General features: G+C 43.2%; 31 protein-coding genes (1 of these 31 cut by a window edge). 5 read left to right on the top strand and 26 right to left on the bottom strand.

Annotated elements, in window-relative coordinates:
* Positions 1-556: 556 nt before the first annotated feature.
* The 8 genes from pqiC to pepN all read right to left on the bottom strand — a co-directional run bounded on the left by pqiC (position 557) and on the right by pepN (position 13,053).
* Positions 557-1,105, bottom strand: a complete 549-nt coding sequence (pqiC, locus tag AACS92_RS07300) for a membrane integrity-associated transporter subunit PqiC (RefSeq protein WP_369800396.1) — start codon at positions 1,103-1,105, stop codon at positions 557-559.
* A gap of 53 nt (positions 1,106-1,158) precedes the next feature.
* Complete coding sequence (pqiB, locus tag AACS92_RS07295) at positions 1,159-2,808, bottom strand: intermembrane transport protein PqiB (protein WP_099110724.1); 1,650 nt, start codon at positions 2,806-2,808, stop codon at positions 1,159-1,161.
* 1 nt (position 2,809) lies between these two features.
* Complete coding sequence (pqiA, locus tag AACS92_RS07290; protein ID WP_099110723.1) at positions 2,810-4,078, bottom strand: membrane integrity-associated transporter subunit PqiA; 1,269 nt, start codon at positions 4,076-4,078, stop codon at positions 2,810-2,812.
* A 106-nt stretch (positions 4,079-4,184) separates the two neighbouring features.
* A complete protein-coding gene (locus tag AACS92_RS07285) occupies positions 4,185-6,095 on the bottom strand; it encodes an ABC transporter ATP-binding protein (RefSeq protein WP_099110722.1) in 1,911 nt (636 codons plus the stop codon).
* A gap of 4 nt (positions 6,096-6,099) precedes the next feature.
* Positions 6,100-8,253 (bottom strand): bifunctional 23S rRNA (guanine(2069)-N(7))-methyltransferase RlmK/23S rRNA (guanine(2445)-N(2))-methyltransferase RlmL, encoded by a 2,154-nt coding sequence (rlmKL, locus tag AACS92_RS07280; RefSeq protein ID WP_099110721.1) that lies wholly within the window; start codon positions 8,251-8,253, stop codon positions 6,100-6,102.
* Positions 8,254-8,543: 290 nt separating this feature from the next.
* Entirely contained in the window at positions 8,544-9,095 is a 552-nt protein-coding gene (locus AACS92_RS07275; protein ID WP_099110720.1) for a cell division protein ZapC, read from the bottom strand.
* 179 nt (positions 9,096-9,274) lie between these two features.
* A complete protein-coding gene (pyrD, locus tag AACS92_RS07270) occupies positions 9,275-10,285 on the bottom strand; it encodes a quinone-dependent dihydroorotate dehydrogenase (protein WP_099110719.1) in 1,011 nt (336 codons plus the stop codon).
* Between the two features lie 149 nt (positions 10,286-10,434).
* Complete coding sequence (gene pepN / locus AACS92_RS07265; RefSeq protein ID WP_099110718.1) at positions 10,435-13,053, bottom strand: aminopeptidase N; 2,619 nt, start codon at positions 13,051-13,053, stop codon at positions 10,435-10,437.
* A 328-nt stretch (positions 13,054-13,381) separates the two neighbouring features.
* Between pepN and pncB the strand changes: the two genes are divergently transcribed.
* The 4 genes from pncB (at position 13,382) to AACS92_RS07245 (ending at position 19,188) form a co-directional block, all read left to right on the top strand.
* Positions 13,382-14,596 carry a nicotinate phosphoribosyltransferase gene (gene pncB, locus AACS92_RS07260; protein WP_099110717.1) on the top strand — a complete coding sequence of 405 codons (1,215 nt, stop codon included), beginning with the start codon at positions 13,382-13,384 and terminating at the stop codon, positions 14,594-14,596.
* Between the two features lie 349 nt (positions 14,597-14,945).
* Positions 14,946-16,346 (top strand): asparagine--tRNA ligase, encoded by a 1,401-nt coding sequence (gene asnS, locus AACS92_RS07255; RefSeq protein ID WP_099110716.1) that lies wholly within the window; start codon positions 14,946-14,948, stop codon positions 16,344-16,346.
* A 307-nt stretch (positions 16,347-16,653) separates the two neighbouring features.
* On the top strand, positions 16,654-17,757 hold the full coding sequence (locus tag AACS92_RS07250) for a porin (RefSeq protein ID WP_099110715.1): 1,104 nt from the start codon (positions 16,654-16,656) through the stop codon (positions 17,755-17,757).
* Positions 17,758-17,997: 240 nt separating this feature from the next.
* On the top strand, positions 17,998-19,188 hold the full coding sequence (locus AACS92_RS07245) for an amino acid aminotransferase (protein ID WP_099110714.1): 1,191 nt from the start codon (positions 17,998-18,000) through the stop codon (positions 19,186-19,188).
* Between the two features lie 107 nt (positions 19,189-19,295).
* Here AACS92_RS07245 and AACS92_RS07240 read toward each other — a convergent pair whose 3' ends face one another.
* From AACS92_RS07240 to cmoM, 8 genes are all read right to left on the bottom strand, one after another.
* On the bottom strand, positions 19,296-19,928 hold the full coding sequence (locus AACS92_RS07240; protein WP_099110713.1) for an MBL fold metallo-hydrolase: 633 nt from the start codon (positions 19,926-19,928) through the stop codon (positions 19,296-19,298).
* A 99-nt stretch (positions 19,929-20,027) separates the two neighbouring features.
* The gene (locus AACS92_RS07235; RefSeq protein ID WP_099110712.1) at positions 20,028-20,576 is read right to left on the bottom strand and encodes a YcbK family protein; all 549 of its coding nucleotides are present in this window, start codon (positions 20,574-20,576) and stop codon (positions 20,028-20,030) included.
* Positions 20,577-21,041: 465 nt separating this feature from the next.
* Positions 21,042-22,751: a L,D-transpeptidase gene (ldtD, locus tag AACS92_RS07230; RefSeq protein WP_099110711.1), complete on the bottom strand. Its 1,710-nt coding sequence runs from the start codon at positions 22,749-22,751 to the stop codon at positions 21,042-21,044.
* Between the two features lie 330 nt (positions 22,752-23,081).
* Positions 23,082-23,795, bottom strand: a complete 714-nt coding sequence (aphA, locus tag AACS92_RS07225) for an acid phosphatase AphA (RefSeq protein WP_099110710.1) — start codon at positions 23,793-23,795, stop codon at positions 23,082-23,084.
* A 174-nt stretch (positions 23,796-23,969) separates the two neighbouring features.
* Positions 23,970-28,427 (bottom strand): chromosome partition protein MukB, encoded by a 4,458-nt coding sequence (gene mukB, locus AACS92_RS07220; protein WP_099110709.1) that lies wholly within the window; start codon positions 28,425-28,427, stop codon positions 23,970-23,972.
* Complete coding sequence (gene mukE / locus AACS92_RS07215) at positions 28,424-29,146, bottom strand: chromosome partition protein MukE (RefSeq protein ID WP_099110708.1); 723 nt, start codon at positions 29,144-29,146, stop codon at positions 28,424-28,426. Before mukE ends, mukB begins: the two co-directional genes overlap by 4 nt.
* The gene (mukF, locus tag AACS92_RS07210; RefSeq protein ID WP_099110707.1) at positions 29,127-30,449 is read right to left on the bottom strand and encodes a chromosome partition protein MukF; all 1,323 of its coding nucleotides are present in this window, start codon (positions 30,447-30,449) and stop codon (positions 29,127-29,129) included. The genes mukE and mukF overlap by 20 nt, the downstream gene beginning before the upstream one ends.
* Positions 30,446-31,231: a tRNA uridine 5-oxyacetic acid(34) methyltransferase CmoM gene (gene cmoM, locus AACS92_RS07205; protein ID WP_099110706.1), complete on the bottom strand. Its 786-nt coding sequence runs from the start codon at positions 31,229-31,231 to the stop codon at positions 30,446-30,448. Before cmoM ends, mukF begins: the two co-directional genes overlap by 4 nt.
* A gap of 314 nt (positions 31,232-31,545) precedes the next feature.
* Between cmoM and elyC the strand changes: the two genes are divergently transcribed.
* Complete coding sequence (gene elyC, locus AACS92_RS07200) at positions 31,546-32,352, top strand: envelope biogenesis factor ElyC (RefSeq protein ID WP_099110705.1); 807 nt, start codon at positions 31,546-31,548, stop codon at positions 32,350-32,352.
* 86 nt (positions 32,353-32,438) lie between these two features.
* On the opposite strand, the gene kdsB is transcribed toward elyC, so the two are convergent.
* From kdsB to serC, 10 genes are all read right to left on the bottom strand, one after another.
* Complete coding sequence (kdsB, locus tag AACS92_RS07195; protein ID WP_099110704.1) at positions 32,439-33,185, bottom strand: 3-deoxy-manno-octulosonate cytidylyltransferase; 747 nt, start codon at positions 33,183-33,185, stop codon at positions 32,439-32,441.
* 3 nt (positions 33,186-33,188) lie between these two features.
* Entirely contained in the window at positions 33,189-33,368 is a 180-nt protein-coding gene (locus tag AACS92_RS07190) for a Trm112 family protein (RefSeq protein WP_099110703.1), read from the bottom strand.
* Between the two features lie 169 nt (positions 33,369-33,537).
* The gene (lpxK, locus tag AACS92_RS07185) at positions 33,538-34,536 is read right to left on the bottom strand and encodes a tetraacyldisaccharide 4'-kinase (RefSeq protein WP_099110702.1); all 999 of its coding nucleotides are present in this window, start codon (positions 34,534-34,536) and stop codon (positions 33,538-33,540) included.
* Positions 34,533-36,281: a lipid A ABC transporter ATP-binding protein/permease MsbA gene (gene msbA / locus AACS92_RS07180; protein ID WP_099110701.1), complete on the bottom strand. Its 1,749-nt coding sequence runs from the start codon at positions 36,279-36,281 to the stop codon at positions 34,533-34,535. Before msbA ends, lpxK begins: the two co-directional genes overlap by 4 nt.
* A 35-nt stretch (positions 36,282-36,316) precedes the next feature.
* Complete coding sequence (locus AACS92_RS07175) at positions 36,317-38,701, bottom strand: ComEC family protein (protein ID WP_241537970.1); 2,385 nt, start codon at positions 38,699-38,701, stop codon at positions 36,317-36,319.
* Between the two features lie 202 nt (positions 38,702-38,903).
* The gene (gene ihfB / locus AACS92_RS07170; protein WP_099110700.1) at positions 38,904-39,194 is read right to left on the bottom strand and encodes an integration host factor subunit beta; all 291 of its coding nucleotides are present in this window, start codon (positions 39,192-39,194) and stop codon (positions 38,904-38,906) included.
* A 74-nt stretch (positions 39,195-39,268) separates the two neighbouring features.
* The gene (rpsA, locus tag AACS92_RS07165; protein ID WP_099110699.1) at positions 39,269-40,942 is read right to left on the bottom strand and encodes a 30S ribosomal protein S1; all 1,674 of its coding nucleotides are present in this window, start codon (positions 40,940-40,942) and stop codon (positions 39,269-39,271) included.
* A 195-nt stretch (positions 40,943-41,137) separates the two neighbouring features.
* Positions 41,138-41,824 (bottom strand): (d)CMP kinase, encoded by a 687-nt coding sequence (gene cmk, locus AACS92_RS07160; protein WP_099110698.1) that lies wholly within the window; start codon positions 41,822-41,824, stop codon positions 41,138-41,140.
* A 179-nt stretch (positions 41,825-42,003) separates the two neighbouring features.
* Positions 42,004-43,299, bottom strand: a complete 1,296-nt coding sequence (gene aroA / locus AACS92_RS07155; protein ID WP_099110697.1) for a 3-phosphoshikimate 1-carboxyvinyltransferase — start codon at positions 43,297-43,299, stop codon at positions 42,004-42,006.
* Between the two features lie 100 nt (positions 43,300-43,399).
* Positions 43,400-43,707 carry the 3' end of a 3-phosphoserine/phosphohydroxythreonine transaminase gene (serC, locus tag AACS92_RS07150; protein ID WP_099110696.1) on the bottom strand. Its footprint extends 781 nt past the window's final position, so 308 of the gene's 1,089 nt are visible here — the last part of the coding sequence; its start codon lies off the right edge, out of view; the stop codon is at positions 43,400-43,402.

Genomic DNA, 43,707 nt, shown 5'->3' with positions numbered 1-43,707 from the left:
GGCGTCTTGCGATGAGTCGTTTTATGATTGAATTTGGTGACCGTTTAGACGGTCACGTTTAATTGGAAATGGCGATTACACAAAATCTTAAACAAGGTCTGACATCGCAGAAAATTTCAACTAACTTGTCCATGGTCCGTTCCTCCCCGGAGTCGTTTTAGGCTTTCACCAAAACTTTGCTCCTGGAACAGGCCTCTCGTCAATTTCTTATCCAGAATTCAGGTTATTTTAATCAAATAGTTATTTTCATTACTCATGCCGTGGTGCGACAGATTAAAAAATGCGCTCACAACTACACCACATATTCAGCAAAGGCAATCATGCTACTGGAAGGTAATCAGTATTTTTACAGACCATTAAGTTTAGCGGGGAGGTATGCCACGTTAATCAATCAATTCCGTGACATATACAGTGCCGACATCGGGTATCAACTTTTATTCGAGCTAATGCCTGACCTGAGGAATATAAAATTTATTCCTCTTTTATTTAAAAAAACGGATCGCCATATTTATTACAATAGTTGTAATAACCAACCATGAATAGCTTTTTTCATACATTATCCTTTTGTATAAGATATCTGGCTGGCAATAGACTGAATTAACTGGTTATAACCCATGGATAAAGTACGTACTAATTGCGCATAGCCATTTTCTGTCTGTTTCAACTCTAAGTTAAATGTCCACTTAATCGTCTCTTTTTGATTAGATAAAACCCAGTATCCCTGAATGACAACCCGACCATCATAGCGCCCATGAAAAGCTGTGATTGTGATATTCAATATGTCAGCATTTTTTTCCAGAAGCTGGTCAGAAACCAGCCTTTGCGGAAAGACCGCGCTCAACTGAGTAGTCAGAATTTGTTGTAACTGCTGTTCCAGCGGGCTAGCCCATAAATGATTCGAAGCATTGACGTAACTAACATCCCCTGTTTGATAAACAATACCCGGTGATGCGAGGTAATCGGCAAGACTGACTTTTTTTATCCATAGTTGAGGTTCATGTTCGATATTTACCCGTTTTACCTCTGAGGATTTTGTGACAATAGGTAGTTGATAATAAGTTTTCTGCGGTTGGCTGCTACATCCTGAAAGTAACATTCCCCCCATCAGTAAGAAACCCGCAGGTATAAAAAATGCCAATCTTAACATCAGTTTTTTCATTAATTACGCGCCTTTTTCGGTTCAGGATCTTGTGTGGCTTCTGCTTCAAATACCAGTGCATTGCTCTTATTGTTCAGGGTCTTCAATATCGGCTGCAATTCACGCAAGACCTGATCCAACCGTTGCATATTATCAACCAGTTTATTGTAAGCCTGTGAACCCGGCTGAATCCCCTGCATACTACGGTTTAATTCATTCAAGGTATTATGCAGATCTTTAGGCAGCCCCTGCGCTTCTTTGCTCGCAAGGATTCGATTTAACTCATCCATAGTCTTCCGCGCAGCCTTAACGGTTTTCTGACTTTCTTCTAATGTTTGTGTTGCCTGAATAAAGAGAGGTTCAATCGGCATTTGATTAATTTTATCTAGAGCCATGGTGACTTTTTGCTGGATCTGAGCCAATCCGCTACTTGTAGTAGGTAAAATCTCATAACCCGCTATTTCTCTCGGGCCTTTCCATGTCTTTTCATCAGAGTAAAAGTCCAGATCGATGAACAGTGCTCCTGTCAGTAAATTGCCGGATTTCAGAGAAGCTCTTAAGCCCCGGGAAATAATTTTTTCCAATTCTTTATCTGTGTAAAAGCCATCACCAATTTCTCTCTCAAACCGTTCAGGCTCCATATGAATTAAGACAGGAATGCGGAAATCATTATCAAGACGTTGCTTGATCCCGTCAGCGTAAAAAGGAACTTTGGCAACTGTACCCACCCGTATACCACGAAACTCGACAGGCGCTCCCGGCTGTAGGCCTCTGATTGAATCAGAGAAGAACAGCAAAAAATCCCTGTGTTCGGTATAAAGTGAGTTCTCTATATTTCTTTCGTTATCGTAAAGCCTAAATATTTCTTTTTCTTGTACCGGTTTGCCTAAATCCCAGCCTTTGGGCACATCAAAACTGACTCCTCCGGCAAATAAAGTGGATAATGCCGCAACTTCAACCCTGACTCCCTGTGATGACACATCAAAAGCCACACCACTGTCTTTCCAGAATCGAATATTGGTTGTTAATAATCCGTCATAAGGGGAATTAATGAAAATCTGATATCTGGCGAGACGGGATTTAGGATCAAAAGTACTTGTTTCTACTGAACCAACACGATAACCCCGAAACAAGACAGGATCACCCGCGGATAATCGCCCTGCTTTTTCACTGGTTAAAATGAGCCGCATACCTTTTGCATCAGGTGAGGCCAATGGTGGTGAATCCAATAATGAAAATTTTCTTTCTTCACTACCTTCGCTACCGGGCTGTAATTCAATAAATACACCCGATAACAATGTACTCAGGCCAGAAACCCCTTCACGACCAATTTGAGGCTTAACGACCCAAAATGCGGTATCTTTATGTAACAGCCTCTCCATCCCATCATTCAGACGAGCTTTGATGATCACTTCACCTAGGCTATCGCTTAATGACACTCTTTCAACCACACCTACATTAACACTGCGACTCTTTATTTTCGTTTTCCCGGCTTCAATACCTTCAGCATTAGAGGTTATCAGTATTACTTCAGGCCCCTGATGGCTAAAGTGATAAAATAGTATCCAGGCACCGATGAGCACAGTAATAATTGGTACGATCCATATAGGTGACCAACTCTTAAGTTTGCTGATCTTGGCTTGAGCCAAAGTTTCTTCTTTATCCGTCACCTTATGATTCCCCACTATTCCGTAACTCAAATTTTTTATTTGCTTTGTCCCATGTCAGGCGCGGATCAAAGGTCATTGATGCAAACATTGTTAAAATCACCACTGAAGCAAACAGTATTGCTCCCGTTGCGGGATAAATACTCATAAACTGCCCCATGCGTACTAATGCCGATAATACTGCGATAACAAAAACATCAATCATTGACCAGCGGCCAACAAATTCCACTATTTCATAAATAAAATGCATAGTTTCAGAGTTGTATCTGCCATGCCTTTTTGCATCCCAGCATAACCAGCAAATAGCGAGCATTTTTAGTAAAGGCACCATAATACTGGCGATAAAAATAACCAGTGCAACAGGATAAGACCCCGTGCTCCAAAGCAAAATAATACCTTCCAGAATGGTTGAATTAATGTCACTTCCTAATGATTGTGTCACCATAATCGGCAACATATTTGCTGGAACATAAAGTATGGCTGATGTAATCAATAGTGCCATTGTCCACTGAAGACTGTAATGACGACGGGCATGGCCCTTTGAGTGGCAACGGGGGCATTGATATTTCTGCGCTGGTAGAATAGCCGTACAGCACTGGCATAGCCTGATCCCCTGAATTAAGCCGGGTTTACCCGTTTGTAGAGGAACACGTATTTTTGGTGCAGATTCTATATCATTCCAGATCCAATACCGATCCAGACATTGAAAGGCTCTGATCTGAAACAGACAAAAAAGACAGTAAGGCAAAAAACTGAGGCCAACCGCAATATCGCCATAAGCCATGAGCTTAACAAAGCTGACTAACACGCCAGCTAAAAATATTTCGGCCATGCACCAGGTTTTCATCTGAAATAAAATGCGCGCCAACTCAATTTTCAGCCGACGTGCCATTTTAATGTTCTGGCATAAAAGGATGATAGAAAGCATGCAGAATGCAGGTACAAGCTGCACAAAGATCAGGAAGAATACCGCTATACTCGAATAATCTTCACTGAACATGGTCTTGGGGATTTCTGTCAGTGTAATTTCACTGACAATCCCCGCAACACTCATACTGACAAAAGGGAACAAGCAGGCGAGGAACAACATAAATAATGCACTGACTGCATAACCTGTCGGTTGATTACGTGGTTCTTTCCACTTTGCAGTCAGCAAAGTATCACATCGTGGACAAACAGCCTTTTTCCCTTCCTCCAAATCAGGCAATGCCACCAGCATATCGCATTGGTGGCATAGAACCAGCCTGTCATTCTGATGATTGTCAGAACACAAAGTGCCTCTCCCATAAACAAAATCAATGCAGCCCTTTATATCATCAGTTTGTCAGATTACCGCAGGTAGCGGTAATCTGTATACTGTCGGATATCACCGGCAAACATTATCCATTTTTCATCATTTCCAGTTCCTGCCAGCGATCAAAAGCTTTCTCTAACGACTGCTCTTTATTTGCCAGATCCTGTAGAACATTTTGTGTGACTTCGTGTGACTGATTGAAAAAATCAGGATCACTGACCTTAGCTTGTAACTGTTCTATTTCCTGCTCTAACGTTTCCAATAATGATGGTAGTTGTTCTAACTCTCTGAGTAAATGGTAACTTATCTTATTATTTGAACGTTTTATGGTTTCTTTAGCTTTAGCCGGTTTATTCTCTGGCTTCTCTTTTTTTGCATAGGATTGACGTAAAGAAACAGTTTGTTCCCTCTGTTGCTGAGCATCGAAATACCCACCAACATAGTTGTTGATTTCACCGTTGCCTTCAAAAATCCAGCATTCCGCCACTGAGTTATCAACAAACTGACGGTCATGGCTTACCAGAATAACAGTACCCGTGTAGCCATCCACTAATTCTTCCAGTAACTCCAGCGTTTCAACGTCAAGGTCATTCGTCGGTTCATCAAGAATAAGCAGGTTGCTGGGCTTCAGGAATAAGCGTGCTAACAACAAACGGTTACGTTCTCCGCCTGAAAGAGCCCGTACAGGTGTCATTGCGCGCGTAGGGTGGAAAAGGAAGTCTTGCAGATAGCCTAAAACATGGCGCGGGCGACCGTTCACCATGACTTCCTGTTTGCCTTCAGCAAGGTTATCCATCACTGTTTTGTCTGGATCAAGCGCAGCACGGTGCTGATCAAAGTAAGCAACCTCCAGTTTTGTACCACAATGAAGCCGCCCACTATCTGCCTTCAAATCCCCCAGCATCAGTTTCAGTAATGTTGTTTTACCGCAACCATTCGGCCCCACTAAGGCAATTTTGTCACCACGCTGAATCTGAGCCGAAAAGTTTTTAACTAACGTTTTGTCACCAATCTGGTAATTAACGTTTTCCAGTTCAAATACAATCTTGCCGGAACGAGTTGCTTCTTCAACCTGCATTCTGGCGCTACCCATAACGTTACGGCGTTCTGAGCGTTCCACTCGTAATGCTTTTAGCGCTCTCACACGGCCTTCATTACGGGTACGACGAGCTTTAATCCCCTGCCTGATCCAGACCTCTTCCTGAGCCAGTTTTTTATCAAATTCCGCATTCTGTAGATCTTCAACCCGTAATGCTTCTTCTTTGCCTTCAAGGTATTTATCATAATTTCCCGGCCAAGACGTCAGTTTTCCGCGATCCAAATCAATAATACGGGTCGCCATACTGCGAATGAATGAACGGTCATGGGAAATAAAAACCAGACTGCCATTAAAGTCTTTCAGGAAATTTTCCAACCACTCAATCGTCTCAATATCCAGATGGTTTGTTGGCTCATCAAGGAAAAGAACTTTGGGGGAACTGACTAAAGCTCTCCCCAAAGCCGCTTTGCGTAACCAGCCTCCGGATAAAGAAGATAATTTCGCCTCCGCAGGTAAAGCCAGCTGCTTTAATACATCACTAATGCGGCTGTCCAGTAACCAGAGGTTACGGGTATCTAACACTTCCTGTAACTCTGCCAGTCGGTTGAGATTTTTCTCACTAGGATCTGTTTCCACCAGTCGTGAAGTATGATGGAATGCCTTAATATACTCCGCCTGCTCTTTGACACCTTCCGCTACAAAATCAAAAACCGTACCTTCTATATCACGAGGCGGATCCTGTTGTAACCGGGCAACAATCAAATCCTGTTCATAAATAACCTGTCCGTCGTCCAGTGGCTGCTCTTTCGCCAACACACGCAGCAGGGTGGATTTTCCTGCACCATTGCGGCCAACCAGACATACTCTTTCATTTTCTTCAATATGTAGCTCAGTATCATCCAATAATGGCGAATCACCGAATGACAGCCAAGCACCAGATAGACTAATCAATGACATAATATTATTTTCCCTCGCCAACGTGACGCAGTAGCCAGCAGTTGTGGATCTGGCGGTTACGGGCAAAATCCTGAGACAGAGTTTTTTCTGTGATATCTTCTGCTACCAGACCTAATTTCTCCAGTTCAGCAAAATCCATTTTAAAACCACGTTTATTATTGGAGAACATTAATGTTCCTCCGCGACGGAGTAAGCGCTTTAATTGCTTCATTAAATCGATATGATCGCGCTGAACATCAAATGTATCTTCCATACGTTTAGAGTTAGAGAATGTTGGAGGATCAATAAAAATCAGATCGAACTGTTCGCGTGTTTGGGCCAGCCAACCCAGACAATCTGCCTGAATCAGACGATGCTGACGACCAGCCAGTCCATTTACCTGTAGGTTTTTCTCCGCCCACTCAAGGTAAGTTCGGGACATATCCACTGTGGTCGTTGAACGTGCTCCCCCCAGTCCGGCATGAACTGTTGCTGATCCGGTATAAGAAAATAGATTGAGGAAATCTTTACCCTGACTCATTTCCCCGAGTTTTTTGCGGGCAATTCGGTGATCAAGGAATAACCCTGTATCCAGATAATCAGTCAGGTTAACCCAGAATTTCGCGCCATATTCATTCACCAAAAAGAATTCTTTCTTTTCGGCAAGTTTTTCATATTGATTTTTGCCTTTCTGGCGCTGGCGGGTTTTCAGAATCAACTGATTGGATTGCAATCCGAGTACATTCATAGTTGCGCTGATGACGTCAAACAAGCGTTGGCGGGCTTTATTGGCATCTACCGATTTAGGCGGAGCATATTCTTGTACGATAACTTTGTCGGCATAACGATCAACGGCGACGTTATATTCCGGCAAATCTGCATCATATAAACGATAGCAATCAATCCCCTGCTGTTTCGCCCATTTACTGAGTTTCTTTTCATTTTTACGCAGACGATTAGCGTAATCCTCAGCAATACCGCCATCCAGTGGCTGAGGTTTGCCTGATGCTTGTTCATTTTGCTGAATCGCATCATTTTTTTGAATAGAATAATTTTTCTGAACACAATCTAAAGGGCCGTTTTTCGCTTTAAACTCGCGCTCAGCACGCAATTGCAGGCAGCTTAACAACTCTGGTGAAGCGCTGAACAGGGATAAGCGCCAACCCGGAAAACGGTTTTTTATGATCCGACCGAATACATTGTGCAAAGCAATCAATGCCGGTTCACTTTCGAGACGCTCTCCATATGGCGGGTTACTTAATACCGTACCTGTTACCCCTTCCTGCAACGGGTTTTCCAGCTTACTCGCATCGCCTTGCTGAAATTCAATCAGCTGCGAAACGCCGGCTCTGCGTGCATTTGAACGCGCCATATCCATAACACGACGATCAATATCCAGCCCCCAAAAACGTGATGAAGTTTCCTGTAACCCTCTACGGAAACGCACCTGTGCCTCAGTGGTGACTTCACGCCAGATAGTTTCATCGAATTTCAGCCACGATGTGAAACCCCAACGCTGGCGGTTTAAACCCGGCGCACAATCGGCAGCCATCATCGCCGCTTCGATCAATAGGGTTCCTGAACCGCACATTGGGTCAACCATCGGTGTTCCCATACTCCAGCCGGAACGCATCACAACTGCGGCAGCCAGATTTTCTTTCAGTGGAGCCTGCCCGGCTAAATCACGATAACCACGAATATGTAGCCCTTCTCCACTCAGATCGAGTGATACGCTTGCTTTTTCTTTATTAAGAAAAACATTAATACGCACATCCGGCTGTTGTTTAGCAACATCAGGGCGCTGCTTTGTTTTCCGCATAAAACAGTCAACAATTGCATCTTTGACTTTCAGTGCACCATATTGTGTATTTCTAATTTCTTCATTTGTCCCACTGAAATGGACTGCGAATGTGCTATCTACTGAAAAAATTTCAGTCCAGTCAATAGACTGGACACCAAGATACAGATCAAGATCGCTATAAACCTTAAATTCATTAAGCGGTAGCAGGATACGGGATGCTAATCTGCTCCAGAGCAGACTTTTATACATCACCCGTTCGTCGCCTTTAAAATGAACCCCACCCTGAGCAATCTTACAAGATTGTGCCCCCAGCGTTTCCAGTTCGTTCTTTAACAGTTCTTCCAGTCCACGTGCCGTGCTGGCAAAGAGAGAGTTCATGTATTATTCACCAAGACTATTATTTACTAAAAAATGTACCACCAAAAAATTGCTGCCATTATAGCTAATACCAGCAACATGTCATAAGATTGCTCGCTTCAGGTAAAAATAAAGGTGAAAAATAGCCTGTGGCGCAGTGTTGAGACACTTATGTACGAAAACTACCGGCAGTTTTCGATGATCAGGAGTGAGTTAAGATTTGATTAAGATTGAAAAAACTGTCAGCCTTTAGCTGATTTTTGGATCTGTGTATTGGGATCAATCATAAAGCCAGATGAATAAATAATCCTTTAAATCGCCTTATCATATATAGGTGCCTGAGTTGGTTCAGTATAAGGCATTAAACGGTCATTCATTATTTTTATCGGATCACAGAAATTCATTACACGATCTCCGAGATCTAATTTTTGCTCTACTAATAAACAAACACTGGCATTTTCACCTGCTTCAGCAACCATAAATAACGCTTCTGTGCCATCTTCCTGTAAACGAACCTGAATCATTTCACCTTGTTCAGGTTTGCTTATCAAAGAACAGATAGAAAAATACCAACTTTTAGGCATCTGTGGTTTCATAAAACGAAAAGCAACCAATCCATTTAAAGCTAATTCAGCCCTGAGTTCTGGTGCAATATTAATACGGCGGGAATATTCTTCGAAAGTATAATAAAGCGCTGCATCATCGACAGAAAAATTAATTTCTTTCATTGTGGTGACATAGGAAGTCAACATTCTGGCAGGAAAACGAGAACGAAAAACCATACCATTAGCAAGATCGAGCATGACACGGTTATGCTCAGTATCAAAATACCAGCGCCATTGATCATCAGGTCTAATTTTCATTGGTTACCCTTTTCTGCTCAAAATAGTTTATTTGTTTAAAAATAAGCACCACCCTAATGGGAATTTTAAAAAGTTGATAAACTTTTAATCTGTCAAACAAAATATAGACGAGTTGAGGGCAGAAATAAACCCCCAACGCCTTTAATACTAATCCTTAAACACTAAATGACAGAAAATATTCAGATATGATTAACAATATCTTTGATTAATTTCGGTCCTTTATAGATAAAACCGGAGAATATCTGAATCAATGAAGCACCTGCTTCCATTTTCTCTCTGGCTGAAACTAATGAATCAATTCCACCGACGCCAATAATGGGGATTTCACCTTTTAATTCCTGAGAAAGACGCCGAATAATTTCTGTACTGCGTAGCTGTACCGGGCGACCGCTTAAACCACCAGCCTGCTGGCAGTGATTTAATCCTTCAATAATCTTTCTATCCAAAGTGGTATTCGTTGCAATGACTCCATCAATTTGATGGCGCATTAAACTATCTGCGATTTCTACTAATTCAGATTCAGTAAGGTCTGGCGAAATTTTTACGGCAACAGGAACATACTTTTGATATTTTTTTTGTAGTTCACTTTGTTTATTTTTAATAGCAGACAGAAGATCATCCAGTGCTTCGCCATACTGTAATGTTCTCAGGCCCGGTGTATTAGGTGAGGAGATATTAATCGTAATATAACCAGCATGGGGATACACTTTATCCATGCAAATTAAATAATCATCTTTACCATTCTCTACCGGAGTATCTTTATTTTTACCAATATTAATTCCGATAATTCCGTCGTATTTTGCTTTCTTAACATTCTCAACCAAATTATCAACGCCGAGATTATTAAAACCCATCCGATTAATAATGCCTTCTGCTTCAACAACACGGAATAATCTCGGTTTATCATTCCCTGCCTGCGGACGTGGAGTTACTGTACCAATTTCAACAAAACCAAAGCCCATTGCACCAAAGGCATCAATGCAATCACCATTTTTATCAAGACCGGCGGCTAAGCCAAGAGGATTCTTAAATGACAACCCCATACAGGTAACAGGTTTAGTAGCAACTGATTGGCGGATGAGGAATTCGAAAGGAGTACCGGTAACAAGTTTGAGCTGGCGAAAAGTAAGCTCATGGGCCTGTTCCGGATCAAGCTGGAACAATGCCTTCTTTAGAAGCGGATAATACATGCAATCTCCTGCGCTGCGAGCATAATGACAGGTTGTGGTGACTGTGAAATAAGCGCGGAGCATCTTAAAGAGATATTGTCAAAATGTAAATGTAACGCAGAAGATATTTATTAATTTCCTCCGGCTTCAGCCGGAGGAAATGTCATTACTCAGTTTTCCAGTGCCTTAGTGATTTTCTCAAATAAATCACCCGACAAGTTTTCCAGTGTTTTCAGTTCTTCTAGCGTTGTACGCATCAGCGCCTGACGTTTTTCATCATAGCGTTTCAGGCGGATTAATGGCTCAATTAGACGTGAAGCCACTTGCGGGTTACGCGTGTTCAGATCAGTCAGAACTTCTTTCAGGAACTGATAACCACGGCCGTCCTCAGCATGGAATGCTACTACGTTATTGGCAAAGAAGGTTCTCAGCAGTGAATAAGTGCGGTTTGGGTTACTCAGGCTGAAAGAGCGATGGTTCATCAAACTACGTACTTTATCAAGTACATCAAATGCCGGGCTGGTTGCCTGAAGCATAAACCATTTATCCATGACCAACCCATCCTGATGCCAGCGTTGATCAAACTCATCCATTAATTGATAACTGCAAGGCAATTCTGCCGCCATTGCCGCAGATAATGCTGCAACAGTATCGGTCATATTATCTGCATGATAATACTGAGTGGCGACTAATTTATCAGCCAGCGCTTGGTCTTCAATAAAGGCTAAATAATGCAGGCAAATATTACGCAATGACCGTTTAGCAATATCCTTATGTTCCACACGATAGGCCCCTGTGTGAATACTATGGTACACAGCCGCAAATTCATCTGCCATTTCGTTTGCCAGACTACGTGTGATGACATCAAGCACTTCATGAATGGCCTGTGGATCAATCACTGTAAACAACTCTGCCACTTCATTTTCAGACGGCAGTGTCAGGATCAGGGCCGTCAGTGCTGGGTCAATATCTTTATCCAGCAATACAGCACGGAATGCATCAATAACATGCATTGGCAATTCTATCGGCTGGGATTGCTGATAACGGGTAACATTCAGTTTTATATAATTAGCTAACAGTGCCTGTGCCGCATCCCAACGAGAAAATTCATTGCGGGCATATTTCATCAGGAAGGTTAGTTGGCTATCACTATATAAATAATCCAGTTTCACTGGTGCAGAGAATTCACGTAATAAAGAAGGCACCGGCTGTGATGGCACATCATCAAATACAAATGTCTGTTCTGCACTGATGACATTCAGAACATGATGCACAGGCTGACCATCCCGGCGCAACGGAATAACACGACCATGTTCATCATATAGTTCAATATCCAGCGGAATGTGCAGAGGCAATTTCTCTTTCTGATCTGCAGTTGGTGGTGTCATCTGACTGACATGCAACAGATACTGCTGTTTTTCCGCATTATATTCATCACGTACTGTCAGTACCGGCGTACCCGATTGACTGTACCAGCGGCGGAATAGTGTCAAATCAACGTTTGAAGCATCCTCCATTGCCTGTACAAAATCATCACAGGTTGCTGCGCTGCCATCATGACGGTGTACATAAAGCTGGATACCAGCCTGAAATTGCTCTTCACCCAGTAAAGTGTGGATCATTCGAATGACTTCTGAGCCTTTTTCATAAACAGTCAGCGTATAGAAGTTATTCATTTCCATCACCTGCTCAGGGCGGATAGGATGCGCCATCGGGCTGGCATCTTCAGCAAACTGAGCTGCACGCATAATACGCACATTGTTAATACGATTCACCGAGCGTGAACCCAAATCAGAACTGAATTCCTGATCACGGAATACGGTCAGCCCCTCTTTCAGGCTTAACTGGAACCAGTCACGGCAGGTGATCCTGTTGCCTGTCCAGTTATGGAAATATTCATGCCCAATTACAGCTTCAATACCAAGATAATCTTTGTCTGTTGCTGTTTCCGTTTTCGCTAAGACATATTTGGAGTTAAAGACATTCAGCCCTTTATTCTCCATTGCCCCCATATTGAAGAAATCAACGGCAACAATCATGTAAATATCAAGATCATATTCCAGACCGAAACGGCTTTCATCCCACTTCATGGAGTTTTTCAGCGACGTCATGGCCCAGCCAGCACGATCCAGATTACCCCGGTCAACAAACAATTCCAGCGCAACTTTACGGCCACTACGGGTAATAAAAGTATCATGCAGGACATCAAAATCCCCTGCGACTAACGCAAACAGATAAGATGGTTTCGGGAATGGATCCTGCCATTTAACCCAATGACGGCCATCACTCAGCTCACCCTGTTCAATACGGTTACCATTGGACAATAAATACGGATAATTGGATTTATCCGCAGTGAGACGAGTGGTAAAACGGGCCAACACATCCGGCCTGTCCAGATAATAAGTGATATTGCGGAAACCTTCAGCTTCACACTGGGTGCACAAAGCATCACCTGATACATACAGCCCTTCAAGTGCACTGTTAGCCGCAGGATTATTTTCATTCACTATCTTCAGGGTAAACTGAGCAGGCAGTTGTTCAATGATTAATTTGCCATCCTGCTCCTGATAATGCTCCCATGCCTTATCATTAATATGGATACTCTTTAATGTCAGGTTTTCTCCATCTAAAATGAGTGGAGTGATATCATTAATCAGACGTTTTACTTGACTGGTTGCTGTTACAGTTGTTTTATCTGCATCCAGTTCAAAATCGAGATCAATATCTGTAATAGTATAGTCTGGCGCTTTATAATCCAGACGATGCTTAATAAGCCGCTGTTGTGTCATAAGAAACCTTTTTTCATTACTTAATGTGAGAAGCTAACGCTGCCACAGAGACTCTATCCTTTCAATCCGGAAATCTCTTTTTTCAGATGTTAATCATTTATTAAATAAAGGTATAAAACCTGTTTTGAGAATATTAGTACTTTTGTGCTACTTGCCATCTCATATTGTATTTAACATGATATCATCTATAAATTGATCAACCTTAATCTGTATTGTCCGAAAAAATATATGCGATTATGTAGCTTTAATAACAGAATAATCACGGTATACTCTTCGGACTTTATCGATTTAGCAGACACAAATGCTCCGCGAGGATGCCTGACGCGCCATGACTTTAGACGCTACCCCGATTATCAAATCACTGCTTGATACTGATGCTTATAAATTTCATATGCAGCAAGCAGTGTACCACCATTACAACGATATTCATGTTGTTGCAGAGTTCCGCTGCCGTGGTGATGAACTACTCGGTAAATACGCCGGGGCATTACGCCAGCAGATTAACATGATGGCTGATCTGACTCTGACAGAACAAGAAGCTGAATATCTGTCTGGTTTACCATTTTTTAAACAAGATTATCTGGATTGGTTCAAAACCTTCCGTTTTAACCCTGAACAAGTAGAAGTTTCTGTTACTGATAAAGGACAGCTTGCTATCAGAATTTCAGGTTTATGGCGTGAAGTGATCTTGTGGGAAGTACCATTGCTTGCCCTGATTAGTGAACTGGTACACCGCGATCGCTCGCCTGAGATTAAGCCTGAAGCGGCAGTCAGCCAGCTTAGAAAATTAATTGAGCTGTTCTATCAGGATGCTGCAGCAGAACATATCGATTTATCGGGTTTCAAACTGATGGATTTCGGCACCCGCCGCCGTTTTTCACACGAAGTGCAATATGCCATTGTTAAGGAACTGAAAGAGAGTTTTCCTTATCTGATTGGAACCAGTAACTACCAGCTGGCACAACAACTTGATCTGGCACCGCTCGGTACGCAGGCTCACGAATGGTTTCAGGCCCATCAGCAAATCAGCCCCGAACTTGCTAACAGCCAGCGTGCTGCATTGCAGACTTGGCTGAATGAGTATCCGAACCAGTTAGGGATTGCCCTGACAGATTGTATCACTATGGATGCTTTTTTACGGGATTTCGATAAACCTTTTGCTGTTGCCTATAACGGACTGCGCCATGATTCCGGTGATCCCGTTGACTGGGGCGAAAAAGCGATTGCTCATTATCTGTCACTGGGTATCGACCCACTGACTAAAACACTGGTATTTTCGGATAGTCTGGACCTGCAAAAATCACTGGCTCTTTATCGTCATTTCCACCAACGAATCAATGTAATGTTCGGCATTGGTACACGTCTGACCTGCAATATTCCAGGGATAAAACCGCTGAATATTGTGATCAAATTGGTTGAATGTAACGGTAAGCCTGTAGCCAAACTGTCTGACAGTCCGGGAAAAACAATCTGTGAAGATGTCGAATTTGTCAACAGATTACGCAGAGCATTTGATATCCCGGAAATGAAAAAAGCCGTGTAATTTTCAGGATAGTTTGTATACACAATGGATTTCAAGATGCATCGCGGCGGCAAGGGAGTAAATCCCCGGGAGCATAGATAACTATGTGACTGCGGTGAACGAACGTAGCCAACAAAGAGGCAACTTGAAAGACGAAGTGTATAGCGATACTTTATCGGCGTAATCACTCTCTTTCTGGTTACGCCGATAAAAAACAACTTTTCCCTTTATTTCCTCCTTAACCCCCTTAATTTCTACTTGTTTCCTGTGAAAGGACAAGTAAGATAAGGAGTCATCGTGCCGTTTGGCACGACTTACAGTAAGTCTAGTTATCTATATTAATTACCTATTATAAAGAAGAGAGAAATTTATGAGCGTAGCGCCTGTAGTCGATGTACTGCAAGGCCGTGTTCCGGTTGGCAGCGAAGTCACCGTCCGCGGCTGGGTACGTACAAGGAGAGATTCTAAAGCTGGTATCTCGTTCCTCGCCGTTTATGACGGTTCCTGCTTTAATCCCTTACAGGCCGTCGTTAATAATAATTTGCCTAATTATCAGGATGAAGTTCTGAACCTCACAACCGGCTGCTCTGTAGAAGTAACCGGTACTGTTGTGGAATCACAGGGTAAAGGCCAGAGTTTCGAATTACAGGCAACCAACATTGTGGTCGTTGGTATGGTGGAAGAGCCTGATACTTATCCGATGGCAGCAAAACGCCACAGTATCGAATATCTGCGTGAAGTCGCTCACCTTCGCCCACGTACTAACCTGATTGGTGCCGTTGCACGTGTTCGTCACACACTGGCGCAAGCACTGCATCGTTTTTACCACGAAAAAGGTTTCTTCTGGGTATCTTCACCTCTGATCACAGCCTCAGATACAGAAGGTGCAGGTGAAATGTTCCGCGTTTCCACTCTGGACATGCAAAACCTGCCATTGACTGATAAAGGTGAAGTTGATTTCAGCAAAGACTTCTTCGGTCGTGAAGCCTTTCTGACTGTATCCGGTCAGTTAAACGGTGAAGCTTATGCCTGTGCATTAAGTAAAGTTTACACCTTCGGACCGACTTTCCGTGCTGAAAATTCCAATACCAGCCGCCATCTGGCCGAATTCTGGATGCTTGAACCAGAAGTTGCTTTCGCTGATCTGAATGATATCGCTAAGCTCGCTGAAGATATGCTGAAATATGTCTTTAAAGTGGCTTTGGAAGAGCGTGCTGATGATCTGGCATTCTTTGCAGAGCGAGTTGACAGTGAAGTTATTACCCGACTGGAAAAATTTGTCGATTCTGACTTTGTCCAGCTGGATTACACAGATGCTATTGAAATTCTGGAAAACTGCGGTCATAAATTCGAAAATCCGGTTTACTGGGGTGTTGATTTGTCATCTGAGCATGAGCGTTATCTGGCAGAGAAGCACTTTGGTGCGCCAGTCATCATGAAGAACTATCCAAAAGACATCAAAGCGTTCTACATGCGTATGAATGAAGATGGTAAAACTGTCGCGGCAATGGATGTTCTGGCACCGGGCATTGGTGAAATCATTGGTGGTTCTCAGCGTGAAGAGCGTCTGGATGTGCTGGATGCGCGTCTGGAAGAGATGGGACTGAATAAAGAAGATTACTGGTGGTATCGTGATCTGCGCCGTTACGGCACAGTACCTCACTCTGGTTTTGGTCTGGGCTTTGAACGTCTGGTGGCTTATGTCACGGGTGTCTCAAACGTACGCGACGTTATCCCATTCCCAAGAACGCCAAGAAACGCAAGTTTCTAATGAATCCGTCCGAAAAATAACCAAAAATCAATCCTGAGAAAAGCCAGCGAAAGTTGGCTTTTTTCATTTTATCGCCAAAATAGTGCAAAAAAAGTTCCTTGACATTTACATTTTGTAATATATTTTTTCAGTTTGTTACTAATTTTGTACTTTTGTAGCATTTTGAGGGTGGATAAAAGCCATAACCAATGGAACACTGAGCGCAGATTAATAAGACACCTGATACCCACAAATAGTTCCAAAAATTTTAGTGTTCTGTTTTCAATGTGTGCCAGATGTCTAAATAACACCAATGAGGGTAATAATAATGAAGCGCAATATTCTTGCAGTGGTAATTCCAACTTTGCTGGTTGCTGGTACAGCAAACGCAGCTGAAATCTTTAACAAAGACGGCAACAAATTGGATCTGTACGGTAAAGTAGACGTTCGTCATCTGTTCGCAGATGAAAGAAGCAATCATAATGATGGCGATAATTCTTACGCTCGTATCGGTATCAAAGGCGAAACTCAGATCTCTGACCAACTGACTGGTTTCGGTCGTTGGGAATACAACATGAAAGCCAATGGTACAGAAAAAGATGGCGGTAACACTGCTACTCGTCTGGCTTTCGCTGGTTTGAAATTCGCTAACTACGGCTCACTGGATTACGGCCGTAACTACGGCGTAAACTACGACGTTAACGCATGGACTGACGTACTGCCAATCTTCGGTGGTGACTCTATGTCCGATTCTGATAGATATATGACTGGCCGTGCAACTGGCCTGTTAACTTACCGTAACACTGACTTCTTTGGTCTAGTTGATGGCCTGAACGTCGCTCTGCAATATCAGGGCCAAAATAGCGGACGCACTAAAAACGAGCGTAAAGACGAAACTAAAGCCAATGGTGACGGCTACGGTATGTCTGCTACTTATGACGTAGGTTACGGCGTTAATGTTGGTGCTTCTTACGCTAACTCTACTCGTGCAAGCGACTGGAATGGCGGTTCAGCTAATGGCCATCGTGCAGAAGCGTGGAACATCGGTGCTAAATACGATGCTAATAACGTATATGTAGCAGCAATGTACGGTGAAACTCGTAATATGGATATGCCTACTTCAGTAAAACATGTAGGTGAAAAGTTTGCTAATAAAACTCAGAACTTCGAGTTTGTTGCACAATATCTGTTCAGCGATTTGGGTCTGAAACCATCTCTGGCTTACGTTCAGTCTAAAGGTAAAGAATTAGGCGAACCACAAAGCAAAGTTAGTGCTGATCTGGTTAAATATGTTTCTGTAGGTTCTTACTACTACTTTAACAAAAACCTGTCTACTTACGTTGATTACAAAATCAACCTGCTGGACAAAAACGAAGGTGGCGATGCAAACGGCCGCAACGTATTCGGTGTTGGTCTGACTTATCAGTTCTAATCACCGCTGATAAACAGTTTAGCGAAAAGCTAAACCATTTATCTCAGAAAAGCAGCGCTCCGGCGCTGCTTTTTGCATTTCATCTCTCTGTTTTTTCAGACTCTTTTCTCCACTCCGTAAACTACTTCACAAGATTTTATTCTTTTTGCTACAAGTGGTTGGCAAATCGATTTCTTAGGGTTACCCTGAGCAGCGTATAATTTATTTCGGGCTTAACTCTCCAAATTTTGGAATAAAAAAATGTTTGAAAAAATCACAGCAGCGCCTGCCGACCCTATTCTTGGTTTAGCTGATAGCTTTAAAGCTGATCCCCGCGAAAATAAAATCAATCTGGGTATCGGTGTCTATAAAGATGAAACCGGTAAAACTCCTGTCCTGACCACCGTTAAAAAAGCAGAAAAATTCCTGCTGGAAAACGAAACCACTAAAAATTATCTGGCAATCAGCGGATTACCAGAGTTTGGTCGTGTGACTCAGGAACTGCTCTTTGGCAACACCAGTGCCATCATTACTGAAAAACGTGCCCGTACCGTACAAAGCCCAGGCGGAACAGGCGCACTGCGTACTGCCGCTGATTTTATTGCCAAGCAAACTAATGCCAAACGTGTTTGGATCAGCAACCCAACCTGGCCAAACCATAAAGGTGTTTTCTCCAGCGCAGGTTTAGAGATCCGCGAATATAACTATTACGACGCAGAAAAACACGCTCTGAATTTCGAAGGCATGCTGGCAAGTCTGTCTGAAGCACAAGCTGGTGATGTTGTTCTATTGCACGGCTGCTGCCACAACCCGACTGGTATCGACCCTACTCCTGAGCAGTGGCAGAAACTGGCAGATTTATCTGCGGCAAATGGCTGGCTGCCTGTATTCGATTTCGCTTATCAGGGTTTTGCTAAAGGTCTGGATGAAGATGCAGAAGGTCTGCGCATTTTTGCCAAAAATCATAATGAATTGATCGTTGCCAGCTCTTACTCCAAAAACTTTGGCCTGTACAATGAGCGTGTTGGTGCCTGTACTATCGTTGCAGCAGATAGCGATACCGCAGAGAAAGCATTCAGCCAGGCTAAATTTATTGTACGTACCAACTATTCTAACCCACCGGCTCATGGTGCTTCTGTTGTTACGACAATTCTGTCCAACGAAGAACTGAAAGCAGAGTGGATTCAGGAACTAGCAACAATGCGTGAGCGCATTCAGCGTATGCGTCAGTTGTTCGTCAACACCTTACAAGAAAAAGGTGCAAAACAAGATTTCAGCTTCATCTGTGCGCAAAATGGTATGTTCTCATTCAGCGGTCTGACTAAAGAACAAGTTGAACGCCTGCGTGAAGAATATGCTGTTTATGCAGTCAGCTCCGGCCGTATTAACGTAGCTGGTTTAACACTGGAGAACATGGTTCCCCTGTGTGAAGCAATTGTTGCTGTACTGTAAGTTGCATTAGTACACACAATCCTATATTGATATTAAAGCCGCTGAAAAGCGGCTTTTTCTTTCCAATTATCTGTAATACTCAGAAATTCTGAGTAAAAAATTATTGGTCAGTTTTGTAAGAATGGATTCGTTTTCCGTTCATGCCCCAACGTTGACATTGGGCCATGACCCGGAATAAATTGATAATCATCCCCCAAAGCCAGAACTTTCTCTTTGATGGATTGGATCAATTCATCATGATTCCCACCCGGAAAATCTGTTCGGCCAATACTGCCTTTGAACAGCACATCTCCCATCGAGATTAATTTATCAGCATGATTGGCAAAAATAATATGCCCCGGAGTATGCCCCGGGCAATGTAAAACAGAAAGCTGAATATTACCAACTTTTACAGTATCCCCATCATCCAGCCAACGTTCAGGGGTAAAAGATGGGCATTCTTCAACGCCAAACATCTGGCATTGAACCTCTAACGCCTCTATCCAGAAAGCGTCACCTTTATGCGGCCCATGCACCGGTACATTAAAATGTTTAGCGATATCAACGGTTGCACCAACATGATCAAAATGACCATGTGTCAGCAAAACTTGGGTTAACTTTACTCCCCGCCTCTCAATCTCAGCGATCAGTTTTTCAGCCTCACCTCCCGGATCAACAATTGCAGCTTCCAGCGTTTCATCGCACCAGATCAACGTACAATTCTGCATCGCAACGGTGACAGGCATTATGTGGTATTTCATTGTATTGTTTACACTCCACAATCAGGACAAATTCTTAATATATTCGTCATCTTTCAAGCCCTTTTACGGTCCACTTGAAATATGAAAGATATAATAAGATTACCACGTCCTGACCGGGCCTGTATCAATATGAATAAAATTACTTTTTGGGTAAAATCCTACTCCACCAGCTTTCATTTTCAATGCGGCTTTACGGATGTGTGATAACTCCATGCCATCAATATGGAAATCCATTGCCTGACCGCGGGTATGGTAACTGTGTTTTGCCACACCTGAACTTGCATGACGCAACATATTATTCGTCTTTAATGAACGATATCCTGAAACTAACTGAACTGGTTTATTTATTCCCATCATCATTTGTAACAGGTAAATTTGATCAAATAATTTTGGATCAATTTTCTTTGTTTCATTTTGGCGATAATCACGGAATAAATAATTCAGTCTAATAAGTTCAGATTTATTATAATGACGCCCGTCAAAAAACTCGGCTTTAATTGTTTCTCCGGTATGGAGATTATCTACCCGTAGGATCCTGGGGCGTGGTGTTGTCAGTGTGGCTAGTGCATGTTGGGGCAATAAACCTAACCCTAATGCAACCATACTTACGCCGAGCCACTTACGGCGGTTATGATCAATATTATTCATATATTGTGCTCTACTGCTTTCTCTGATTCTTAGATAGTTTCAAAAATATATTAACATTTAACACCAATCAATTAACAAAACCGCAACGAACAAAAAAGTAGCTTTTACTATTTTTGTACATTAATGTAAATTTTTTAGTTGATGTTTTTATTCTGACTTACAGAATAGAGTTTTTATACCTATTCAACTTCAAGATGCGTGTTATATCTCCCCACGCTGCGGGGAGATATAAGGACTCACTTCATATTACCCGTTGTAACTTGAAGTTTATCGAGTATATTAAACTGAATTAAAATATTTATATTTAGTTAATGCAAGCTATTAATTTAGTAAATGTGCAATAACTAAAAGAAAAAATCAAAGTGTGGGAGAGATGACAGGTAAAAAAATAGCAGTGAGAATATTCCTCACTGCCAAAATATATTATTAACTTTTTCCATTTATAATTTAACAAAAATAAGAGTATTATTTGGCTACCAAAACCTGAGATATCAGTTCAGATTTTTGTCTGGCATGGCTATCATATTCATAAATATCAGCACGATATTGTGGTTTTCCTTTTTCATCAACCCAGGCTGTCTGGTAATAAAGGAATACCGGGATTCTTTTCGGTATATTCACATATTTTGTTGCCCACGTTTTCAAAGAATTATTGACTTTTCCTTTATTCCAGCCAGCATCACCTAATAACATATTAGCTAATTCAGGTGCTTTATTAACACGGACACAACCTGAACTGACCGCTCTCATTTCACGCTTAAATGAAGCCTGATTTGGTGTATCATGCAAATATATTGCTTCCGAATTTGGCATATTAAACTTGAACCTGCCTAATGAGTTTGTTGGGCCAGGTGCCTGCCGTATCCGGTAAGGGAAATTACCGGGAGTTATGACTCCCCAGTTAATTGAAGAAGGATCGACAACGGCTGCATCACTGCTCCAACTGGAAAATACTGTATAACCACGGCTGCGAAAATAACTGGGGTCACGCATGGCTCTCGGTGCTATATCTTTGCGGGTCATGCTGACAGGAACCGTCCAGGGAGGATTAATCACTACATTATTCAGTTCACTACTCATAATTGGTGTTTTTCGGCTTGGACGCCCAACAACGACTTTAGAACTTAATACCTCTTCGCCATTCAAATAATAAAATAATGAATAATCAGGTATATTCACTAAAATTGCGGTAGGAAGGTTATCAGGAATGATGCGCAACCGTTGCATATTCAATGCCATGATCCTTGCGCGGGTTTTCGGGGTGGTATTTAACCATATTCTTGTCGATTGCCCGATGACTCCATCAGCAGCTAAGCCGTGTAAAGACTGAAAACGCTTTACTGCTGCAACTAACTCTTTGTTATAAAATTTATTCTCAGGGCTAACTATTGAAGATTCTAAAGTACCTGAACGGACCAATATATTTCTCAGCGCAATAACACTCTGGCTACTTTGCCCCGGCCTTAATGTTTCTTTCATTGAAAATTCAGACCACGGCTGTTTGTCCTTCAATTGTTTTAGCATCTCATTACGCATCTGTTCGTACATAGAATGGTTAGGTGATAATGACGAAATGTAATTGCTGAGATTATTATTCTTAACGTGCTGTTGCCACTTTTCAATTAAACTATTCGGGGGTAAATCGATTTTATATGGAGTTTTACCATATAACCATGAATCCCCTTTATTATGAATGTTATTAATATAGTGAAGATAACCTAACATAGCATCAGATAGAATAATATCCCGTCCCATTTCACTTAACTCGGGTGAATTAAGTTGTATCATCCATTTACCAAATTGAGGCTGAAACCCGGCTAACGACAAATCAAACAATTGATCTTTAAAATTTTGTATGGCTGTTTCATCCCGCCATAACGGTTTCATATTATTTACTGAATATAATCGTGATAATTGTTGATAATATATCGGTTTTACTTGTTTAGGTAATAATTCTAGTAACTGAACTTTATTTTCTTCCGGAGAACTTGATAAAGACACAGGAGCCATTTGAGTAGAAGTGACATCAGTATCTACTTTTTTTTGCCCCCATGATAATGGCTGGGCATCATTTGCTATCAATACGTTTTGTTGACTTGCAAAGGCTCCCTCTGATACTACTAAAATACTACAGATAAAAGAAACTTTTAGTAACCTTACCGTATTCTTTGCCATAAGAGTTCACCTCGCTTTTATGTATACCCCTTTTTCGTAGTGACGAGTTTACCGACTGTATTTATCAGCCATGAAACCACACATGAAATTTACTGGGTATATTTGGCTATCCAATGACTTATTCTAATTATCGGCAGACCAATGTTATCAGAAGAGAATAGTAGTAATTATATACATAATTACTTATTAAGACAGAAAGCCCCCAAATTATATCCAATTACATGAACTAAAAGAAAATTATTGTTATAATAAATTAACTTATATTAGTTATAAAAAAGAAAAGGCACTCAAAGTGCCTTTAATAATAAATAAACATGATAAATGTTTCAATTAATATTCTGAGTTAATAACGACTTCTTCTCCAAATTTTCCTGCTTTAGGTAAAGGCTGATAGGAGGAATTTGATGCTCTCAAGATACGAATACCACGAATATTTAATTCACGAGCTGCGGCAATATCAGCATCAGCATCGCCATAATAGATTTTCAGGTTATGATCTCTCATCCAACTGATTTTATTATTTTTGCCGGGATCATCTCCTGCAAAGATAACAGCATTCATTTTATCGGCTGGGATATGAAGGTCTTCTTGTAAATATTTAGTGACTGTTTCTGTTTTAGTTCTGGTACGGCCAGTAATGAAATAAATGTCATCACCGCGTTTCAGGTGCATCTGAACCAAATCGATGCCAACCTGTTTCGGCATACTGAATTTATCCCATTCGTTGTTCATTTTCTCCCAAAATTCCGGGTTTTTCAGGTAGCTATTATCATTCGGCGAATATTCCAGTTGACCTCGATAAAATCCTGGACTGGAAAACAGTACTGTATCATCTATATCGAATCCCACAGACATGGGGGGTTTACTTTGCAAACTTTTTTCAATCTGCTCCACTGAAACCCAGTGTACCGCCTGACGTTGGGAAAGCTCTACTGTAGTGACCCCTGAGCTGACTTGTTCCGGTACTTGTACTTTTGCCTGAGCAGTACTACTTAAACCAACAGCAAGGGCAATTGCACTAAATGCTAACACTACTTTACGCATTGTTTTTCCTTCTTCTCATCCTGATCACAATGGGAGGGAATGATAAGCACTCTTATTTCAAGAAAATGAGATTTAATGCACATATTTCAAAACGTGATTATTATCTTCATAAATTAAAAAGCCGTCATATAATCAATGACGGCTTTAACTTACTCACTCAGAGAGAAATTATTTTCAGAATATCGCCTGAGCCTGTTCCTGCCGCTGTTCAATAGCCGGAGTTTCCTGCCCAAAGCCACGTAAACCAACAACATGCACATGTTCCTGATTATTAAAGATCTTACGTACTAATTTATACGTAGTTCCTTTCTCCGGACTGATATTTTCCGGTGCGGCAATAATCAGCTGCATCTGTAAGCGTTCACATAATTCAAACAGTGTGGCGATAGATTTCGCATCCAGACGCGCTGCTTCATCAAGGAATAGCAAACGACATGGGGAAATATCTTTGCCACGCAGACGACGGGATTCCTCTTCCCAGCTCTGCACTACCATAACCAGAATCGACATCCCTGTACCAATGGCCTCACCCGTGGAAAGCGCTCCACTTTCCGCTTTTAGCCAGCCATCTGAGCCACGGTTCACCTCAACGTCTAATTCAAGGTAATTACGATAATCCAGTAATTCTTCACCAATTGTCTGAGGTAAACGCTGCCCCATATCAATTTGTGGATTTAAGCGCTGATAAAGTTTGGCCATTGCTTCTGAGAAGGTCAAACGCTGGCTATTAAACAGATCCTGATGTTGTTCCTGTTGTTCAGACAACACATCCAGTAAAACAGCGTGGCTTTCACGTATATTCACATTCAGGCGCACACCGCCTACCTGACCGAAGGAGACCATTTGTAATCCCTGATTCAGCATTCTGATACGGTTCTGCTCACGCTGAATAGTCTTACGGATGATATTAGCCACACTCTTAGAACTGATCGCCAGTTTTTGCTCACGTGCCGTTAACTCTTCGGTTAAACGCGCAAGTTCGATTTCCATCTGCTCAATCGCATCAACCGGATCATCAGTACGGATAATATCCTGACGGATCCGCTCACGCAGATGCTGATAAACAGCCACAAAGAACTGAATCTTACGCTCAGGACGTTTTGGATCTTCAGACAGACGCAACGCATCACGTAAATGTTCATTATCTGCTACGGCAAGACGCAGGGCACCCAGTGCTTTATCCGACATTGAACGTAGTGCATCAGCATCCATGTAAGCCAGTTCACGGCGATGAAGACGGCGTTCAACACCATTATCTTTCACCATCCGCATCACAGCACACCAACCTGCTTTAGAGGATACAACCTGCTCACGTTTCTGATAATAATCACGTTCTGATTTGCGCAGTTTCTTCTGGAGGTTTTCCATTTCCACCTCACAGAATGCGATCTGCTTCTCAAGCTGATTGACTCGGGAACGATTGGCCTGTACTGCGGCATGAAGCTGATCACGGCGTTCACGGGCACGATTTTCCGCATTAGCGTCAGCCTGAACACCGATATCTTTCATCTCCTGTTCTAGTTCTTTCAACATATCCTGCTTGGTGTCATAAGAACTCTTCAGGGAAGCCAGAACCTGACTAAACTGAGCACTTTGTGATTGCTGCTGACGAAGTTGCTCACGGGCACGGCTGCGGTCAGATTCTGCGTGTTCAAGACGCTGACGCAATTTATCGTTCAGGTCACTATTTTCACTGAGCATTCCGGCTGAATCGCTGTAACTGAAATGCACACGGCGCTGTACAACTTCAGTCAGGGCAAACGCCTGTTGTTTGGCTTTGATTTGACTGTGTTTCGCCATTTCATAATCCCGCTGCAATTGCTCATGCTGGCGAGGATCACTTTGTAAAACCGATACCATCGGTTCAAGTTTATTCAGGGTATTGCCATGCTGTTGCAGGAAACGAGCCGCATCCTGTGCTTCGCTCATTTCTTCACGTACAGCTTCCACCCGATCAGTCAGGGTTTCATCCAGCAAAATCGTAATTTGTGGGATCAACCGATTGAGTACAGACAGGCTCTCTTTTACCTGAACCAGTTTTTGTTGATTCTGTTGTGTGCGGGACTCAAATTGTGACAGTTCTCGCTCCAGCTCTGTTCTCCGATAGTTCAGAGTACGGATTTCCAATTCCGGATCGCTATCAAATGCCACCGATAAGTGTTTACCGACAAAACGGCTGAAGGCCTGATGTGCACGCTGGATTTTCTGCACATCAAATGAGAGTGTTGCATAACGCTCTGCCAGCGTATCACGCTCCAGACTGAGCGCTTCCAGACGATTTTCTCTTGCCGCTCGCCCGAACAAAGGGACTTCAGGATAGCGGGAATAACGCCACTGACGATCAGAGGATTTAACCAGAACAGCATTTTCCTGCTCTTCAAAATCAAACACACTATCATCAAACGATTGTGGATCTCCTTCGATCAGGTAGAGATCTTCCGGACAGTCCTCTAATGCTTCCAGATGTGGGCGTACCAATGAAAGATCCGGTACAACAATCGCATGACGTGCTGAGCCGTAGAGCGCAGAGAAATAAGGTGCATCATCAATGGTGATGTCGTCATAAATTTCTGACAACAAAACCCCACCGAAACGTTCCGCCAGAGCCAGCAAACGGCTGTCTTCCGCCCCACTTGGCTGGCTCAGCCGTTCAATCTGTTTTTCCAGTTCACGTTTCTGTGTCGAGACATTATCACGTTCAACAGTGATTTCACGTTCCTGCTCCAGCAATTGCTGCATATATTCCGTGACATCATTGCTGTTTTCAAAATTCTCACCGCTCTGCTCGCAAAGCTGGTCCAGTGTTTCCTGTGCTGCCAACCAGACTGGCGCACGGGTAGTCAGCGCCTGTATTTTCTGTTTAAGTTGTTCGAGTTCCTGACGCACCTGCATGCGAGATTCACCGCTTTCATTAGCAGTCAGGTTTAATTCTTCCAGCTGAGCTTCTAACTCACCCTGCAACATTTCCAAATCTTCTGGCTGATATTGCTGCTGATGACGCTTACAGAATTCTTCCAGCATGCGTTCTGCATTTTGCTGGCTGTTAAGACGCTGTTCCAGCTCAGCCAACTGAATACGTAGCGGTTGAACACGATCTGACAGATGGCGCTGAGATGACCATTCACGTAAAACTTCACGGGCACTGTGCCATGCTTCACTACGGCTGACCTCACCAACAATATTTTTCACCAACTGATAAGCCTGCTCAAACTGACTATGAGCAGCATCAGCCACACTGAGTTTTTGTTCCAGTGCTAACAGTGTTTCGGTTGCCTGTTGTTCTTTGGCCTGATAAGTTTCCTGCCATTCATCAGCATTCTCTGCCGATAACTCAGGAAGCTGACAAAGCTCACGAGCTCGCTCCAGCGCTTGCAGTGCCTGTTGATACTGAATAGCGCGGGTCTGCTGAACATCCAGTGCCTGCTGATAATCAGCAAGCTGGCTTTTTAATTCATCAACTTCCTGTTCTGCGGCCTCAGAAGCAACTTCATATTCCACCTGCATCTCTTTCGCTTCTTCAACGACTTCGGTCTGTTCTTCCAATCGATAAGTCAGCTCTTCGATATCAGCCTGATAACGATCAATTTTTTCCTGCTGACGCATGGCTGTCTGAACCAGATTCAAATGATCGCTGGCTGCCTGATAATCCATTTCCAGATCAGAGGATGCGCCATTTTGTTCTGTCAGTTCCCGCGCCATTTCTACATGGCGGTATTGTTCCGCCACTAACTGCCGCCGGCTGCCAAACAGTTCTCTGCGTAAAGCCAGCGCTTCATCCAGATGAATGCGACGTTCATTGGCATGGCGCATATAGTCAGCAGAAACATAAGCTGTCGCTTCGGTAATAAGGTGCTTAAACAGGTCACGGTCAGATTGAGTGACGCGGATAGCTTCCAGTGTGATACGGTTTTCACGCAGAGCGGCTTCCATATCCTGGAATGCTTTTCTGACTCCGCTATTTTCTGGTAATAGGTAGTCACGCAATGAACGTGTAATCGCGCTGGAAATACCACCATACAACGATGCTTCTATCAGGCGATAAAACTTGCTGCGATCACTGGCAGAACGTAAGCGTTTCGGGATCACCCCCAAATCAAACATCAGGGCATGGTAATCAGTGATGGAATTAAATTGTTTGAACTGAACACCATCCATTTCTTCGACGCGCTCTTTCAGTTCATTCAGTGGCAGAACCCGCGCCTGACGCTCGTTGATGTTTTCAGTCAATAGTTGTGTTGGCTGTATTGAAGCAGGGACACCCTGAATCATAAAGGGCTTGATATCAACTTTTCGATCTCGCCCTGCGATTTGTTGTAAACGTACACCAGCAATAATTCTCTGGTGGCGGGAATTGACCACGTCCAGCATAGAATAGCAGACACCTGCCCGCAGTTTACCGTGCAGGCCTTTATCACGGGAGCCACTGGTTGCACCTGCTTCCGTCGTATTACGGAAATGCAGTAGTGTTAAATCCGGAATTAATGCGGTGACAAATGCCGCCATCGTTGTGGATTTACCTGCGCCGTTACCGCCGGATAAAGTCGTTACCAGTTCATCAAGATCAAATGTTCTGGCAAAAAAACCGTTCCAGTTAACGAGTGTCAGTGAGCGAAATTTACCGCGTTCAATCATGACTGTTCATCCTCCGCACCTGCAGCTGAATCCGTTGGTGCTTCTTCGTGTTCATTACCTTCCTGCGATAAACTGCTCTCCACTGGCATTGCTTCTCCATCACGGATCATCCGTAACTGAGCTTCACGTGGATCATCACCGCTACGTACATCTGCACCGAAACGAAATACCGCTTCGGTAATCATAAATTTATTGCTGTCATTTTGTAGGAAATAGGCCATCCCCAAACGACGCAGGCGGTTCAAGGAAGTGCGTACTTTTTCCTGTAGTTTTTGTTTATCCAAATCTGAACCGGTTGAACGCTGATTCACCAATTTCATCAGTCTGTTTTCATCAGCCAGTGACAACAGCTCTTCATGCAGTTCCTGAAAAGTGAATATTCCCTGATTAGATAAGCGCTCCGGGCTGAGATAGAGGTAACACAGAATTTTACCCACCATCATGTCCAGCTCAGATAAAACAGAGCGGGAGATCAGCGTATTTGAACGCGGCCGCAGGTAGAAAAAACCTTCTGGTGCACGGATCAATTCGACGTTATAACGCGAGTAAAATGTTTCCAGCTCTTCCTGAAAATCCATCAGAAAAGCGTGATTATCAAGATCATCCATTCCAATATGACGCCCTGAACGAAGCTGGCTGTCTAATTCTGGGAAAAGTGTGTTGGATAATGCCTGAGCCAGTTTAACTGGCATAAATTGTTCAATATGTGTCGATGACATGTGCCTGCACCTTGGCTCCGTAATCATTAATCGCTAACCATTCCGCTGGCAACCCAGAGAAATCTGCTTCTGCAACGCCCAGTCGTACTGCCTGATCCACCAGAATACGTGCAACATCAAAATGACGTTTTTGTGGATATTTGGCAAGGTAATCACGCAATACAGCGCCCAAATCCAGAGGGAGTTTAGCCTGTTGGTAAATTGCCAGTGCCTGTTCTACCATTTCCGCCAGTTGCTCGTGAATTTCATTAAATTCTTCGTATTCCATTTCTGGTGGCAATTCACCCATGACTTCTTCACTGCGTAATGTCAGTTCTTCATCACGCATATCCAGCAGACGCTCTGCACTGGCAACATTCAGCACCCACGGGTTATCAAAGTAATTCTGGATAGATTGGCGGAGACGCTGGGCAAAAATGCGGTTCTTATCCATATCAATCGCTGTCCGGATGAACTTGTGGACATGTCGGTCGTAACCGATCCAGAGATCGATGGATTGCTGTCCCCAGCTAATAATGCGGTCAAGTTTATTTTGTAGATCAAAAACCAGCTTATCCACCAGTTCAGAACCGCCACTCATCATGTTGGCATCTTGGATCCGCAGCAGATTAGCCTGTAATTTATCGCCCGCTGCCTCCAGAGTATCCTGAAGCTCCCGCAGAGTTCCGGAGGTTTCGGACAATAATTGCTCACAATTTGCTATAGCAGCCTGCCAGTCCTGATTGAGCAAGGCTGCAATATCTGATTTTACACTGTCTTGCTGCTCATCCATGATGCGCTGTGACAGATCAATACTGTCAAAAATTTCAGCCACCGAATATTTAAGAGGAGCAAATACATTGCGATGCCAGTGAAATTCATCACCACCTTCTTCAGCCGCTTCGGCCGCACGATGTAGTTCATTGGCAACAATGGAAAGCTGCATAGAAAGACGCAACGTGGAAAATTCACGCTGACGGATATAATAGTCGCTAATACCAATGCCTAATGGGGTTAAACGATAGATAGCGCTACCATCCGCCAGTTCACTGGTAAAACGGTTAAGTAGCTTTTGCCTTACCATATCGTTAATTGCATTATTTGCCCTGACCGCCACGGCTTCTGAAGTCTGCTCAAAACCTTTACAAACTTCCCGGAAAGCATCAATCAGCTCTCCTTCGCTCATTTCGCCATCAAGACGTTCATTGTTCAGTACGGCAATTGCCATTAAAAAAGCCAACCGCTCCGGTGGCAACGAAATGGAAAAATCATTCTTTCTGGCCCAGGACACAAGTTCAGGAACAGTCTGGGAATATTCACTCATAATTCGCTCTTTAAGGTAGGCTTGCGTGCTGTCACATGAATATAGCGCCCAAGGCTAATATAAGGCTCTTGTCTACAATAACGCTGTTCAAGCTCAAGCAGCGCCGGAAAATCTGTATTTTGCAATTGGCGGCTTTGCAGGTAGTCGTGAAAGACCCTGACTCCGGTTTTACCCACTATTTCCATATTAAGTTCAGTGAGCCATTGATATACCTGTTCAGGTATTAATGGATTCTGTGGCGACAGGGAACGTTTCCGGCGACGCTGAATATTTGGCGTTGCTAAATGAAAATTACCCAGAATGGCATTGCGCATAACCAACCCATTAGCATTATAAAACATTAATGAGAGCGCACCACCGGGCGTAATAATATCACCCAATATTTCTATCACATCTTTTTGATCGGTGATCCATTCCAATACCGCATGGAATAGGATTAGATCAACAGGCTGAGTAATATGTTGATGAATATCCTGTACCGGGCTCTGAATAAACTGCATCTTCTGAAGAACTCCCCGCTCTTCAGCGTTACTTTTTGCCCGTTGGATCATTTCTTCGGAAAGGTCACATAATATAACCTGATGGCCTAATTCAGCGAGCTGACAGGCCATATTCCCTTCACCGCCCCCTGCATCCAAAATACGCAAAGATCGTTGAGGCAAATGATTCAGCAATTCTTCGATATCCTGCCAGACAACGGCTTGTCTGATTTTACCTTTGGTGGTGCCGTAAATATTACGCGAAAATTTGTCTGCAATATCATCGAAATTGCGATCCCGCATGAAAAAACGCCTCATTAATAAACTAAGCTTTATGTATCTATTGATGTATTTATAGGGTCTATTCAGTATATACACTTCGTCTTTCAAGTTGCCTCTTTGTTAGCTGCGCTCACTCACCCCGGTCACATAGTTATCTATGCTCCTGGAGATGAGCTCCCTTGCCGCCGCGATGCATCTTGAAATCCATTGTGTATAGATAGTGCCTAGTGCTATTTTTACTACCGTTATTCTGGCACAGTAATCGGTAAATTCACTACTTTTACCCTTGAATTTACCCCTGTGCGGTGATAATTCAATCAGATTAAGGCCAGTTGATGCTATTTCTGCTAAAAAAATACGTTGGTGCGCTATTAATGCCGCTCCCTTTAATCATTTTAATCGCTTTCGTCGCTTTATTCCTGCTGTGGTTTACCCGATGGCAAAAAACAGGGAAAACAATTCTTTCACTAAGCTGGCTTACCCTGCTTTTATTGAGTTTACAGCCTGTTGCAGATAACTTACTACTCCCTGTCGAAGGAAAATATACTCAACGTTACGAGCCAGATGCGATACACGCACCTGCGGTAAAATACATTGTTGTTCTTGGCGGCGGCTTCACTTATAACCCCAAATGGGCACCCAGTGCCAACCTTATCAGCAATAGCCTGCCCAGAGTAACCGAAGGTATTCGCTTATACCGCCTTAACCCCGGCGCTAAAATGATTTTTACCGGTGGTAAGGGGGTTAATTCAATCAGCAGTGCTGAAATCGCGGCTATGGTAGCACAATCACTGGGGGTTCCTGTAGCTGACACGATAGCATTAAAAAATCCGCTGGATACAGAGGAAGAAGCAGCCGAAGTCGAAAAGGTTATTGGCCAGCAACCTTTTATTCTGGTTACATCCGCAAACCATATGGCCCGTTCACTGAAATTCTTTGAACAACGTAGTATGCACCCTATTCCCGGCCCGGCAAATCAGCTAGCAGTCACAACGCCACTGTATAACTGGGAAAAATATATTCCGTCACCCCATTATTTTTCTCACACGGAGCGGGCATGGTATGAAACTCTGGGTAGTATCTGGCAGGCAATTAAACCTTCCGGTACAGATAAAAATGAAAAGAGTGAGAGTAGGAATTAATTATACGGGTTGTTGCTGAGTAGTCGGAAAAAATTAGGCGAACTTAATCGCCTAATTGCTATTACTCTGTTTTGTTATTTTTTGTATCAGGCCGCAAAAGTTTTTCTGACTGCTTCCAAATCTTCCGGTGTGTCGACCCCAGCTCCCGGAGCCTGTAATGCCTTCGCTACATGAATTTTTTCCCCATACCAAAGTACTCGTAATTGTTCGAGCATTTCGATATTTTCCAGTGGGCTGGGTTCCCACTGCACATAGCGGCGTATAAACCCGGCTCTGTATGCATAAATCCCAATATGACGCAGGAAATTATCCCCGATAGTCTCTTTGGAGTGCATAAAACGATCCCGCTCCCACGGAATAGTTGCACGAGAAAAATAGAGCGCATAACCCTGTGCATCCATAACCACTTTTACGGCATTCGGATTAAAGGCTTCTTCTGCATTCTGGATTTGAACAGCAAGTGTTGCCATACCGGCATCACTCCCCGCCAGATTATCAGCAACCTGTTTGATGATTTGCTCAGGAATAAGAGGCTCATCACCCTGAACATTGACAATAATCTCATCATCAGCGAATTGGTATTTATCAATAACCTCTGCCAGACGCTCTGTGCCTGAATGATGATTTTCACTGGTCATACAGGCTTCACCACCCGCAGCAGTGACTGCATCAAAAACAGCCTGATTATCTGTGGCTACAATCACGCGACTGGCACCGGAACGGATAGCACGCTCCATAACCCGCACAATCATCGGCTTACCATGAATATCAGCCAACGGCTTTCCGGGCAGGCGGGATGAAGCAAAACGTGCGGGGATAATGACTGTAAACATAAATTATTTCTTTTCCTCTGTTGGTAAAGCACGTGCTTCATGCTCCAGCAGCACAGGAATACCATCACGGAAAGGAAAAGCGAGACGGTCAATTTTACAAATCAGCTCAAAATTTTCTTTATCGTAGCTGAGTTTGCCATGACATACCGGACAAGCGATGATTTCGAGTAAACGGTGATCCATACATCCCCCAAATGACGGGTTTTTGAAGTTTAATGTGGCTCAGAATACCACAAGCGATGTATCACCGTTAACTCTGTTGTTTTATTTAATATTTGCCTGACGTTACGGCGTTACCGGCAATATTCTGAGCTTCATGAAATAAAAGACACAAATCCGAGAATAACTGCCGTTATGTTTTTCCCTTTATCGGCTGAGGGATTAAGCCACAAATTTCATCCAGAAACTTTTCCTCCTGAGCTTCCGGAAAGTAAGCTGATACCGGTAAATACCACCAATTATCCTGCGCAAACCGGCCACATTTGACAGCATCTTTTTCCGTCATCAGTAAATTCTGCCCAGTATTGGTTAAAGCTAATAGCTGTACCTTTTCATAAGCCTGATGATCAGCAAATGCATGTGTCGCCTGCAAATCTACGCCTAATTGCTGCAATGCAGCAAAAAAACGAGGTGGATGACCAATCCCCGCCATTGCAACTGCATTGGGAATACCGCTGATTTTTCGCTTTTCTCCGGTCAGGAGATTAACGGCCATTTCTCCTTTTAACGTCATCGGTAATTCACCAGTTTCTGCTGTTCCACCGTTAACGATAATGGTATTTACAGTATTTAATCGCCCTGAAAGCTCCCGCATCGGCCCTGCCGGTAACCAATAACCATTACCGAAACGGCGAGCACCATCAATCACAACGATTTCATAATCACGCCGCAAAGCATAATGTTGAAGGCCGTCATCTGTGATAACAATATCAAGGGAGGAATGCGCCAATAGTTTTTTGACTGCATCAATGCGTTTTGGCGCAACTGCAACTGGGGCACCTGTGCGGCGATGAATTAAAACCGGCTCATCACCTGCCTGACCAGTAGTTACCTCATCCGTTACCAGCAAAGGGTAATGTTCAGATTTCCCGCCATAACCACGGGAAACAACACCTACTCTATAACCTTTCTGCTGTAAATGTTCCACCAGCCAGATAACTACCGGTGTTTTTCCATTGCCTCCGGCAGTTAAATTACCGACGACGACAACAGGAACGGAGGCTTTCCATGAACGGAATAACCCTGACTTATAGCCCAGCTTACGTAAGCCACTCACCAGCCCATAAAGGGCTGATAGTGGTAATAACAGGATATAGAGCCATGAACGACCCGACCAAATGTGCTCAATCATAGGCCAAACTGCATTCGATGAAGCTGAGCATATGCACCATTTTTCTCCAACAGAACGGTATGATTGCCTCTCTCAATAATATTGCCATCTTCAATAACAATAATTTCATCAGCACTTTCAATAGTAGAAAGGCGGTGTGCAATTACCAGAGAAGTTCTGTTTTTCTGCAATTCATCCAGTGCAGCCTGAATCGCGCGTTCAGATTCCGTATCCAGTGCCGAAGTTGCCTCATCCAAAATCAAGATAGGAGAATCACGCAGTAAAGCACGGGCAATGGCAATACGCTGGCGTTGCCCACCAGAAAGCAGGACGCCATTCTCGCCAATCATAGTATCAAGGCCGTTATCCAGTTTCTTGATAAAGTCCATTGCGTAAGCCATTTCTGCCGCACGTTCAATTTCTTCACGACTGAACTGGCCTTCGCTGGCATAAGCTATGTTGTTAGCCACGGTATCATTGAACAAATGTACGTTTTGCGATACCAGCGCTATCTGATTACGTAAAGAAGATAATGTATACTCACGTAAATCATGACCATCCAGCGAAATACTTCCTTCACTGACGTCATAAAAACGGGTCAGAAGATTGGCAATTGTTGATTTACCCGAACCAGAACGCCCGACCAAAGCAATAGTTTTGCCTGCCGGAATTTCCATAGAAATATTTTTCAGCGCAGGATTATCTTTGGTTGGATAACAGAAAGTCACATCACGGAATTCAAGATCACCTTTCGCTTTTTTAATTTCACGCTTTCCGTCATCTTTTTCCTGCTCCATATCCAGAATAGTGAATAACGTCTGGCAGGCTGCCATACCACGCTGGAATTGTGCATTAACGTTAGTCAGTGATTTCAGCGGGCGCATTAAAGCAATCATGGATGAGAATACAACTGTAATTTTACCCGCAGTCAGTGCGCCCATAATTTCCGGAAAGCTGGCAGCGTACAGGATAAATGCCAGAGCAAATGAAGCGATAAGCTGGATAATAGGATCTGAAACCGAATCAGCGGAAACCATTTTCATCCCCTGCTGACGCATATGATTACTGACTTTATTAAAGCGCTGTGTTTCAACTTTCTGACCACCAAAGATTAAAACCTCTTTGTGGCCTTTCAGCATTTGTTCTGCGCTGGTTGTCACCATTCCCATACTGTTTTGCATATTTTTACTGATACGACGAAAACGTACAGAAACCAGACGAATAACTCCCGCAACAATCGGAGCAATAACAATCAGGATCAAAGACAGTTCCCAACTGTAATAAAACATCAGTGCAAAAAGGCCGATAATTGATGCCCCTTCCCTGACAACAGTCACCAGCGCACCGGAGGAGGAAGATGCAACCTGCTCTGAATCATAGGTAATACGGGAAAGTAGCGTCCCCGTAGATTGCTGGTCAAAAAAGGCGACTGGCATGCCCATCATATGGTTGAACAAACGACGGCGCATCTGCATCACAACTTTACCGGAAACCCAGGAAATACAATAACTTGATACAAACCCAGATATGCCACGCATAAGCATCAGCCCGATAACCACCAGTGGCATCCATTTCAATACACTCATGTCTGCCTTGCCAAATCCCTCATCAAGTAAAGGCTTTAACAAAGAAAGCATCAATGTATCACCGGCAGCATTTATAACTAGCGCAACCGCCGCAACTAACAATCCGGCCTTAAATGGTGTGATGATCGGCCATAGTCGGCGAAAGGTCTGCCAGGTAGAAAGGTCTTTATCATTCATTATTGAGTTACCAAAACCAAAAGAAATAGCGGCTTATTCTACTCATGATCACCGCGAATACCAAACCACTGATGATACCACTGTGACATTAACTGTTGTCGGTATCTTTCTAATTTAATGTGATCATGATAAACATAACCAGTAATCTGGCCTGAAACTGCTGTGCTATTCCATTGAATTCCTGAATTTTTATAGCGGTCCTTTACTTTTATTGAAGGTAGTTTCCAAGGACTATAGCGTGCCACTGAAGTTAAAGCATATTCAGGCCTGACTCTACGTATAAATGCCGCTGTAGAGGAAGTATTGCTCCCATGATGGGGAACCTGTAAGACAGTCGAATTAAGATTTTCCTTTTCAAGCCTGATCAACTGATATTCTGCCTGTTTCTCCAAATCACCTGTTAATAATAAACTATACTGTCCATCATCAATGCGGATAACACAAGATTGATTATTACCCACATTTTCTGCCTTTTCCGGTGGCCAGAGAACCCGAAAAGTTAATCCCTGCCATTCCCATTGTTCACCACGAACACAGGGTAAATGTTCTGATTTACTGGAAGGGCTGCGAATATGAATATCCGGATTTTTTTTATGCAGGTACTCCATTCCTCCCGTATGATCCAGATGATCATGACTCAGGATAATTTGTTCAGGCATTAGTTGATGCCAACGCAGGTAAGGCTGGATAACTTTTTCCGCCATACTCCCCGTCTCCCAGCGGTTTCCTGTATCGAATAAAATCGCCTTTCCTCCTTTATCAATAACAATAGCCAAACCATGACCAACATCCAACATGGAAAAACGCCATAGGTATCCATCATCACGCTTAAAATAACAGAACGTCATTCCGGCAAAAGCAAATAACAGCCCGATATATGATTTCCACCAGCCAAAACGCCAGATAACAACGGACATCCAGCCGGCAAAAGTGATGAAGAAAGGAATATGGCCTGTTTCAGTCCATGAATGAACAAACGCAGGCAAGGGCATTAAAGCAAACGAAATAGTGTAATCAACCCATTGCCAGAAAAATGGCTGAATAAACTGGCCAAAAGGTAATAAGACACTCAATAATATCAACATAATCAGCGGAACTGTCAGAAAAGAGATTATCGGGACAGCCCATAAATTCGCGATTAATGATGCAATATTGATCCCCTGAAATAGCAAGAGTTGTAACGGCATTAACATTAGCATCATTCCCGATTGCATATGTAATCCACGCAACCAGACCCAGCGCCATCCATAACGGACCCTTTCAGGCAAAGGCATCCAATGAAACCAGAATAACAGTGCTACAACTGCAAAGAATGAAAGCCAAAAACTGTCAGAGAGAATTGCCAGTGGGTCAAAAAGCAAAATCAGCGCAGCACTCCATAAAACCCACTGCCATGAAAAACAAAAATGATTCCTGCAACGTAAATAAATCCAGACTGTTAACCCTAACATTGCCCGGATAGCAGGAAGCCCCCAGCCGGAAAGCCATCCATATAACATTGCAGTTAGCCATCCGACAAGAAGCGGGAAACGAAATCCAACCCACGGTGCGGGAAGCAAGAACTGAATTCCTCTGGCAAAAGCCCAGCCAAATAAACTCGCTATCGCAACATGTAACCCTGAAATCGCCATCAAATGCGCAATTCCCGTTTGCTGTAACAATAATCGAGTTTGTTTCTCCAACCATGCTCTTTCACCAAATGTAAGTGCAAGAGCAATACCAGAATGTTTCAAAGAGTGTATTTCCGGGATCAGTTTATAGATTAATCTCTGCCTTACACTACAAGTATCATCCAATAAATTCGCTTTAGTAATTTTGCCATTAAGCGGCTGGCGGATTGATAGAGCATAACGTTGGCTATCATAACCTCCTTGATTTAATTGGGCATGAACAGCTCTGAGTTTCATTGTGACCAACCATTTTTGGCCTGCACAAAGTGGTTTGGGGAAATTTTGCGGTATTGAAGGGTCCCATAAAACTGAGGCATATAAAGCAGGAAAAATATATTTTCCATCACTCTCAATTAACCTAACCCTATAACGCGGCTTCTCATCTCTATCTGTTTCGCTTAATGACACGCTGTCAACCATAATAACTGCTGATCTTGTCACATCGCTAAAATAGGTTATTTGATTCAGAATTTGGTGACCATTCCAACATCCCCAAAGTAACCCCCATAATATCAGCGAAATAAGTCGGCCTAATTTATAAGAAATCAGCCATAAAACAATTGCGGCTACGGATAAGAGCAATATTTCTCGTGGTTGAGGCAATTCTGGAAGTAATAAAAGAGGGAACATTCCCAATACAACTGTTATAGCTGCTTGGTTTAGGCTGATAATAGATAATGGTTTTCTCCAGATAGAAAAGAGTGGAGAAAAAAGAAACTGAAGAGCCTGCTGCATCCGTATCTGTCCCTGCATTTAAATTCCATTTATGCGGAAAGGCTATTCGAAGATAAGCAATACGGCCAGTCAGATAAAGTTTATTTTGGAAACACTTCGCAAGTTAATTTCAAATGAAAAAACATACATTAAGAAGATGAGAGAGTAATCGCAAAAACAAAAAATAATAAAAAAGAACGGCACCCTAAGGTGCCGTAGCAATTAAGTAATAACTTTTATCTTAGCTGTCGCCATAGATATTCACGCGGTCGCGTAATTCTTTACCTGGTTTAAAGTGAGGAACGTATTTACCGTCCAATTCGACTTTATCACCTGTTTTTGGATTACGACCCACACGCGGAGCTCGGTAGTGAAGAGAAAAGCTGCCGAACCCGCGAACTTCAATACGTTCACCGGAGGCCAGAGTTTCTGCCATATGATCAAGCATTTCTTTCACTGCATCTTCAACGGCTTTAGCCGGCATATGAGATTGTTGCTCAGCAAGTCTTTCAATTAATTCAGACTTGGTCATGGTACCTCCCTAAACTACCGTGTTCGGGTAATATCATCGTAACCGAAAATATTACCCGCCGTTATTGACTTAGATTATTCGCCTTTAGCTGCTTTGAAAGCTTCAGCCATTGCGTTGTTAGCAAAGTTTGCGTCTTCTTGCTTGTTCACAGAAGCGATAGCGTCTTTTTCATCAGCTTCGTCTTTCGCACGAACAGACAGGTTGATTACGCGGTTTTTGCGATCAACACCAACGTATTTAGCTTCAACTGCATCGCCAACGTTCAGAACTTGAGTTGCATCTTCAACGCGGTCACGAGAAGCTTCTGATGCACGCAGGTAACCTTCAACACCGTCAGCTAATTCAACTGTAGCACCTTTTGCATCAACAGCAGTTACTTTACCGTTAACAATAGCACCTTTCTTGTTTACAGACAGGTAGTTATTGAATGGATCTTCTGCCAGTTGCTTAATGCCCAGAGAGATACGCTCACGCTCTGCATCTACTTGCAGAACTACAGCAGCAATTTCGTCGCCTTTTTTGTATTCACGAACTGCTTCTTCGCCTGCAACGTTCCAGGAGATGTCAGACAGGTGAACCAGACCGTCGATGCCGCCGTCCAGACCGATGAAGATACCGAAGTCAGTGATTGACTTGATTTTACCTTCAACACGATCATTTTTGTTGTGAGTTTCAGCAAATTGCTGCCAAGGGTTGGATTTACACTGTTTCAGACCCAGGGAGATACGACGACGTTCTTCATCGATATCCAGAACCATAACTTCCACAACATCACCAACGTTAACAACTTTGGATGGGTGGATGTTTTTGTTAGTCCAGTCCATTTCTGAAACGTGTACCAGACCTTCAACGCCTTCTTCGATTTCAACGAAGCAGCCGTAGTCAGTCAGATTAGTTACGCGACCAGTCAGTCGAGTACTTTCTGGGTAACGCTTAGCGATTGCTACCCATGGATCTTCACCCAGTTGTTTCAGACCCAGAGATACGCGAGTACGCTCACGGTCGAACTTCAGTACTTTAACTGTGATTTCATCGCCCACATTGACGATTTCGCTTGGGTGTTTAACACGCTTCCAAGCCATATCAGTAATGTGCAGCAGGCCATCAACGCCGCCCAGATCAACGAATGCACCGTAGTCAGTCAGGTTCTTAACGATACCTTTAACTTCCATGCCTTCTTGCAGGTTTTCCAGCAGCTGATCACGCTCTGCACTGTTTTCAGATTCGATAACAGCACGACGGGAAACAACTACGTTATTGCGTTTCTGATCCAGCTTGATGACTTTGAACTCAAGCTCTTTGCCTTCAAGGTGAGCAGTATCGCGAACTGGACGAACGTCAACCAGTGAACCTGGCAGGAACGCACGGATGCCGTTCAGTTCTACAGTGAAGCCGCCTTTTACTTTACCGTTGATAATACCAGTAACAGTTTCAGCTTCTTCGTATGCTTTTTCCAGCATCAGCCATGCTTCATGACGTTTCGCTTTTTCACGGGACAGGATAGTCTCACCGAAACCATCTTCTACCGCATCCAGAGCTACGTCGATTTCATCGCCAACCTGGATTTCCAGCTCGCCCTGAGCGTTTTTGAATTGCTCTACAGGAATCGCAGATTCTGATTTCAGGCCTGCGTCGACCAATACAACGTCTTTATCGATAGCAACTACAACACCACGTACGATTGCACCTGGGCGAGTTTCGATAGTCTGTAGGGATTCTTCAAAGAGTTGAGCAAAAGATTCTGTCATTTTAATGATCTTCAAGGTTTTAAATTAACGTCCATCTAGCATCCGGCCGAATGGGGTTGTTTTACATACCTCGCAACTATTCCCTGTTACAAGGTGTTTTAGTATGCCAGCATATTTCACTACTCACATACCAGAATTCTATATACATCGTCTTGATGTGCCGTTGCAATAGCATTATACGCGAAAATACGCAGACTAAACGGTTAATGCTAATGTATTTCTCGCATAATTCAGTGCCTTATCAATAACTTCTTCGATAGACATACTGGTTGAATCCAGTATTAAGGCATCCTGTGCAGGCACTAACGGCGCAACTGCCCGATTGCGATCGCGGAAATCCCGCTCCTGTATTTCGGACAAAAGGCTTTCAAAGTTAACACTAAAACCATTTTCCTGCAACTGTAACATGCGCCTGCGGGCACGTTCTTCCGCACTTGCGTCAAGAAAAATTTTCACAGGGGCGTCAGGAAAAACAACCGTTCCCATATCACGTCCGTCAGCAATCAGCCCCGGAAGAAGACGAAATGCCCTCTGTCGGCGAAGTAATGCTTCACGAACACGAGGAAATGTTGCTGTCTGTGAAGCGGTATTACCAACCGCTTCAGTGCGGATCTCATTGCTGACATCTTCACCTTCGAGAATAACCCTGAGCCTGCCGTTTGCAGGGACAAAGCGCACATCCAGATTTGCAGCCAGAGGAACCAGTGCATCTTCAGACTTGATATCCACCTGATGGTGAATAGCTGCCAGTGCCAGCACGCGATAAATGGCTCCTGAGTCAAGTAATTGCCAATTCAATGCCTCAGCCAGTGCCTGACATAGAGTTCCTTTGCCAGCACCACTCGGACCATCAACGGTTATTACCGGGGCTATTATCGTCATTCATTCTCCTCCTTTTTGCTTTGCATGGCGCTTGTCGGCTCTTTTCTACACAGAACATTTTCCTATACAGAAAACAGGTCACTCACCTAATGCAGAACACTGCTCAATAAGTGAGCAGCAGAAATATGAGCTTATTATACCTACTCGGAGAATGAGTGGAATAAATACATCATCATTAATCAACAATTTTCACTAGGAGTATCACTGATAGATTTAAGTTGCTTAAAATAATCGGGGAATGTCTTGGCTGTACAACCGGGATCAAGGATCGTCACAGGGGTATCTGAAAGAGCCACTAATGAAAAACACATTGCTACCCGGTGATCATTGTAGGTTTCAATTTCCGCATGGTTAAGTTTTGCTGGTGGAATAATGCGAATGTAATCATGCCCTTCTTCTACTTCAGCTCCCACTTTACGTAGTTCTGTTGCCATCGCATTAAGACGATCAGTCTCTTTTACCCGCCAGTTATAGATATTGCGGATAACGGTTTCACCTTTAGCAAACAATGCCGTTGTCGCGATAGTCATGGCCGCATCAGGAATGGCATTCATATCCATATCGATACCAGTCAGTGTGCCACGTTCACATTCTACAAAATCATCTTCCTTACGTATGATTGCGCCCATCTTTTCCAGAACATCGGCAAATTTTGTATCACCCTGTAAACTGTTTTTACCAATACCTGTAACACGCACGGTTCCGCCTTTAATTGCTGCGGCAGCAAGAAAATATGATGCAGAAGAAGCATCACCTTCAACCAGATAGTGCCCGGGAGACTGGTACTTCTGTTGCCCTTTGATCCGGAAAACCTGATAGTGATCGTTTTCTACAGTTACACCGAAACTGTTCATTAATGCCAGCGTAATATCAATGTATGGTTTAGAAACCAAATCTCCTTTGATATCAATTTCGCTATCATTTAATGCTAAAGGAGCGGCCATCAGTAATGCGGTCAGGAATTGACTGGAAACACTGCCATCAACAGTCATTTTTCCACCTGAGAAACCACCTCTGATTCGCACTGGTGGGTAATTTTCCTGTTCAAGATAGTCAATTTTTGCCCCAGCCTGACATAAAGCATCCACTAAATGACCAATCGGACGCTCTTTCATCCGTGGCTCACCGGTTAACACTACGTCATTATTTCCGAGACACAATGCAGCAGCCAGTGGACGCATCGCTGTTCCTGCATTTCCCAAAAACAGTTCCAGCCCATTTTTATCGGTTATTACTCCACCAATGCCATCAACCTCACAGGTAGTACGATCTTCAGACAACCGATAGGAAATACCCAGCGCTGTTAACGCATTGAGCATATGGCGAATATCATCACTGTCCAATAAATTGGTCAGGCATGTTGTTCCCTGAGCAAGAGCAGCAAGTAACAGCGCACGATTGGAAACACTTTTAGAGCCGGGTAAATTAATAGTTCCATGAATGTGAGAGATGGGTTGTAACGTCAGGGATTGCATAAACGGCAGGATCTCCGGTTGGTAATTCTTGTATTTTTAATTAGTTATCGATTTAAAAAACTCATATCGGGGGGATTCATCCCCCCGATAAAGAAAATCATTATGCATTGCGGCGTTCAAAATCAGCCATAAACTCAACCAATGCCAATACCCCTTCATGAGGCATCGCATTATAAATTGAAGCTCTGGCACCTCCGGCAACTTTGTGCCCTTTCAATGCATGCAAACCATGCGCATAGGCTTCTTCTAAAAACTTACCGTCGAGAGCAGGATTAGCTAACTGGAAAGGTATATTCATAATAGAGCGGTTTTGTGGCCCAACACCGTTGATATAAAAATCACTGTTATCAATCGCCTGATACAGAGATTTCGCTTTGGCATGATTGCGTTTCTTGATTTCTTGTAATC

The organism is Xenorhabdus sp. KJ12.1 (genome assembly GCF_963876495.1).
GTDB lineage: Bacteria > Pseudomonadota > Gammaproteobacteria > Enterobacterales > Enterobacteriaceae > Xenorhabdus > Xenorhabdus stockiae.
This window is presented reverse-complemented; position numbering and strand designations above follow the sequence as displayed.

Coding starts and splice junctions, on each gene's coding strand:
- pyrD (WP_099110719.1), bottom strand. CDS start 10,285: ATGTATTATCCGCTTCTAAAGAAGGCATTGTTCCAGCTTGATCCGGAA.
- mukB (WP_099110709.1), bottom strand. CDS start 28,427: ATGATTGAACGCGGTAAATTTCGCTCACTGACACTCGTTAACTGGAAC.
- AACS92_RS07240 (WP_099110713.1), bottom strand. CDS start 19,928: ATGAAATACCACATAATGCCTGTCACCGTTGCGATGCAGAATTGTACG.
- AACS92_RS07275 (WP_099110720.1), bottom strand. CDS start 9,095: ATGAAAATTAGACCTGATGATCAATGGCGCTGGTATTTTGATACTGAG.
- ldtD (WP_099110711.1), bottom strand. CDS start 22,751: ATGGCAAAGAATACGGTAAGGTTACTAAAAGTTTCTTTTATCTGTAGT.
- lpxK (WP_099110702.1), bottom strand. CDS start 34,536: ATGATTGAGCACATTTGGTCGGGTCGTTCATGGCTCTATATCCTGTTA.
- aroA (WP_099110697.1), bottom strand. CDS start 43,299: ATGCAATCCCTGACGTTACAACCCATCTCTCACATTCATGGAACTATT.
- mukE (WP_099110708.1), bottom strand. CDS start 29,146: ATGTCATCGACACATATTGAACAATTTATGCCAGTTAAACTGGCTCAG.
- aphA (WP_099110710.1), bottom strand. CDS start 23,795: ATGCGTAAAGTAGTGTTAGCATTTAGTGCAATTGCCCTTGCTGTTGGT.
- pncB (WP_099110717.1), top strand. CDS start 13,382: ATGACTTTAGACGCTACCCCGATTATCAAATCACTGCTTGATACTGAT.
- AACS92_RS07285 (WP_099110722.1), bottom strand. CDS start 6,095: ATGTCATTGATTAGTCTATCTGGTGCTTGGCTGTCATTCGGTGATTCG.
- pepN (WP_099110718.1), bottom strand. CDS start 13,053: ATGACACAACAGCGGCTTATTAAGCATCGTCTGGATTATAAAGCGCCA.
- cmk (WP_099110698.1), bottom strand. CDS start 41,824: ATGACGATAATAGCCCCGGTAATAACCGTTGATGGTCCGAGTGGTGCT.
- ihfB (WP_099110700.1), bottom strand. CDS start 39,194: ATGACCAAGTCTGAATTAATTGAAAGACTTGCTGAGCAACAATCTCAT.
- kdsB (WP_099110704.1), bottom strand. CDS start 33,185: ATGTTTACAGTCATTATCCCCGCACGTTTTGCTTCATCCCGCCTGCCC.
- AACS92_RS07250 (WP_099110715.1), top strand. CDS start 16,654: ATGAAGCGCAATATTCTTGCAGTGGTAATTCCAACTTTGCTGGTTGCT.
- rlmKL (WP_099110721.1), bottom strand. CDS start 8,253: ATGAACTCTCTCTTTGCCAGCACGGCACGTGGACTGGAAGAACTGTTA.
- pqiC (WP_369800396.1), bottom strand. CDS start 1,105: ATGGGGGGAATGTTACTTTCAGGATGTAGCAGCCAACCGCAGAAAACT.
- AACS92_RS07175 (WP_241537970.1), bottom strand. CDS start 38,701: ATGCAGGGACAGATACGGATGCAGCAGGCTCTTCAGTTTCTTTTTTCT.
- rpsA (WP_099110699.1), bottom strand. CDS start 40,942: ATGACAGAATCTTTTGCTCAACTCTTTGAAGAATCCCTACAGACTATC.
- asnS (WP_099110716.1), top strand. CDS start 14,946: ATGAGCGTAGCGCCTGTAGTCGATGTACTGCAAGGCCGTGTTCCGGTT.
- mukF (WP_099110707.1), bottom strand. CDS start 30,449: ATGAGTGAATATTCCCAGACTGTTCCTGAACTTGTGTCCTGGGCCAGA.
- elyC (WP_099110705.1), top strand. CDS start 31,546: ATGCTATTTCTGCTAAAAAAATACGTTGGTGCGCTATTAATGCCGCTC.
- AACS92_RS07190 (WP_099110703.1), bottom strand. CDS start 33,368: ATGGATCACCGTTTACTCGAAATCATCGCTTGTCCGGTATGTCATGGC.
- AACS92_RS07245 (WP_099110714.1), top strand. CDS start 17,998: ATGTTTGAAAAAATCACAGCAGCGCCTGCCGACCCTATTCTTGGTTTA.
- cmoM (WP_099110706.1), bottom strand. CDS start 31,231: ATGCGGGATCGCAATTTCGATGATATTGCAGACAAATTTTCGCGTAAT.
- AACS92_RS07235 (WP_099110712.1), bottom strand. CDS start 20,576: ATGAATAATATTGATCATAACCGCCGTAAGTGGCTCGGCGTAAGTATG.